Raw genomic sequence first — 49,733 nt, 5'->3', positions numbered from 1 at the left:
CTGGCTGAAACGATCAACGGCTTGTACAAGGCAGAGGTGATCCATCGCCTCGGACCGTGGCGCAATCCGCAGGCCGTTGAAATGGCGACGCTCGAATGGGTTGACTGGTTCAACAATCGTCGACTATTCGGCCCCATCGGCAACATTCCACCTGCCGAGGCAGAAGCCGCTTATTATTCAAAACTCGCTGGGTCCGCCATCGCGGCGTGACTCAAGCAAAACAGCCTCCGGGAAACCCGGGGCGGTTCATACCGCCAACTACTCCCGGATCGGCACCGCCTTCAGAACGGGGCGGTCGCGCGTAAGGTCCGAAAGAGACTGCTGATCCCGATGTCGACGGGCCGGGCACAACGGGCGCGTGCGGTCCATCAGGAGGTGCGGAACCACAGGGAGAAATGCCGGTGGGATGCGTTGCGCCCAGGTTCGGGCGTGACGTTGTCTCCGTGTTGTGGACCGCTGCCGCGGTTTCGCTGTTGTTGTCCAAAAGGTTATTTCGTCGCCCCCAAAAGAAAAATGCCGGGCGGAAAAATGATATTTCCTCCCTGCGGAAATATCGGCATCGTTCTTGTGAACGCATTTCGGGCCAAAAAAAGCGGCCCCGGCGAAGGCTCTCGCCAGAGGCCGCTTAAGCGCTGGAGAACTCCTTTCCGTCAGATCGCGATCGAACGCCCTTCGACGGATGACTGGATGGCGCTGTCTACGACCCGCTGGATCTCCCACGCCTCCTTGAAGTCGGGAAACGCCCGCCCCCCTCGATCAATCGCATCGAGGAATCCGGCCATCTCAATGGTCTTGAGATCGTTGAATCCGATCTGGTGGCCGCCTGCGACCGTAAAATTGGCATACGGCGGGTGTGCAGGCACCGCTTCGATACGGGTAAATCCGGAGGTGCGCGGGTCGTCACCGCCGCGGTAATAGTGCAGTTCGTTGAAACGCTCCTGGGAGAATACGAGCGCGCCCCTCGTTCCATAGACTTCGAACTCGAGCTGCATCTTGCGCCCCGTCGCGGCCCAGTTTGCTTCGAGAGTGCCTGAGCAGCCTCGCGCAAACGTGACCATCAGCCGGGCAATATCGTCGACCTTGACCGTCCGCCGCTCGCGCGCGCCCGGTGCGACCGGCCGTGTCTTGTTGACGGTCTCGAGCCGCGCGGTCACCTCCTCGATCGGCCCGAGAAGGAAGCGGGACAGCCCGATGATGTGGTTGCCGATCTCCGCGAGCGCACCGGCGCCGTTTTCCGGATCCACTCGCCAGCCGTAGGGAATTTCGGGGTCTGCCATGTAGTCTTCGGCGTGCACCCCACGAAAGCTTGTAATTTCACCGAGCTCGCCATCCGCGATCATTTGGCGCGCGAGAGCCAGCATCGGATTCTTGATGTAGTTGTACCCAACCTGCGTCACCGTTCCTGCCGCCGCGGCGGCCTCGGCCATCGCCAGTGCGTCGGTTGCCGAAGGGGCGATAGGCTTTTCGCAGTGCACGTGCTTGCCAGCTGCAATTGCCGCAAGCGCCATCTCGCGATGCAGGCTGCACGGCGTCGTGATGGAGATCACCTTGATTGCGTCGTCTGTGAGCAGTGATTTCCAGTCCGTCGTTGCCCGCTCGAACCCGAACTGCTGCTGGGCTTGTCGTGCACCCGCCTCATTGACGTCAGCCACCGCGACAAGGCGCGGCCGCACCGACTCCGGGAAGGCGTTCGGAACAGCACGGTAGGCGAGCGCATGCGCCTTTCCCATGAAGCCTGTTCCGATCACGCCGACACCAATCTCTCGTCTCATCCAAACCTCCAAATATCGATCGCGGCACGTCGTGCCGCGATCGTCGAAATAACTAGAGCGCGAGGCAGAATTGACTACTGCCTCAACCGTCGATCACTTCTGCTGGGAATAGCAGACGTTCACGTCGGCCTTTGTCGCGATCGGATTCGGCAGATACTGGAGCGCCTGCGGGGTACCGCCGGTAGCCAGCATCTTTGCTGCCTTGGCGGCGTACGCGCCGTCGTCGAAAGGAGACTGCTCGACATCGGCGTATGCCTTGCCGGCGTTAATCAGGTCGACGCCTGACTGGTCGCAGCCGTGGCCGACGAGCACAAGCTTGGAGGGATCGAGGCCAAGCCGTTCGGCTGCGGTAACGGTGCCTCGCAGCTGTGCGTCGTTTTCGGTGTAAACGCCCTTCACATCCTTGTATTGGGTGAACAGTGCCGAAGCGGCCGCGCTCGCCTTGACGGCGTCCCAGTCGCCCGGAAGAGCGCCCACGACCTGGATTCCCGGTGCATCTTTCTTGAGTTGGTCGACGAACCCCTGGTAGCGCTGGAGCTGCGGCGGCGTGCCCATCGGCCCATTGATGACGATCACCTTGCCGCTCGCACCATAGCCCTTATCCTTGAAGCCCTGGATCATGGCCTTGGCGGCAGCCTGACCGTTGCTGATATCGTTCGGCCCGGTGAACACCTTCCAGTACCGGGAGTACTTCTGATCCGGCATCGAATTGGAAATCACGAGCGGAATCTTCGCCTGGTCGATTTTGCGAATCGACGGGACCATCGCGCTTGAGTCGACCGGGACGAGCACGATGACGTTCGGCTTTTGTGCGAGGGCTTGCTCGACCTGCGTGGCCTGTTCGTTCGCGTCGTAGTTCGTGACCTTCACATCGAGGTTGATGCCCTGAGCCTGTGCCTCTTTCTTGAAGCCCTTGATGTAGAGCGCCCAGTATTCGACGCTCTGGGTCGGCATGAGCAATGTCACGTGCGGTTGGCTTGCTGCGCTCGCGACGGTGCTCAACGACGTCAACAGCGTTGCGAGGGCGACGCCAGCGAGGATGCGATTGCGGATGATCATGAGTTGTCTCCTTTTGGACCACACCCAAAATTGAGTGTTTGGTTTCTGATGTTTTCGAGGCAACAGTAAGGGGCGCAGGCGGAAAGAAAAATGCGGTCCGACGAAAAGTTATTTTCTTGCAGCGGAAAAATGTGCTGCAGGCGCGTCGATGAGACGCGCGGAGGCGAACAATCGGATTCGAGGCTGCCTATCTCACAGCCACCAGCCTTTGTAGAGCAAATCTCTACATTCAGTGGAATGCGGATGTGTTTATCCGCCCGGGTTTCTACGCGATAGTGGTATTCATGGTGACCGGTTCCATCTCGTCACCCACCTGTTCACTATCGAGAGAGTCGAAATGTCAAAATCCAATATTGAGCTCGTCGCAGCCTATTTCACGCTGTCGGGCGACGTTTATCCGTTTGGTCCGACCGAGATCAGCCCGTTCAGCTTCAGGCATCGGGTTGAGGCTGCTGCCAAGGCCGGATGGTCAGGCATCGGGCTCATTCATTCCGACATTTACGCGACCGCCGACAAGATCGGCTTTGCCGAGATGCGACACATCCTCGAAGCCAACGGCATCAAGCATGTCGAGTTCGAGTTCCTCGTCGACTGGTACCAGACCGGCGAACGTCGCCGTACGTCCGACAGCATGCGCTACTACTACCTGAAGGCCGCCGAAGAACTGCGCGCGCGCATCGTCAAGGTAGGACCCGGCATCGGGGAAGAAACCGCAAATGTCCCGCTCATGGTGGAAGAATTCGGCAAGCTGGCCGAAGACGCGGAGAAGCGCGGCACGCAAGTGATGCTCGAAATCATGCCGTTCAGCAACGTTCGGACGATCGAGACCGGCAGGGCGATCGTCGAAGGCGCCAACAAGGCGAATGCTGGACTCCTGCTCGACATCTGGCATCTCTCGCGCGGCAACATCGATTTCAAGGAGATCGCCACGATCAAGCCCGAGTTCATTAAGGGCATTGAGCTCGACGATGCGGACCGCTACGCGATCGAGCCCCTGTGGATGGACACCTGCCATAAACGTCGTCTCCCCGGCGAAGGCGTTCTCGATGTAAAGAGCTTCATCAAAGCCGTTCAGGCAACCGGCTTTGATGGTCCCTGGGGCGTCGAGATACTCTCCGAAGTCGAACGCAAGCTTCCGCTGGAAGAGATGGCGACGCGCGCGTACAACGCAACGATTCAGCAGTTTGAGTAATAACCGCAATCCGGGGCCGTCGATCACCCCGTTGGCCCCGGAGACGACTGTGTCCGCGCTGCCCTGCGGAAGCAAATATGGTGACACTGCCAGCCGTCGAAGCTTCCAGTGGTCGCCAGAGCTGACTGGAGACGCCACCATGGTCTCGCTCTATGTGCGATTCAATCTCGTAGCCGGTAGAAAAGATCAATTCCTCCCTCGCATCAACGCGCTCATCGACGCAATGTCTGCGGAGCCGGATTTTGTCAGCGCGGTACTCAGTGAGGACGCTGAGAGCCCCGACGTTCTAGTGCTCTTTGAAGTCTGGAACGGCACGGCCGATCAGTGGCTGGAAGTCCAGCCGACTCGAACCTACCGTGCCGGCTATACGAACGCGACAAACGATCTGTTCGACACAAAGGAAGTCCACTTTCTTACCCCGATTTGCATCAAACAGCGCAAGTAAGAGTCCCCAGATTTCGAGTCCCGATCTTCAGGCGCCGTCAATCAACATCGCGCCCCCCGACCGACGTAACAAGCAAAGCCGCGGCGCACTATGGCGTTATCGCTTCGCCAAAGCTCGTTGGCTGCTAAGATCAATCGACGGATCCGCTTTAGCAACTGGAGAAACAAAAAGGATGAAGTATCGCGGTGTCGTTTATGACGTAGGGCTGAGGTTTGTTTCGGATCAGCCCTATTCGGTCGAGCCGTTCAGCCACGCTCTGGCCGAACATGATATGAATACAATCGCCACCGGTCTCCACGCTAATGCTGTGCGCATCGAGGGCGAAGAGATTCAACGCCTGGTCACTACAGCGCGCATCGCCAATGCTGCTGGCCTAACCGTCTTCTTCAATCCATGGAAGATGAACGTGCCGACTCGCGAGCTTCCCGATTATTTCGCGGAAGCGGCGCGCGCAGCTGAGGAGCTCCGCAGGGACGGTGTTGACATTGTCTTTGTTTGCGGCTGTGAAATCACCCTGTTCAACGACGGGATACTGCCTGGTGCAACATTGATGGAACGCGTTGCCTGGCTTGGTTCCCAGGCTGCCGACGCAACCGGGCCCAAAGTCCCGGCTGTCTTTCAGGAGAAGTCCACGATGCTCCATGACGCCCTCACGGCCATCACAGCCGCCGTCAGGGCAGAATTCAGCGGGCCCGTGACCTACTCTTCCGGCACGTGGGAGAACGTCGACTGGAGCCTGTTCGACGTTGTTGGTGTCGACTACTACCGAAATGGGGAGACGGCGAGCGAGTACGTCGCCGGTCTCGATCGCTTCCGAATCGGCAACCCCCTTGTCGTTATGGAGGTCGGCTCGTGCGCCTATGAGGGGGCCGCTGCCCGCGGCGCTGGCGGCTTTATGCTATTGGAGGGGCAAAACCCTGACGGCACGGGAAAGTTCGTCAACAATATTGTTCCCACGCGAAGCGAACGAGAACAAGCCGAATATGTGGAAGAACAACTGGAACTCCTGTCGGGCGCAGAAGTGGATGGCGTCTTCATCTACGTCTTTTCGTTCCCGAGCTATCGCTTCGGCGAAGGGGCACGAGACCTGGACATGATGAGCTTCTCCCTGGTCAAGACCTTTCCCGACGGCGACCCGAGATCAAACCAAATGCCGCCTTGGGCGCCAAAAGCCGCATTTCACCGCGTTGCTGACTTTTTCCAGCGCTAGGGAAGGCCTGCGAAAGTTCTGGCGTTGAAGTTCAATTCGCCTATCCTGGCGGAAGGCGAGTTAAAGGATATCGTCGACGACACAGTTCGTTCGTGGTCTGGTCCTTTAAGTTCAATGTCAACCAGAAGAGCCAAACAGCAAGCCACTGATTCCTTAAGAAATTTATTAAGGGCCCCATGGCAAGGCCAGACAGTGCCGAGGCGCGTCTAACCGGAAACCTGCACGAAAATCAAAGGCACACCGGGCCGCGAGAGATCGACGCCGCTGATTTCCGCGCCAATATGCGCTGAAAGCGGCCGGACAACGATCTGGGCTTCTTCTGGGACGACGGCTGTGCTCATGATGATTTCCGGTTGAAAGCGTAATACGCGCTCCGATGAGTCAGATCGAAAGAAGCGCAATGACTATCGTCGAGCGCCCCAATCAAGGTCACTGTTCGACGGGAATCCAGGCCGCCGTCGCTGCGTCGCTGGCCCGGAACGCCGGGAATTTCGCCCCCAGTTCCGCGATGGTGTGGATATCGTTCTTCACGAGATCGTCGCGCGTGACGAGCGCGGGCTTCACGAGGATGTGATGGTCGAGCGGCTGCCCGGCCACGTTGAGCGCCGCGGCGCGCACCGACACGGCGCCCACCACGGCGGGGTTGGTCGCCGCGGTGGCGACCCACGCGCTGTTCGGCGCGCGAATCGCCTCGATGTCGGCAGTCGAGATGTCCGCGCTGTAGATCCGCACCTTGCTCGCCACATTCGATTCATTCGCCGCGAGATTGGCGCCGCGCGCAAATTCGTCATAGGGGGCAATGACCACGCGAATATCCGGATGCGCGCGGTAGGCGGCAGCCGCCTGATTGGCAACCGACTGCGCGATCGGATTGTCCACGGTGCCCCAGCGCGCCTTTTCCTGGATGCCGGGATGCTCGTGCTTGAACGTCTGCCAGACGGCGTCGCGCCGGTCGAGCGGCGCAAAGCCCGCTACGTACACATAGCCCGCGGAAAACGCGCTGCCGTTGTCCTTGACTGCCTGGGCGAGCAGCAGCGAAGCGAGGTCGCTGTCGCTCTGCTCGATTTGCGGGACCTTCGGATTGGCCAGATTGACGTCGAAAGCGACGACCTTGATGCCCTTGTCGAGCGCCTGCTGCACGACATCCTTGAGCGACTCGGGCAAGCCGTGATTGACGATGATCGCCGACACGCCCAGATTGATGGCCTGCTGGATCTGGTCGCGCTGCTCGGCCGCGTCCTGGCGCCCTTCGTAAATGCGCAGGTCGATGCCGAGCGCCTTCGCCTGCTTCTGCGCGCCCGCCTCGTAGGCCTGGAAGAAGTCGCCCTCCGAAAGATAATTAACGAGCGCAATCTTGACGCCGCCTTTGTCGAACGGCGCCGGGGCGCCAGCCAGTGCAGCGGCCTGCGCCGTGAGCGTGCCGAACAGGGCCGCCGTGCAGAGCGCCAGTGCGCCGTTGTGAATGAGCCGTTGAATCGATGTCTTCATGACGTTCCCGTTTGTGCGTTGTGGTTAGTTCCAGGCGTGACGTGCCGGCTTGACGCCGTTGAGGTAGTAATTGCCAACAAGGTGATACTTCCAGCGCACCGGATCGTGCAGCGTGTGCGTTCGTGCGTTGCGCCAGTGGCGGTCGAGGTTGTGCACGCCGAGCGTCGACTGTGTGCCGGCCAGTTCGAACAGCTTCTCGCCGGCCAGCAGCGCGACTTGTGTCGTGAGCACCTTCGCTTCCCCCACGGCGACTGAGGCGCGCGCCACGTCGTCCTCCGTCGTCTCGCCCTTTGCGGCGAGTTCATCGAGCACACGCGCCGCGCGCTCGAGCAAGGCCTCGGCGGCATGCAACTGGATATGCAGATTGCCGACCTCGCGGATCGTCAGGGGGTCGTCGCTTGCACGGTCGACGCCGCTATCGACCCACGGCCGCGAGCGTGAGCGCACGAACGCGAGCGTGTCTTCGATCGCAGCGCGGGCAATGCCTGCGTCGATGGCTGCCTGGATGATCTGCGAGAGCGGACCGTTGAGCGTGGGCTGCTCGGACACACGATGCGCGGGCAACACGAGCCTTGCCGGCACGCACACATTTTCTAGTGTCACGGTGCCGCTAGCGGTGGTGCGCTGACCGAAACCGGACCAGTCGTCCACCACGCTGAGCCCTTGCGTGCCGCGCGGAATATAGGCGAGCCAGCCCCTGCGGTCCTCGTCGAGCCCGAGCACGGGGACGTAATGCGCGAACAGGGCGCCCGTCGAATAAAACTTGGTGCCGTCCACGACGTAGTCATCGCCGTCGCGGCGCACGCGCGTCTTCAGGTCGAGCACGTGTTTCGTGCCCTTTTCCGAGAAGCCGTTGCCAAAGCGCTTGCCGGCGAGGACCTCGCCGAACAGCTCGCGCTTTTGCTCCTCGGTGCCGGTCAACGTGATCACGTCGACGAGGCCGAAGTGATTCTGCGGCAGTTGCCCGAGCGACGGGTCCGCAGCAGAAATGATCTTGACTACCTCCGTGAGCGTGACGTTGGACACGCCAGCGCCGCCATACGCTTTGGGCACCGTAATACCCCATAGCCCCGAGCGCGAGAACCACTCGATCTCCTCGTGCGGCAGGCGCCGCTCGCTGTCGCGCTGCGCCGCGCCAACGGCCAGCCGCACGGCCAACTCCGTTGCGACCGCAATCGCTTCGTTTTCCGTAGCAATCACATGCGCGGCTTCCGTTAAGGGAGCGGCGCCCAGTGTCTCGCTGCCTGCCAGTGTCTCTGCCATGATTTGCTCCGCTCGACCAGATTGTGTAGTTTTGCCAACCGCAACATTGCCGGACGTCTGCCGGCGTCAGTTGCGCCCTTCCGCCCGGCGCCCGATGCTGAACGTGAACGCCAGCGCCACGACCAGCAATGCGCCCTTGATGAAGTCCTGCAGGTAATACGGCGCGTTGAGCATCGTGAGACCGTTGAGCAGCACGCCGACGAACACCGCGCCGATCACCGTGCCCGGCACATTGGGCCGCTTCGCGCCCCACACGGCGTAGCCAACCAGCGCGGCCGCCACCGCATCGAGCAGCAACGAATGCCCCGCGCTCACGTCGCCTCGCCCCACGCGCGCGGCGATCAGCAGTCCGCCGAGCGAGGCGATCGTCGCGGAAGCGACATAGGCCGCGAGCCGGTAGCGGGCCGTTGGCGCACCGGCCAGCCGGGCCGCCGTCTCGTTGCCGCCGATCGCATAGACGACCCGGCCCCAACGCGTCGAGCCCATGACGAACGACACGAGCACGGTCAGCACGAGGAGCACGATGACAGGCACCGGCACCACGTCGAAAAGGCGTGCGCGGCCTAGCGCGAGGAACGCATCGGGGAACGTGCCGCTCGCTTCGGTGCCGTCGGGCAGGATCGTGCCGCTCGCAAGCGAGCGGCCGCCGGTGGGAATCAGTTGCAGGCCTGCAAGCAGGAAGAGCGTGCCGAGCGTCGCGAGCTGGTCCGGGACATGCAGGCGCGTGATCAGCAACCCATTGAAGAGCCCCGCCGCCACACCCAGCGCGAGACACGCAAGCACGGCTTCCCAGCCGTTGCCGTGCCACACCACGAGCACATAGCTAGCGGCCATCTGCGCCGAGGCGGCGACACTGCCCACGGAAAGATCGAAGCCGCCCGCGGCGAGCGTGACCGTTACACCGATGCCGAGCAACGCCACGATCGAGACGGCCTGCAAGATGCTGAACAGGTTCGCGACGTTCAGAAACGCGGGTTCGCGAACCGTGAAGATGACGCCAAGAGCGACGAGCACGAGCAGTAGCCCGCCGCGCTCGAGCGCGACGAAGAGGCTGTGCCGGCGCTGCCGGGTCGTGTCGCGCGCGGAAGACTCGTCCGATGCTGCCGTGGGTGTGATGGATCTCATGAGTGGGCTGATAAGAGGGATTCCGCTACGGCTACGCGTTCGACTGTGCCGCGGTCGAACAGGACGATGCGGTCGGCGACTTCATGCGCCTCTTCGAGGTCGCTGACGAAAACGAGCGTCGCGCGCGTAGCGGCGCGCTCGCGCAACGCGGCGGCGATATCGGCCCGTGCGCCCGCATCGACGCCCTGGAACGGCTCGTCGAGCAGCAGCAGCCGGGCCGGCTCGGCGTGCCAGCGCGCCAGCAGCACCTTCTGCTGATTGCCGCCCGAAAGCCGCGCGACGCGGTCGTCCGGACCCGAGCAGCGAATGCCGAATGTCTCGATGGCGTCTTGCGCCTGCGCGGCTTCGCGATCGCGAGGCAGGCCCACGCCGCGCTGCCAGCGGGACAGAAACGGAAAACTGATCGTGCCGGCGATCGATGCGAACGCAACGGTGTCGGGAAAGAGTGACGTGCGCCACCGGTCTTCGCCGGCGAGGAATACGCCCGCGCGGATCGCGTCGGTTGGCGAGCGCGGGGCCCAGGCGCTGCCGTAGAGGCGCATCTCGCCCGCGGCCGCGCGCAACGCGCCGAATATCACCTGGGCAAGCCTCGACTTCCCCGCGCCGACCGGGCCGACAACCGCGACGATCTCGCCTTGCTGTACGTCGAGATCGAACGCGTCGCCATGCGCCGTGAGGCGCAAGCCGCGCAGCCGCAATGCGGGTTCCGCGCCCGCCTCGCCCGTGCGTGGCAAGACTCGCGCCTGCGGCAGTGCGCGGCCGATCATCGCCTCCAGCGCCGCGTCGAAATCGATGGGCGCGCTCTGTTCGGCCACGATGCGGCCGTCACGGAGCACGGCCACCCGCGAAGCCAGTCTTCGCAGATCGCCAAGCCGATGCGAGACGAGCAGCACCGCCACGCCCTCCGCGCGCAAGTCATCCACTAGCGCATGGAGCCGTGCGGCCTCGCTCGTGGAAAGGCTGGCCGTAGGCTCGTCGAGAATCAGCAGCCGCGGGCGCGAAGCCAGCGCCCGCGCGATCACCACGCGCTGCTGGCCGGCGAGAGAAAGCGAACCGAGCGGTGCCGTCAGGTCGGCTTCGAGCCCCACGCGCGCGGCCAGCGCGGCTGCACGGGTGTAGCGGGAGGCGCGCGGCGTCCACCAGCGCGCTCCGCCGCCGCAAAGTTCGTCGAGCAGAAGATTGTCGGCAATGGACAGCGCGGGCACCACGGCGTCGGCAATGCTCTGATGTACGGTCGCCACGCCCAGACGCTTCGCCGCCTGGGGCGAACCCGGCGCATAGGCGTGTTCGCCGAGCGTGAGCCTGCCTTCGTCCTGCGAATTCACGCCGCTCAGGATCCTGACGAACGTCGATTTCCCGGCGCCGTTCGCGCCCATCAGCGCAACGACCTCTCCGGCGTGGATGGAAAAGTTCAGCCGCGACAGCGCGAGCGTCGCGCCAAAACGCTTCGTGATCGAGTGGGCAGTCAGAATCGGAGCGGACATCGCTGGGTTAGCCGGTTGGGGATCGCTAGCGGACAGTGCTGCCCATCGTAGCGAGGCATGGGAGGGAGCCCAACGAAGCGATGCTCATATTCATGCGTCTGCATTTGATAAGGCGCCCTACCGAAAGCGGCCTGACAGCAACAGGGCGTATCCGCTGTCGCAACAGCCAATTCGACGACATTGCAAAGAACGCGCAGAAGCAAATCGGGCAAGCCGATATCGATTCATCAATCAGTTATTGGAGCCGCAGCGCGCGGGTTTCTATACTTTTCTTCTTCGCTGCGTGGTGCGCAGTCTCTCCACCCCCAACCGAGAAAGAACGCATGAATGTCTCCCGATCCCGTGACGCGCTCTCGCAAGGCGCCGACTACGAAACCCTCGCCGCCCGCTTCCGCCCGATCTTCACGGAGATCGGCCGCGAAGCCGCCGAACGCGAGCGCTCGCGCACGCTGCCGCATGACGCGATTGCCGCGCTCAGGCAAGCGGGCTTCGGCGCCGTGCGCATTCCGGTGCGTGACGGTGGCGCGGGTGCTTCGATCGCGCAGTTGGCGCAACTGCTCATCGAGCTTGCCGCCGCGGACTCGAACCTGCCGCAGGCGCTGCGCGGGCACTTCGCCTTCGTCGAGGACTGGCTGAACGTGCCTGCCGGCGCGGACCAGCGCGCATGGTTCGATCGCTTCGTGAGCGGCCAGCTCGTCGGCAATGCATGGACCGAGGCTGGCGACGTCGCGCTCGGCCAGATCAACACGAAGGTCGCGCGCCGCGACGGCGGCTTCGTGCTCAACGGTTCGAAGTACTACAGCACCGGCAGCCTCTACGCGGACTGGATCGACGTGTTCGCGCAGCGCGAAGAGGACGGCAGCGACGTGATCGTGGCCGTGGCGACGGACCAGCCCGGCGTGCTTCGCGAAGACGACTGGGACGGCTTCGGCCAGACGACCACGGGCAGCGGCACCACGCTCTTTCGCGACGCCACGGTCGAGGGCCGCAACATCATCGACTTCAGCCGCCGCTTCAAATATCAGACCGCGTTCTATCAGCTCTTTCACGTCGCCACGCTCGCAGGAATTGCCGAGGCAGCGAGGCGCGACGCCGCCACCCTCGTGCGCAGCCGCAAGCGTATCTACAGCCACGGCAACGCGCCGCGCGTGAGTGACGACGCGCAGATCCAGCAGGTGATCGGCGAGATCGCCTCATGGGCCTATGGTGCAAAGGCCGTCGCGCTGCAGACTGGAGAAGCCGCACAGCGCGCTTACGAGGCGCGCTTCGAAGGTGACGACGAGGCCGAGCGCGCGGCAAACGTGGAAGCCGAAATCGCTTCGGCACAGGCCCAGATCGTCGCCTCCGAATTCGCGCTGCGCGCGGCGACGCATCTGTTCGATGCGCTCGGCGCGTCTGCCATCCGCGCCGGCCACGCGCTCGACCGCCATTGGCGCAATGCACGCGCGGTGTCGTCGCACAATCCGCTCGTCTACAAGGCGAAGATCGTGGGCGACTGGACCATCAACGGCACCGAGCCGCCCTTTCTCTGGCAAATCGGCAACGGACCGGAACGCGGGAGCAAGTGAACATCATGAGCAAAACCATCCACCTGAATGCCTTTGAGATGAACTGCGTGGGCCACCAGTCGCCAGGCCTCTGGACCCACCCGCGCGATCGCTCGTGGCAGTACAAGGATCTCGATTACTGGACCGACCTCGCGAAGATACTCGAGCGTGGCGTTTTCGATGCGATCTTCATCGCGGACGTGATCGGCTATTACGACGTCTACAAGGGCAACAACTATCACGCGCTGCATCAGGCGGCGCAAATTCCCGTAAACGACCCCCTGCAACTGGCCGCGCCCATTGCCATGGTGACGTCGCATCTGGGCATAGGCATCACGGCGTCCACGAGCTTCGAGCACCCTTACACGTTCGCGCGCCGTCTCTCCACGGCCGACCATCACACGCAGGGGCGCCTTGCGTGGAACATCGTGACGTCGTATCTGGAAAGCGGCGCCAAGAATATCGGGCAAGGCGGCCTGCGCGACCACAACAACCGCTACGAAGTCGCGACGGAATACGTCGAGGTGCTCTACAAGCTGTTCGAAGGAAGCTGGGAAGATGGCGCCGTGGTGCGCGACCGTGACCGGCGCGTGTTCACGCACCCCGAGAAAGTGCACGAAATCGGCCACAAGGGAAAATATTTCGAAGTGCCAGGCTATCACCTTTGCGAGCCCTCTCCGCAGCGCACGCCGGTGCTGTTTCAGGCGGGTGCATCGGGTCCCGGCAAAACGTTCGCGGCGCAGCATGCCGAATGTGTGTTCGTCGCGGCGCTCACAAAGAACCTGCTGCGCGAATACGTGGCGGACGTGCGCCGCCTGGCGGCGCTCGCCGGGCGCGATGCCAACAAACTGCTGATCTACAACCTCGTCACCGTGATCGTCGACGAGACCGATGCCAAGGCACAGGCACGCTTCGAGGAGTATCAGCGCCACGTCTCCTACGACGGCTCGCTCGTGTTCATGTCGGGCTGGACCGGCATCGACTTCGGGCAGTACCTGCCCACCGACACGGTCAAGCGCGTGCAAACGAATGCGATCCACTCGGCTGTCGAACATCTCTCGGGCGGCGACACGACCTGGACCATCGAAGCGCTGGCGAAGTGGGGCGGCGTCGGCGGAATGGGACCGGTATTCGTCGGCTCCCCCACGACAATTGCCGACATCCTCCAGGAGTGGGTCGAAGAGACCGGCGTGGACGGATTCAATCTGGCGTACGCGCTCGCACATGAGACCTTCGAGCATGTCGTCGAGTACCTCGTGCCCGAGTTGCAGCGCCGCGGCGTGTATCCGCACGACTACGCGCCGGGCACCTTGCGCGAAAAGCTCTTCGGCGGCGGTGCGCGATTGCCCGACGAGCATCCGGCGGCGCGCTATCGCGACATCGAGCGTGTGAAGCGCGAATCAGCCGTGCAGACGGGCGAACCGGTTCCAACCCCGGCTGCGTGAATAAACATAAGCAACCCAAAACAAATGCGTTAGCCGCAAAGAGGCGCACTTCTATACTCGTCGCATCGAGGGGCCGCGTACCCGCACGGCCTCCTCTTTACTTGCGCTCATCTCCAGGACACTCACATGACGACCTCGAATCAACGCACCGCCGACCACGCGATCGACCGACAGTTTCTCGACCGCTGGTCGCCGCGGGCTTTCACGAACGACACGCTGCCCGAAGCCACGCTGCTCACGTTTCTCGAAGCGGCGCGCTGGGCGCCCTCTTCGTACAATTCCCAGCCCTGGCGTTTCGTCTATGCCCTCAGAGGTACGGTGCCCTGGTCACGCTTCCTCGGTTTCCTCAATGATTTCAACCGCGGTTGGGCCCAGCATGCCGCCGCCATCGTGATCGTCCTCTCGAAAAAATCCTTCGTGCCACCGGGCGCAAAGGATCCCGTTGCTTCGCTCACGCATTCATTCGACAGCGGTGCCGCGTGGGCGCAACTTGGGCCTCAGGCCAGCCTTTCCGGCTGGAAAGCACATGGGCTCGCTGGCATCGAGCGCGAGCGAATTCGCGCGGAACTCGCCATACCGGATGACTACGCCATCGAAGCGGCTCTCGCGATCGGCCGCCCGGGCGACACCGCACAGTTGAATGAGGCGCTGCGCGCCCGCGAACTGCCGAACGGACGCCTGCCGTTGGCCGCGATTTCCGCGGAAGGCGCGTTCGCGTTCACCGAATGACCCCGATCGGCGCGCTATGGCGCGCTGATCTCGGCTTTCCCGCGCGGCGCGTCCGCCGCTGCGACATATTGCAGAGGTTTTTTTGATTACCAATCTCGGATTGGCCTCGCTTAGCCTGTTCAGGCGTCTGCGGCCGCGATCGCTGACCAAAAAAACCTCTGCATTATGCCCTGCAGCGCATAAGTGCTTACCTTGTTCGCCCTCGGGTAACGCTGGCTCTCGCATGAACGGTCTCGAACCTCGTCGAGGCGATGGAAGAAGATCGCCTTCGTCAACGAGTTGCGGGCGCCTCGTCCTTGTTGAGCCCGATCGACACGCGGCGGCACAGTGCGAGCTCCAGCGGCCATTTCAGCGTGAACAGCGTCCTGCCGGCACAGATGCGTGCATACTCGCGTGACCCGCCTGCTTCGATATGAAACGCGATGACCCCTACCCCTTCCCCGTCGCCAGTCACGCAGATCGCTGCCCACGTTGCTTCTCAACGGAACACGCTCGCGGCGCAGTGGCTGCGCACGGTGCACGCCGACGCCGACATCGATGCATCCGACCGTCTGACCCATGCGCAGCTGATTGATCATCTGCCGGTGCTGTTTGACGAGCTCTGCCGTTTCCTGCGCGGCCGGGATGCGGCGCTGCTTGCCGGTGACGTCCGGGACGATGCGCAGGAGCATGGGCACCATCGATGGGAACAGGGATACCGGCTTGAAGAGCTGTTGCGCGAGCTCGATGTGCTGCGCCGGATTGTCCTCGAGGCCGTCAGCGACGCCTTACCCGAACTGGACCCGGAGATTGCCAGGAGCGGGGAAAGCACAGCGAGGACATTGATCGAAGAGTTTTTCAGCGTCGTTTCCCGCAGTTCCGTGCAGCAGTTCGTCACTGAGCAGAACGAGAAAACCACCGCCTATCTGGAGCAGCTGGAGGAGTCGAACCGGCAGCTTCAGCTCAGCGGCGGGCGACTCGCCGAACTTGCCGCCTCGCGCGCGCAGCTGCTGCATTCCATCGCGCGCGAGATACAGCACATTGGCAACCCGCTCGCCGTCAGCGTCGCCACATCCGAACGCGACGGCCATCCCAATTTGCAGCTCGTTGCCAATCACCATGTCGCCGAGCTGAACGCACTCGTCGATCAGCTGGAGCAATACGGGAGGCTTCTTGCCGACCGAGCCGCTCCGGCGTCCGAACGCTTTGCCTTGCGGCCCTTGTTTGACGAGACGGTGCACGCGTTTGCCGTCATCGCCGAACAGCGAGGACTCGCCCTGGCGGCGGATTTCGACGAGACGCTCGCGGACGTCACCGGTGACCGCTCGTATGTCCGACAGATCCTCCACAACCTGCTACTGCATGCACTGCGGCATACGGATCGCTATGAACTGCGAATGTCTTTCTCGCAGGCCGATATGCAACGATGGGTGATTGAAGTGTCGGGTACAGGCATGCACATTGCTCGCAGTCGTCAGGTGGCCGAGGAGCCCGGAACGGATCTGACACCCGGCGAGGCGTTCGGTATAGCACTTGTCAAGGAAATGGTCACGCGTCTGGGGGGCAGCGTCCGAACCATTGCGACGGAAGACACAAACAGCCTGTGCGCCGTGACGCTGCCGTTCCGGCTGGGCTCCGCGCCATGACCTGCCGGTCTCCGTGACGAACCTGACGGAACAGATCCTTCACGCTTTCATGGAGAGAAGCGACGGAACAGATCGATGACGCTGTTGCGGTCGCATTGGGAGTTATTACATGATGTCTGGAAAACGACAGAAGTCCGTGCGTCCGAAGTCTCAGTCGCGCGCGGAATTCCTGTCGCTCCTCGCGCATGAACTGCGCAATCCGCTGGGGCCGATTCGCCATTCATCGACGTTTCTGCGCATGGTGGCAACGGACGAAAAGCAGGGTCACGCGCTCGACATCATTGACCGGCAGGTCACACACCTTGCCCATCTGATCGACGACCTGGTCGACGGTGCGCGGCTCGAACGCGGACTGGTCACGCTCAGCAGGCAATGGGTCGATATCGCTGGCATCGCCCGGCACGCGCTCCAGGCGATCCAGGCGCGTGTCGACGCGCAGGCGCTGCATCTCGAAGCCCGGCTGCCCACTGGTGACGTGCAGATGGAATGCGACCCGGTGCGCGTGAGGCAGACGATTGATAACCTGCTGGATAACGCGGTGACGTACACGCCCGCGGGCGGCACCATTGAACTGGCGATTGAGGTGCGCGATGACCGGCTCAGCATTCGCGTAAGCGACAATGGCATGGGCATTCCGAGCGGGTCCCTGCCGCATGTCTTCAACCTGTTTTCAGCCGTCAGACGCGGCGACCAGGAACGCGCCAGTCGGCTCGGTATCGGCCTGGCGATCGCCCGGAGTATCGCTGAACTGCATGGAGGCACCCTTGAGGCGCAAAGCGCCGGCGTCGGACGGGGTAGCACCTTCACCTTGACCTTGCCGGTGACGGGCCGACCCGGCTCGCCCGGCAGTCACGAAACACCGGTCGCCAACGCCATGCCGCCCACGCTGCGCATCCTGATTGTCGAGGATAACGTGGATGCAGCGGAAAGCCTTGCAACATTGCTGACCCTGGCGGGGCACAGGGTGGAGCAGGCGCATACCGCTCGCGCGGCCCTGGCGGTCATCGCGGGTTTTCGGCCCGCCGTTGTCCTGCTCGACATCGAGTTGCCGGACCTGAGCGGCTATGAGGTGGCCGAATGCATTCGTGCGCAGCAGGAACTCAGGGATCTGCGACTCGTTGCGCTGACGGCATACGGTTCGGCCGAAGCACGCGTACGGGCACAGAAAGCGGGTTTCGACGGCTATCTGGTCAAGCCTGTTGATTTCGGCTCACTCAACGACCTGATGGCCAGGCTCGTCGCGGATGACGGCATTCGGCCTGCCGACGGTTGAAGGACAGGGCCCGCCCGCACACCCAAACCAGGTCAAAGCGACAGGCGTTACTTCCTGTCCAGTTGCTGCATGCCCCCCGGCCGCCAATTTTGTGTCGGTCGCCTTCATGACCGGACTCGGTCCCATGGCGAGCATCCGCAGGCGACTCACGGCCCTGGTTAGCAGGCAATTGTCAGATTAAAGCATCCTTCAACCGGACGTCAGGGCGTCGCGCAAAACGCGTCAAATGAGAGTCGTTTTCGCCATTGGTTGACGCCTCCGAATCAACGTCTCAGGCCCAAATCTGACGGTTTCGTCGTTGGCGTACGTAAACGTCCGAATCTTGACGGCACCGCGAATCACACATACGTGGCCGGCCGGCTACCAGGCGCTGGCGAGCACGATAATCGAGGGCACTGCAGCCGCGCGACTGGAACGACCGGCTCGATCACGTGAGACCAGCCAGCCAAAGCCGAACTGTCACGATGCGGGCACCCGGCCTGTCCTTTGCATGTTCTTGCAATCAGCAAATCAATCGCCATGCGCTAGTCAGGGTGCGCTCAGGTTTCGGACGAAAACGTACGATCGGCGCGCCGCAGAATCAGATAAATGAAACGCTACGCACCATTATTCGGGGTTGAACCAGGATACGCACTCCGGATCCAGAGCGCACCCCGGAAGGGCAATACTGAAGCGCGTGTTGCATGCAACCGGGATGTCTGCTGTCAGCATTTCACGTAACGCGGTGCTACTGCACCCGCTGGTAACGTAACGTTCCCCATCGGTGCGGCCCGCCGTGCGCCCGTGCCTGAAGGTGCCGGACGCCGTAACCTCATCGCTGACCCGGGCCATACAGCATTCCCGCATCCGCGGAAAAACCGATGAGATGGCAAAGCGGTTCGCGTCAGCTGACACACCGGCCCCGGTGACGGCCCAGCCTGTACGGATAGCGTCGGAAAATCCACGAAAATAGCCGAGCAGCCGAGGCACTACGCCGGGGGATAACGGACTGCCGTGAAGCCCGGAACACGCGATCGTGCGGGCCGCCAGGGTCGCGACGATGGCGCCCACCTTGCGCGCCGTCGCGGCTTCGGGCGATTCATCCGCGACCCGGCCGGGTCGAAACAGGCGTTCGGTCATCGTCACCCCCTGACGGTTTCTCTTGTGCTGCGACAGGCTGACGCGGCGTCAATTGAGTCTGATTCTTCTTCGGGAGGAAATCTGTGCGGCGCTGAACACCTGGTCACCGGGTCTCCGCGGCAGGCGTTGGCGGGTGTCGCGTAACATGGTGACGAAATGCCGCCTGCATGACACGGATCAAGAAAGGGAACGAATTGCCGATAACGCATGGGTGAAGCAGTAGAACATCCGGCGCATTCAACGGCCGGATCAGGAATCCCTGATCCCGGCATATGACTTCGCCACCGGCCGGCTTCGTGCACATACACATGCGGCCGGATTTCCGGAACGAGGTGGGGGCACGGTGGAGACGGTAACAAGAAAGAACACGGGGCTTCTGCTGTCCTTTGCCGGCCGCCTGTGGCGCGGTCGCCTCGAGCCACAGGCGATCATCTGGGGCGGGATTTTTATCGCGCTGGTCATGGTCTCCCTGTGCGCGACGGTGCTGTACGAAGGGCGTCTGGACGCAATGGAGCGGGCCCGCGAAACTTCGCGCAACCTTGCCCTGATCGCCGAACGGGACATCGAACGGAATTTCGAGCTGTACGCCCTGTCGCTGCAGGCAGTCGTCGATGGCATGCGCGATCCTGACGTACTGGCTTTGCCGCCCCACATGCGGCGTCAGGTGCTGTTCGATCGCGCGGCGACCGCGAAATATCTCGGCGCGATGCTGGTGCTGGATGCATCGGGCAACATCGTGATCGATTCGAACGGCGATATTCCACGTCAGGGCAACTTCGCCGATCGCCGGTATTTCACCGTCCAGCGCGACAATCCGGATGTGGGTCTCTACATCAGCGATCCCTTTCGCTCGCGGTTGCGCAACGGCTCGCCCAGCATTGCCCTGACCCGGCGGCTTTCCCATCCGGACGGCTCGTTTGCAGGCATCGTACTGATCGCCGTCAATCTCGAGTATTTCCACACGCTGTTCGCCGGACTGTCGCTCGGGCCGCACGGATCGGTGGCCCTGATCGGCCGGGACGGCGTCATGGTCATGCGCCAGCCGTATGACCTGCGTACCATCGGGCGCAACATCAGCAACGCCAGCACGTTCCATCATTTCAGGTCGGCCCCGGAGGGCAGCTTCAGCGACACCGCATCGATCGACGGCGTGCGGCGACTGTACCTGTTCAGGAATTTTCCGGATCTGCCGCTGATCATCATGGTGGCCGAGGCCGAGCGGGACATCTTTGCCGGCTGGCGGCAGCGTGCGCTGACGATCGGCTCGCTGATGGTCGGCTTCGGCCTGGGGTTCGTCGCGCTTGCGTTCCTGCTGGGCGCCCAGTTGCGGCGCCGGATGCGCGCGGAATCGGAGTTACAGATGCTCGCGAGGACCGACGGCCTCACGGGACTGAACAACCGCCGTACGCTGGGCGAGATTCTCGACCAGGAGTGGCGCCGGGCCCGCCGTACGCGCAGCATGTTTTCGCTGCTGTTCGTCGACATTGACCGGTTCAAGGCTTACAACGACGCCTACGGCCACCAGGCCGGTGACGATGCGCTGGCTGCCGTTGCACGATGCATCGGCGAGAACATCCGGCGACCCGCGGACAGCGCCGCGCGCTACGGCGGGGAGGAATTCGTGGTGGTGCTGCCTGATACCCCGCCGGCAGGGGCCGAGTTGATCGCCGAGCAGATTCGCGAAGCGATCAGCGATCTGGCCATCGAGCACGCGGGCAGCGAATACGGCCGCGTCACCGCCAGCATCGGCACGGCCTGCTGGGTGCCGGAGCAGGACAGTGATGTAAGCGCCGTGATCAGGGCCGCCGACGAGGCGCTGTACACCGCCAAGGCCACCGGTCGCAATAAGGTTTCGACGTTCTCGTCGGCGTGAACGGGCTCCAGCCAGCATCAGCGGGCAGCCGTCGGCAGGTCGCTTTCACAGAGGGCTAAAATCGCGACACGCCTCCGGTTGACGGGCATCCCGTCGCCAGACAGTCTGCGGCAGGGATGCTGCGATGATTCCCGCCCGGACGGCGCGCGCCGGTGGGAAGCCGCGTCAGGTACACACAGCGTGAGCCGGTCATCCTGAGAGCCTGTTCCCCGCACCGTAGCCTGATCTTGAATTGGCGCCTGGAGATGGCTTGCCGCGGCTGACGCACGAACGGCCATCTGCCTCTGCCACGCAATAGCCGGGTGCAACTGCGAATGCGGTTGTCGTTCGCATATGCGGGTTGCGCACTCAGGTTTTTCCCTGATCTGCCGATATCGAGGTATCGCCCCGGGCTGTTCATCGAACGTCCGGCCGCGCGACAAGCAGAGACGGCAGCGGAAATCCCTCACATGTTGCGCAACATCAAAACCTTCGCGATCGCGGTATGCCTGCTGGGCGCCTCCACGTCGCACGGATCGCCAACACCACTGGCCCCTATCCAGGTCAGCCTGGTCATCCAGGAGAGCTGCGTGATCCAGTCCGCGGCCGATGCGGTGCCCACCACGATGCCCGGCGTCTCCTGTCTGCATGGCACGCCTTACAGTGTGGCGCTTGCGCCGCGCGAACCCACGCAGCTCCTCTCCACCCTGCAACTTGCGGATCGCACCACGCAACGCGCCGTCTGGATGGTGGCATTCTGATTGCGGGCAGGCATGGTCGACGGCACAGCGTCAGAAGCTGATCGTCGCGGTGATGGTGTCGCTGTAGCTACCGGGCGCTGGTGTGGTCTGCGCCGGAACGACGCCGTAGACGCTGATCACCTGCTGGTTGCCGGAACCCGTGCCGGTTTCCATCGTGGTGCCCGCCGTGCCGTCACCCCATGCGGTGGTATGGGCGGAATCGGTATACAGCTGGTAATTCACCACACCGCCGCCGCCCGAACGCTGCATCTGCCGGGCTGCCACGTTGCCGCTCGTGCCGCCGTTCAGCGCAATGCGGTAGGCATCGCCATTCGTGCATTGCGCGGTGATCGATCCTGCGGCGCTCAGTGCGTTCGTCAGCACGCTCGACGTCGCAAAACTGACGTTCGTCGCCGTAATGTTGCAGTTGTTAACGATGGTGGCCGACACGCTGAACGGGAAACTGCCCCCGGCGGCGGTGAGCGATGCACAGGCCGGTTCGCCGAACAGATAGAAGCCGTAGTTGATCGACGTCGTGGTGCCGCCGAAGCTCTGGGTATAGGTCGTGCTGCTGTTGCCGACGGTCGGCACCGTCGGCTGGCTACCCGCGATCAGGCCATAGATGGTGACGGACTGTGTGGCGGTCGTCCCGGCCGCTGGTTTGGTCAGCGTGAGCGGGATCGGCGTCGTGCCATAGTAGATCGAGCCCCACGCGAGCGAATGGGCCGAGTCCTGATACAGGTCATACTGCATCTGGTTCGAGCCGTTCACGAGGCCGCGCGGGCTGGTGCCGCCCAGGTTCAGGCACACGCGAACGTTGGGCGTGAACGTGATCGCCGGCCACGTACACGTCACGCTGACCGTGCCGGTTGCGCTGACCGCGCTGCGGCTGATCGGGCTGACCGAACCGAAACTGACCGCCGAGGCGCTCGCCGAGCACGTCTGCGCGCTTACGCGGCCGGGCAGGCCGAGCATCAGGCCCAGGACCAGCAGAACGAAGGTGATCCGCTTCATGGGCGGTCTCCGGACACCGGGTCGCAGATCAGTGGCCCGATCGTCGGCAGTGCGCCGTTGCTGGGGCGGGTATAGGGAAATTCCACCGCGCAATGCAGCGTGCCACTATCGATCACGAGACGGTTGTCGCGCTGCAGGCTGTCGATGAAGGCCAGGCCGTCATAGCCGACGATCGTGTCTTTGCCGCTTTCCACGTGATGCACGCTCGCGCCAGGCGGCAACGCCTTGCCGTCCGGACCGTGAAGAGTGACGGACGCGGCGCTGTAGCGCGTCACGCCGAAATGGGCGAGCACACCCGATTGCGTCTTCGGCACGAGATCCATCGATGTGGCGGCGATCCGCGCATCGGCCGGCAGCTTCATGCTGTCGATGCTGACCTCGTTGTTCTGATACGCATTGAGATCCGGCACCAGCAGGTGACCGGACCCATCGGTCGAGCCGATCAGGCGGTTTTCGTGCAGCACCGGGATGCCCGCGACGCCGTCAGTCGACACCAGCGCAAAGCCGTCATCGATGCGGCGCGAGAGCTGGGCGCTGCCATCCATCAGCACAAGTGCGCCGGCCACGTCCAGCGACGCACTGGAACGCCCGCCAAGATTCTGCCCGACCGCGGTGACCTCGCCGTACCGCCCGAGATATTGCGCCTGTGCCTGGCGGTATTGCATCGCGCCCGTGCCGCCCGCCTGCACCCCCCAGCCCCAACCACCGCCGTAGTCGGGCGGACGGATCGCATTGACGTTGTAGTCCGACTGGCCATTCTGTTTGCCGACCGTGGCGTTGACCGACGTGTTATGCCCGAGTCCGAAGCTCACGCTCAGAAACATGCCGCGCGAGTCGTGCTGTTTGAAGTCCCGGTAGGCACTGAGATTGAGCGTGGCCAGATCGCCCAGATTGAGCGTGTACGACACAGAGCCGGTCCTTGAGGCCGGCCCTTGCGGCAACCTGAAGCCGATGTAGCTGACGGAAAACGTCTGGTGACGCAGGAATGGCAGCGCGAGCGTCACCTGGTCAGTCGCACTCGGCACCGGCGTGCCGTCGCGTGCGGCGAGGTCGCCGTAGTTGCCGAACGCCCGGATGGTCTGCGCGTCGATGGAAAAGCGTGGCTCGATCAGCTGGTAGCCGAGACTCGCCTGCGTGCCGGCAAGACGCCCTGTGCTCGCCGAGAACGACCCGTTGACGACGCCACCCATGCCGAGGCGTATCAGGGCGCCCGCGCCTGCGTTATAGAGGCCGCCTGTGGCCTCCGCATGACCTTCGACGGTTATCGAATCGCTCAGGCCGCGGCGAACCGATCCGCTTACCGCGGGGCGCGGATCGTAGTCGAACGATTCGAGCCCATACGCGCGGCGCAGGAAGCCCGCTTCAAACGAATAGCTGGACAGTCCTGGCGCCAGCAGCCGCGTGTCGACGTAAAGCGGCACCGAGGTGGTGATCGTGCGTCCGAGTGCGTCGCGCGTGATGACGGTCGCCTGGCCGGCCCCGGTGATGCCGGGCACGTCGCTGACAATGAACGGCCCGCTTGGCACGTTCCCGCTGAACTGCCGGACATTGTTGATGTACAGGTCGACTGCCGACGGCACGACAGCCGAGCCCGCCAGCGCCGGCACGGGGAACGTGACCAGGTCCGGACGCAACGCGAAATTGCTGCGCCACTGGAACCCGCCGATGCGGATCGAGCGCGACCACGCAAGCGACGACGAAATGGTGTCGCCGAACTGCGTCGTGCCCAGCGTGGCCGGATCGGACCGACTCCACGATGTGTCGTAGCGCGTGTAGCGCTGATCGTTGCGGTACAGGTACGCGATGCCCGTATTGCTGAAGACACCCGCCGGATCGAAGTAACGCTCCTCGGTGTACAGGGCGAGTTGCTCATCGGTGTTCGTCTGCGCGAACGCGTCATAGTTGATCACCAGTCCACGCGACGAGCTCGCGGGCGCCGTCCTGGGTAGTGAGCGACTGTCGAACGTGTAGGGTTTGCGCATGCTGTCGGGGATCTGCAGGTCGACGGCCTGACGTGCCGCATCATAGGTGTAGTGCAGGCCGGAAATCGAATCCAGCTGCACTTCCGCGGTATCGGCAATGCCAAGGGCAGCAGTGGCCAGTCCGATATCGCTCAGGTCCCTGCCGGTCGCGGCGAGGTGGCCATTCAGCTCACGGAAATGGGCAAGCAGCGAGGTGCGCTGGCCGTTCAGGTCCACTTCGAGGATCACGTCATGGGGCGAATTCGCGCTGGCATCCGCCATCTGCAGAGCGCCCTGCCCGTAGACCCGCGTGCATCCCACGGCGAGCAGCCCCAGCGCGGCGAGAACTGCGTGAAGCCGGCGCACGGGAAATCGATGCTGTCGCATGTTTCGCATGGGTCGGGCGGCAGCGCATGGTGGCAACTCCAGGCAGTACACAGGCAAGCGATGAACGAATGGCGGCCGGGTCAGCTGGACGGTTCCACCGTCACGGCGGCTTCGACCGGCAGCGAATTGACGGCAGCCCGAACCTTCAGGGTGCCGCCCAGGTCCGCATCCGCCGGCAGCGGCACCGGCCACTGCCCCTCACGTCCCGCCAGTGCATAGCCGAGCAGTCCCTTGTTGACCACGTAGACTTTGCCGGCGCCATTCACCAGTTGAACCGCCGCGATCTGCGCGCGTCGCGTGCCGGTGTTTCCGATGCGCATTGCCCACCCCTGGCTGGTCCGCACCAGATGCCAGGCAAGCCTGGGCTGGCCGGCCGCACCGGCCGGTTCGATGAAGACCGGCACTGAGTAGCGTAGCCGGATCGTCACGCCGTTTGTCGGCGCGGCCCCTGGCTGCGGCAGTTCATCGATGAGGACACGAAAACACTGTTCGGCGGCGACGGGGGCAGGCGTGGCGCGCACCAGCCGGACCAGCTGGTCGGTCTGCGCCGCAATCTGAATCAGTGGCGGGCTGGCGATCAGGTCCTGTGTCGGCGTCAATGCGTCTTCACCATTAACCTGATCCCAGCGGAACACCCGCACCTGTCCGTAGAGCGGGCTGTCACCCGGGTTGCGCAACGTGATCCCGGTTGCGTTCTCGTCTGCCTGCAGGTCGATCATCACCGGCGAGATCTGCAGCGTGGCAGCGAGTGTCGCCAGCGGCCACGGCAACAGGGCGGCGGCCAGCAGGATGGCCAGATAGCGGCTGGATCCGGCCATACGATCTCGGCGGGCGGTCAGAAGTAGACCGTCGCAGTAACGCTGGTCTGATAGGTATCCGGCTTCGGTGTGGTTTGCGCCGGCACCTGGCCGTAGAGGGGAATCGACTGCGCCGACCCGGTGCCGGTGCCCGCTACCGTATTCGTGCCCTGCGTGTTACCCCAGACCGTCGTGCGGCCGGCGTCCTGATAGAGCTGGAAGGCCACTGTCGTGCCGGTATTGCCGGTGGCGGTGCCCGCCATCAAACGGCTCGTCACGGTCGACCCGGCCACCGTGCCGGCATCAAGGCCGACGTTGTACGGCGTGGTGTTGGTGCAGGTCACCGCGACCGAGGTCTGCTGGTTCAACGCGGTGGCCAGCACGCCGTTTGTGCCGAAGTTCAGCGGCGTCGCCGAGATCGAACAGTTGGCCTGCAGCGTCAGGGTGACGTTGAAGGTCGCCGTAGCCGTGCCGTTACTGTAGGTCGCGGCCTGCGCGACTGGCAGGACCGGTCCGAATGCCAGGGCAACGGCGAGCGCTGATGAGAGAATCTGCAGTTTCATTGATCGGTCCTCCGGCGGTAGCACGGTGAAGTATTGGTGATGGCCGCTACGGCTTCACAATCGCGCTGGCGCGCGATTGCCGGAGATGTTCATACGAAAGCATCCGTTTATCAATTAAATAAATTCCACATTAACAAAAAGTTACAATAACTTCCCCATGAGAGGTAAGGGATTGTGTGGTTCTTGTCTGGCCGGCGAGGCGCTGCGCGGGGCGATGGCGAGAATCCATTGATCCATATGATTCTGCGGCGCGGCTATCGTACGTTCTCGTCCGAATCTTGAGTTCATCCCTAGCCGATCGGTACTGGCTAGTTCTGCTCTGGCCGGATGGGGAAGAACGCCGGATCAACGCCCGCCCGTTCGGCGGCCGCGAGCCACCCTGGTTTCTCCCCTTCGCCGTCCCATTTGTTGCCGTGCGCGTCGTGGAAAAGCGGCGGATGTTCGCGGTCATGCTCGATCGCCGCCGCGAGTGCTTCCGGCGTGACGCCGAATTCCGTCATGCGCCGACGCAGCCAGATAATCAGGCGCTCACGCGCCTCCTCATCGACGATTTTTCCTTTGCTCATATGCCTGCTTATACTCGACCCATATTCACCTCGCGGATGCCCTTCGCGTCGCGCAGTGCGATCGCCGCGATGTTGAGCTCGTCGCGCAGCTGCTCGGCGCTGCGCATGCCTGGCAGGCGCCATTGGGGATTGTTGGAGTCGCTGGTCAGCACGATCACAGTGCCGATACCGAAACGGCCGCTGCCACCACGGATGAACCGGTGTCACGTCCTGAATGCGGAGGAGCTCGAGGCTCTGCACACGCCGGCTGAGAATGCCCTGCCGGCAGGTGATACGCGCGGTGTCGATGATGATTTGGTTCCGGTGCGAATAGGTAGTCGGGTTGAGCAATGCTATATAGGCAGGATACCTTATCTATCGGACAGGACCGCATTCCATACGGCGGGCGCGGCATCCTTGAGCCCGAGCTTCGCGAGATCGAATTGCCCCTTGCGAATGCGATGCATCAACTCGATGCCTGAAATTGTGGTTGCGGCGCTCCTGAATCGCTTGAATCCAGGCATCACGTTCGTTCTGGACTTGATGTGGCGATGGTCCTGGTCGATCACGTTATTTAGATATTTTGAGGAGCGGACCTTCGTGTCTTCAGGCAGCAGACCATCAGTCTCCATTTCGCGCACCGCGCGGTGCGAAGCCGCATAGCCGTCGAGCGTGATAGTCTCCGGCGGCTGGCTCTCGTGCCTGATGGCCTTGCTGAAAAAGACTTTGGCCGCAGCCACGTCGCGTCGGGCTCTGAGCATGAAGTCCACCGTCTGGCCAGCCCGATCCACCGCACGGTACAGGCCTACCTGATGCGAATTCGCGGAGACGCGCGTTAGGATCTAATGGGACTGATTCGACCTCGCGCGTCGCGTCGTTGACCACCTTCCGGATCCAGCGACGCAGCATCGATAGCAGCTGATCGGTTGCGGAGCACAGCGCGTAACGCATGAAGCAGGCTGCTTCCAGCCAGCGCGCTCGTTGCTCGACGCGCTTACTGATCGAAGGCGGCCGACGCGCGCAGCGCCGCGCGTAGTGCCGCACAGCGGCTTCGTTGCAAAGCGTCGGCCAGCCTTGATGCACGCCGACCGCATAAAGGCGATCGATGTTTTTGAACACCTCCCCCATTTGATGCGTAGACTGCCGCAGGGGTACGGCCCACAACCATTGCTGCAGGCTCGCATGGTCATTGCCAGGTTGTGCCAACAGCCGACTCCAGCGGTCCAGTGTCGCGTCGCCAAACGCACCAATAAGCCCCTCGGTTAGAGATCCTTCGACATCCTGCCCAGCCTTTACGATGAGCCGCTTGAGCAATCGATCGTGGACGATCAGGATGTGATGCTCGTAGAGCCAGCGTTTCAATTCGTACAGCAAGTCTCCGCGCTCGGGGCGGCCTGTCAGGCGTTCTTTGAGCCAGCGCACGACATACCGGCGCTGGTGCTCGGCCATCGGCCGGAAGCCGAGCGTCTGATATGCGAGGACCTGATGATCGATGAGCTTGCGAGCCCGCGTTTCATACAGCGTCCGCAGCGTGCCTGGATCGGGCGGATCGACCGCCAGTTGCGCGCCAAGGTGATTCCAGAGCACTTTGGGAACTTGCTTGTAGGCGTCGAGCGTGCGGCCGCTCATCCGGATAAAGCCGATGTGGAGCGCGACGGCAAGCCGGTATAGGTCGCCGCGACGCGCCTCGATCAGTGCGCGCTCCTTCGCTGAGAAGGTGAAGAACGCGGCAAGGTCGAACTCGGTGAGTTCGCGAGGAATCTGCCGGGTGCCAAGATAGGTGACTTGCCAGTGTTCCATCGCGCTCGCCTTGAAGCGAAAGACGGACCAATGAGCATAGCGACAGCGAATGACGGGGCAACGACTACTACCTGCGAAAATAAGAGCTCAACCGTGACCGGAGGCACCACCCAGACAGCAAGTGATTGATTTGGTGAGGTATTTTAACGGGTCCGCCTCGCAAACCCGCGCCGCGCCTAGACCGCGCTACCCGTCGCGAAATGCGCTGAAATCAAGGCGACACCAATCTTCGGCGCTTGCCGTTCGCTTTTCGCCGTCACGCTGCTCAATTGAGCAGCGGCCACGCTAAAACTGCGAACCGTCGAGACCGGATGTTATCAATCCGGATATCGGCGTTTCTGTTGAAAAAAAACCGCCATCGAGGAATTCGTCAGGTTTGCAAATATCCACTTGCTCCTTTCCGAAACTCACTCGTTCGCTCGCGGTCTGCAGGGCGCTCTACTCGGGTGACTTCCCGCTTTCGTCTATTAAATGACGGATAAACCCGAACTATCCTTGCCAATCAGTCGGCGCAATTCCAACATGTTTCGCACTCCAGGGTCTTGATCTCCGCGCATTCCTTTACAGCACAACGTTCGATGCGAATGGCATGGACCATGCATTGATGCGTCGCGCGACGGCAGGACGCCGTCCATGGAGATAGTCATGAACCTCTGTGCCAAGATATTTGGCTTTGCTCTCGCGTTCCTCTTAATCGTGGTCTGCGTGTACCAGATCTTCACCGGGCCGGCGACGATCGTCCAACCGATTCAGGTGTCCGATGCATTGAAGAAAAGCGGCTTCACGGAGCAGGCGCTGCAGAATATGCTGGTCGATGCCCTAAGCGAGTTGCATAAAACGGCGAAAGGTGTCACGCCGCGCTCCAGTTCCACGGACGCTGATGAAGTCGTGCTAACCGAGTTCAATCTCCCCGAGTTTTCCATGCCGGGCACAGGGCTTTCCATGCGCTCAGTGGTCGAGTACGCACGCGGCTTACTCGAACTCGACGCATCGGTATACGGACGCGTGACTGGCTCCTCGTCAGGATTTTCCGTGGACCTCACCCTTCGCGATGCAAACGGAGAGTCAATTTCGGTTCATCAAACGATGGTGAACACCGAGTTGCCAGCGCACAAGCCAGGCGAGAAACTTGTGAAAGGGTCGAGCGCGACCGTGGTCATGGAGGAAACACTCCAACGTGCGGCAATGAAATTACTGGAGCACCAAAGTGCCTTGCAATACGCGGATAACCTTTTGAATGACCAACAAGAAAAATGCTTTTCCAATAGCACGAACTGCGACTTTCATGAAGTGCAAACGAGATATGACCAGATTGCCGCGGGCGGGGGGAAAGAGCCGTATAAACCCATTGGTATCAAGGAGTGGGCGATGCGGATATTGTTCAAACTTCACTTCATAAAGAATGACCAAAGAGTCGAGCGTGCACATGACCATGCCGCCCTGGCAGAGTTATTGTTGTCCAAGATCGACGATTTAACCGAGCATTACACGAGCGCCATCGCGCACACGCGCTTCATTCGCGACCAAAGCCAAAGCGATGCATCATGGCAGAAGGTGCTGCCATGGGCCTATTACAACTGGGGCGTCGCGCTCAACGATCTCGGCTGTTACGAGGCCGCTGCCGAGGTATTGGCAGAAGCAATCAATCAAAACCCCCGGTACGCGCCAGCGTTCAATGCACTTGCGCGCTCCTATAACGCACTAGCTGAGACGAGCGCGCGTGCCACATCGGCCTCCACATCGCTGCTTGATTATCGCAAGTTGGCGCGGGACGCGGCCAGGAGCGCGGTGAAACTCGATCCCGACTATCAAGAGGCATACGTCAACCTGGGCGACGCCTCACGACCCTTACTCGTTACGCCTGGAAACCGGACCGCGAATGCTGCTTACGACGGCGACGCAAATGACGCGCTCGATGCATATGAGAAGGCAATAGCGCTGAACGAAGAATCGGCTGGACGTGCGCGTCAGCAACTCGCTTTGATTCCGGGCGCCGCCTCCACCCACATGGTTGAGCCGGCCACGAAGAAGCGACCGCAATGCCGCAAAGGCATGCCACGTTCCTTCCTGGAAGCGTTCGGATGCAGCGAAGCGGAGATGCGCGCCACCGCAAGTCGCAAAGGTGGATTTATCAACACCGCACTGACAGGCGCGCCACCTGAGGCTGGCATGTGCAATCGACTTGGACTGCAACCTCACGAAAGAAGTTCGCCCTCCCCCCTGAAAATCACCGCTACGGCGCTCGATGTCGAAAGCGCAAGCCACCGATCGGCGCACCGGCAACGCGAAAGAGGCTAGAAGACTGGCGCACGTTTGCAGAGGCATACCGCCATGGTGCTCCGCCTTACTGCGCGGGATCGGGCAGTTGCGTGAGCAAATAGCGCTTTGCCTCCACGAAGCCGATGTAGCGCAGCAGGAAGTCCATGAAAGGTGCGGAGAAGATGCCGTTATGCCCGCTGATAATCTGCGGATCGACCGCCGCCTCCATGAAGGACTAATACGGTGTGTACGGCCGTGGAGCCTGCGCCCCGGGCATGAGTGCGTGCTCCAGCTTCACTTCTGCGAACTGCAGGCTCTGCGAAAAATCGTAAGTCGACACCGTTTTGGTGAGTGCGGATGTGAATTGTTGTTCGACGCTCAGCGTGTCGTCCACGAACGCGCCCTTGGCGCCCGCACTCGCAGTCTCGTTGCTGCTGGCGTCTTGTGGAGTTCACCATTTAGTCGGGTCTGAATAATTCGAAGTGCCTTGTGCAGCAAGGCTTTGAAGCGGAAAGTGGTTGATGCATTTGCAGGAACCTGGCAGATTATGGGTGGTTTCCTGCAAATTCTGTCGAGGTCTGGATGGGTCCGAAGACAGCGGTGAGCGATGGTGATTTGTTCCGGCACCCTCTGCGCGAGCAGATCAACCTGAAGCATCCGTTGGTGCATCTGGCCGATTTGATCAGCTGGGATCGACTGAGTGCGTCGATGAGCGAATGCTTCGTGTCGCGCAAAGGGCGACCGGCGACATCACCCAGGCTGATCGCTGGGCTGCTGTATCTGCAGCACGCATTCGACCTGTCCGACGAAGAGGTCGTCTGGCAATGGGTGGAGAACCCGTACTGGCAGGTGTTCACCGGTGAGACTATTTGCAGACCGAACCTCCGATCGACCCGTCGAGCCTGACGCGCTGGCGCAAGCGTCTGGGAGAAGCCGGGGTTGAGGAACTACTAGCCGAGACGATCGAAGCAGCCAAACGTGCCGGTGTGATCAAGGCTGCAAGCGTGAAGCGCGTGATTGTAGACACCACGGTCATGGAGAAGGCGATTGCCTATCCAACCGATTCGCGATTGCTCGAGCGGTGTCGCGAACATCTGGTGAAGGCGGCGGCGCGGCACGGACTAAAACTGCGGCAGAACTACAACCGCGAGGCACCGCATCTGGGACTGCAGATCGGCCGCTACGCTCACGCGAAGCAGTACAAACGCATGAGAAAGGCATTGCGCACGCTGCGTTCGCGCGTTGGGCGCGTCATGCGCGATGTGGAGCGGCAGGTCGTCCAGGTGGCAGACTCAGGCCGTGCTGCCCTGCTGGAACTGATCGGTCGCACGAAGCGCATCCTGGCGCAGAAGCCGAAGGACAAAAACAAGCTCTACGCGCTTCACGCACCGGAAGTCGAATGTCTGGCGAAGGGCAAAGCACGCATACCCTATGAATTCGGCGTAAAGGTTTCGATCACGACGACCCACAAGGAAGGTCTGGTCGTTGGCATGCGCTCGATGCCTGGCAATCCGTACGACGGACACACGCTGGCTGAAGCACTGGAGCAGGCGGCAATCCTGTGCGACGCCACACCAGAAGTGGCCATCGTCGACCGCGGCTACAAGGGTGTCGCCATCGACGGCGTGAAGATCTACCACCCGGGATTGCGCCGGGGTATCACACGCGGACTACGCGCAATGATCAGACGGCGCAGCGCGATCGAGCCAGCTATCGGCCACATGAAGACCGATGGGAAGCTCGACCGGAACTGGCTAAAGGGGGCGCTTGGCGATGCGATGCACGCCGTGCTGTGCGGCGCAGGTCACAACCTGCGCATGATCCTCAGGAAGCTGCGGCTTCTTTGCGCCTTAATTCTCGCTGCCTTGTTCAACTGTTTCATTGCCGCCGACTTGCCCGCGTGACGCCGACGGCACGAGAAACGAATTATTCAGGGGCAACCATTTAATGTCGCTGTTTTCCAACCAATTCTTGTCGTTTTGAGCCGCGAAATCCGCCTCCCACACCCCGTAATGACAGCAAAGACAGGCAATTCCTGTCGCTTTGACACATGACCGCTAAAAAAAGTTGATCCAGCCCTTTATTTGCCAACAGAGCTCGCAATCCTAACACTCACGACCACATCTTTCACAAGCGTAATCGGTCTTGAGGCCAGATCGCCTCGCGACGTCATCGCCGCTTCGATCCAAAAATATAGGACTACAAATCAAAAAAACGATCATTATATTTATGTAAAATTCGCTCGTGGGCGGAAGGAGGCGCGCACGCCCGGTCTGACATCTCGGGCCGGTCGCGGGAGATCGCGTCACCTGCGGGAGTACCACCCGATCGGCGCTCACGAAACCCCCGCAGCCCGCCTAATCGGTGTGACCGTGACATCCCACCGGGTGCTTCGCTTGCAGGCTCAGTTCGCGTGTCGCTGTGCACCGCATCGCAATCCGCCGCTCACATACCGAATACGGCCGCCGCATCGTCCAACAATAGAAGTAGCGCTGCGCTGCTCCCTCGCGCGGGCGCTTCAAACCACGGGACTTGTACCCTTGCGTCGATTCCACAACGTTTTATCGAAATCTTGCTCGCCGATCAGGGCACTCCATGCGATAGCCCAGCGCGCGGCTTGGACTGCGTTCGTCTCGTCGCATGCTGCGAGGCGCGCCATCGCACAACGTACGCGCTCGCGCATGTATCGTCTGCGTTCCTCGGCGACTGACGGAAAGGGAGTTCCGATGGTGTCGCCCGATTCCGCTGCAGGCATGGTGGCAATACGCTTCAGAGCCAGACTGCCGTCCGCCATGGCTGCACTCTCGGTCGCGAAATCCCTTTCGTTGTAAGCAATTACCTGAAATCCCCCGCCGCGCTCGCGAAGGACACTGATACCCCAGTGCCAGGCAACTTCTTGGGCGAAGACGTGAAGTGTGGCGGGTTTCCCTTCCATCACGCACTGCAGCCTGGACATGGCTGCCCTCATGAAGTGCTAGTTCGGACGTTCGAGTTTACCCACTGAAATGCTGCGATGCAACATTAACGACACCTAGTCACCACGCGCACCGCTCTTTTTTGCCCGCGCGTCAGCCTTCCGGCAAAGGTCGCTCAGCAACCATCGTGCAACGGTTTCCGGGCGATCCATGCCATATGGCGAAAACTTGATTTCGCTATCGTAATAGACGATGACGCTGCCGCCCAAGACGCGAAAGCGGCCCTCCCGAACTATGCCGTCGATCGCGACTTGTACGTCTTTCGTCGCTTCATAGTCTGCGTTTGTACTTGTCATTTTTTGTGCACCGCAAGAAAAACCAGACATGTTATCTGGAACGGTTGCCCGCAATCAACGGACAACCGCGAACACAGCAGAGATGACCGTACTTTACGCATCGTGCCATTAGTTAATGATTGGCCTTCGATGCGGCTCGCAAAGTGTCACGCACGCGCTTCGCAGCGAGCAGTGGCACATAATCGAGAATCTGCGCGTCCTTACGGAAGACCTGCAACGTCTCGGCGTACATCTGCGATACGACATCTTCTGAGGTCGCGGTCAGCACAGCGATTTCGTGAATCACTTCCTGCGAATCCTGGGTCTTCATGGGCACCCCACGCTGTACTCGGCGAGAATCCTCATTAGAGGGGAGTCGCAGACCTCTGACCAATTGATACGGTCAATCGCGAATCACCTGTTAGTTGACAGATTCGTGTCACCGACAAAGGCACCATAGAAGCGAGACTTGATCAAGGTCCGGAGAGAGTTCGAAAGTTGCGATTGGCGCCACGCCGCGTCGGATGACCGCCCAGGGTCGGATTTTGCCTTTTGCACGAGACACGCTCCCGAGGCGATCGTCGCCCCGAGTCGTGCAATGCTCTGTGGTTACCTGCTCCTGGACCCGTTTTTTTTAATATCGAAACTGCAAGCGCAACGATGCGTGGTCAGACAAACGCCTTTACGTACTCGCGAAGTTCGCTCGCCGCTCGATAGTCCGTCCGTGCGACGCCCCTCGGTCGCGCTGTCTCCCGCAGCCTTTTGCGAGCGGCAATAAAAATCCCGCCTTCCGGCGGGTAAAGGTTGACTAGCGGATGCAGCGCGATTCTTGCACGGCGTCAGGAACTGTATGGCAGCGTATCGTGACTGGATTCTCCAACCAGACACAAGCGAAGACTGCGCATACAAATCGCGCAATTTCTCAAGGCGCCACTGATTTACCGCTGGCATCTGTCACCTTGACTTTCCATTGAGCCTCGATTTCGCTCACGACCGACTGCGGCAGCGAGATGTAATCGAGGCTGTCAGCAGCCGGCGTGCCATTCTTGAAGGCCCAGTCGAAGAACTTGAGCGTTTCCTTGCCTCGGTCCGGCTTGTCCTGTGCCGTGTGCAGCAGCACGAAGGTCGCGCCGACCACCGGCCATGCGTCTTTGCCCGGCTCGTTCGTGAGGATCTGGTAGAACGACTTCTTCCAATCCGCGCCAGCGGCCGCCGCCTTGAACGTTTCAGTGTCCGGCTGAACAACGGCGCCCGACTCGTTCTTCATGGCAGTGTAGACCATGTGATTTTGCTTGGCGTACGCCCACTCGACGTAGCCGATCGCGCCCGGCAGACGCTGCACGAAGGCGGCGACGCCGTCGTTGCCCTTGCCGCCCGTAGCCGCCAATAAAGCAAGCTGGCCTGTGAAGACAAGGAGGTCCGACATTGATGTACGGCCTCCTCCTTGGGTCCCGTTCACCCCGGGTGCCTCCCCAGCGTACAGTGGCAAACGAGGTCCTGGGCTCACGTCGTCGTCGATGCCGTCAGCCAGAACCGAACCGAGGACGGGCTGTCGGCCTGAAAATAGCGGGCTGAAGCGCATGCGAAACCCTGTTGCCTGAAATGCCTAACGTCGCGTCCGGGGCCGTTGCCACCAGTCATCGTGATCAAGGTTGCGCAGGAGATCGGCTCGGCGCCGTTCACGACGGTAGTGCGCCATGACCGCAAACGTAGCGACGACAAGTACGATCGTGCCAACAGCCATTCCCAGCCAAGATTGATCCACGTCGGCCTCCACAGGTATGTCCGACCCCACCTCCTGCTACGGGTGGTACGCACCACGCAAAGCCTTGCCATAGGTGGGTGGGCGCTCAACTGCCAATTTCCGCGCCAAAAGGACGAATTCGCCCGATGGCCCTGACGCCAATTGCGAGTGCAAAGACCAATTGCTCATAGGGACATTGTTATCCCATGTGAAGGCCGCCGTTCAGCGAGAAGTCTGCTCCAGTTGCAAAGGCCGATTCGTCGCTCGCGAGCCATGAGACAATCGATGCAATCTCATTGGCTTCTCCAAGGCGCCCTACTGGAATGCTCCGGATAATGACATCCAGCACTTCTTGAGGTACGGCCCGAACCATCTCCGTCCCAATGTACCCTGGGGAAACCGTATTCACTGTGACACCCTTCGACGCGACTTCCTGAGCAAGCGCCATCGTGAAACCATGAATGCCAGCTTTCGCGGTTGAGTAGTTGGTCTGGCCGAACTGTCCTTTTTGTCCATTCACCGACGAGATGTTGACGATGCGCCCCCACCCTTTGCCGACCATCCCATCGATGACCTGCTTGGTCACATTGAAAAGGCTGGTGAGATTTGTGGCAATGACTTCGTTCCAATTCTCACGTGACATCTTGCGAAACACGCCGTCCCGCGTAATTCCCGCATTGTTCACCAGCACATCAATCTCACCAAGCTCCTTCTTTACCTTCGCGAAGGCGACCTCGGTCGATTCCCAGTCCGCGACGTTGCCCTCCGACGCGGTGAAGTTAAAACCGAGCGCTGCCTGCTCGGCCAGCCACCGCTCGCGCCGCGGCGAGTTCGGCCCACAGCCGGCCACAACGGTAAGCCCGTCGCTATGGAGCCGCTGGCATATTGCGGTTCCAATTCCACCCATTCCCCCGGTTACATAAGCAATTCGCTTTGCCATGCTGACGTTCCCCTGTGCGCAACGTTGATTAACTGAAAATGCCTTCGGGTATGATGACGATTGTTGCTGCCTTCGTAAATCTCAGCTAGAGCTGTCGAACAATTTGCGAATTCCATTGCGGTCCTAAGCGTACGACGGCGAGGCGAACAAAAAATCGCATGCGTAAAAGCTGCGAGTTTTCCTTCGGCAAGTGCACACGTATCCGATTTTGCGAGACAGGACAAGGAGCGATGGCTTACCTAGTTGTACCAGGCGATTGACCGCGCTTTACAAATGCCCGAAGCACTTCAACTGCTCTGAGATTTCCCCGTTCCTCCAGCTTCCTGACGAGTGCACGCATGAATATTTTAGATTCTGCGCTTCCGTATGCGGATTCAAACTGGAGAAGGGTTTCCTTGACGGCCGCTTGCATGCTTTCTTCATGTTGCATGCTAGCAATGTGAGAAGCGCTTCGCGCCAGGTCCATTTCATGATCGGCAAGCCACTTCGCATCACCTGCCCTCCCGTTGCGGCGACCTGTTGCCATATCGATACCTCTCGCCTGATGCGAATTGACCGGCGGTTCTTCCGCGATACCCGAACAGGCGCGTCCGTGCTTCTAGTGATGACGGAGATACCCGTGCCCAGATAATCGAGAGCTAATTGATACGTAAAAGCTAGTGCATAGCCTTCGCCGTCATAGTGCGTAAGCAATGGCGTTGTCGGTTAATTCAGATTGTGCCGCAAGCCGCACGCAGCGCCTTGAATGAAACTGCTGTTCTAGTTTTGCACGCTGTTCGGGGAACAGGAAGAGGGAGCCACCGAAGCACTGTAACCTGCGATGCGCCGAGGGCCGAGTTACGCTATCCTGTTCACATGCGGGTCTCACGCGGAATCTTCATACCAGTTTAATTCCGGCCGACCGGTTCCTTGCTTATCTGCAGGCGAACGGCTTCGGGATTGGAGAGAAACGAAGGAGTGAGATCGAAGTACCGCCTAAAGGTCCGGCTCAAATGCGCCAGATCTGAGAATCCCGACGAATGTGCGATTTCGGTGAGCGTCACATCTGCGACAAACATTTCCGCAGCTTTGCACATCTTGACCCAAAGCAGATATTCGCGAATCGCAACACCCGTCTCTCGCGAAAAGAGATGTGCGAGGCGGCTCTCCGAAAGGCCGCAGATACCTGCCAATCGCCGCGGATCCGTGCGTACCGGCACGTGAGTGCGAAGCCAGGAGGCAACCGCGTCAACGCGGGCATCGGCTGATTGCGATCTTGCTGCCTCCGGAAACAGCGCGCTGAGCAGTCCCTGCGAGCCGGCACGCACCATTTCGCAGTCTTGTCGTTCATTGAGAGCCGCTGCAGCGGTTCGCATTACAAAATCATCCACCCTGTTCGATAGATCGACAACCCGCTTTTCTTTCAGTACTTGTTTGAGCAGGTACTGGCAAAGCTCGCTCGCCGAGTCCAGTTGGACGCTATACAGCCCGGCATCACGCGCCGTGATTGAGCGCCAGACATTGGGGGCGACCAGCAAGACGCGCCCGGTGTGGCTCTCATCCGTCGTATCGAGCCGCAGCGTGTTCCAGGTACCAACCACCACCACCATCGCGGGGCGGGACGTCGCCTTTGCCGTGATACCTGGTGCTGTGTAAATGATCCGATCCGCGAAGATCGAAAGGGAAACCATTGGATCAACCATAGACTGAATTCCTTTCGAAAGGATCAACCTCGCACCGGGACTGCACGGTGAGCGACCGTGATGGCCGCCAACCTATGTCATTGTCCCGCGATGGGGTAGGTCGATTTGAGCGCAGTACCGCAACCGTACCCTGAGTCAGTTATCGTCGAGCGAAGGCTTCAACTACATAACCAACTGTGCAAATGTAATTTGCCCAAAGCGGCTTACCAAAGCTTCGATTTGAATGATATGAGCGCCCATTTCAAAAAAAACGCGGCCCGAAAGCCGCGTAAAAACAGATGAAAAAAGACCGCTCCTTAGTCAAAAGGGGCGAGGCAAATTTTATCGCTGCGCCGAGCGGAATTTCAGGTCACAATCTGGAAAATTGCCTTTCACAAAATGACGGAAACTATGCGTTTGCGGTCGACCGGGACAACCGATTCGACTATCCAAGAGCATTGACGTATTCCTGTAGTGCAATCTACCGTTCGCCTGGGACTGTGTACCGCATTCGAGGCACTTACACGCTTCGACTCGGCGGCTGGCAAGTGTATGACGGCGGCGTTCTTATCAGGCGTCAGTGCTATGCCTGGAATGGAGTGAACCGGCACCCTTCTGATTATTTTAATGCCCCCGTCTGGTGCATCGTGCCGGACATGAATGACGTTACCCCAGCGAAGCTCAGCTCTGACAACCCATACCGCATTGTGCCCGCTTGCATAAAGCCGCCGCTCGTATCAACGTTTCATTCGTTCAGTTCGATCCCATCGCTTGAACGGCACAAAATTTCCGCACGTCGCGGTTCCGGTGACGAACCGAAAGCATAGGTTGAGCGGCCAATGCGCTTTGCTATATACATCGCTGCATCAGCGACATCGAGCAGTTCCTCGACACTCTGCACGCGATCGGGGAATGTCGCTATTCCAACACTGACGCCCACGGGAAAACGGCCGCTGTACTCGCGCTCTCCTGCGGAACGCACGCAGCAGATCAGACGCCCCGCCAGCTCGCGAAGCTGGCTGTCATCGCCGCAATCCTCAACAAGCAATACAAATTCGTCGCCGCCGACCCTTGCAAGTACATCGGCCTCTCGCGTCGCACCGCGGAGCGCCTCAGCCAGCCGGCACAGCAATGAGTCGCCAGCACTGTGCCCCAATGCATCATTGACGTGCTTGAATCCGTCGATGTCCATGTACAGCAATCCAACCCGCGCCGGATCTGCGTGCTCCGTCAAGGCCGCGATGGCCGCAAGCAGCCGGCGACGGTTGGGAAGGCCTGTCAGGGGATCCTGTGCCGCCTGTCTGTCAAGTACATCTGACCACGCGCGAATCCTGGCGAAGGCTCGACGTTGCACGAACAGCGCATACAGCATCAGGGCGCAGACGAGCACAGCCGTGACGGCTAGCGCGGCCGTTTCCAGCTGGATTCTCTCGTGTGCGTCGCGCGTGGCCGAACGCCGCTTCTGGCGCCACACGTCGAGTAGCTGACCGAGATCCAGACGAAGCGAGTCCATGTAACGCCGGCCTTCGTCTGTCTGCACGAGCGCAATGGCGGCACCGCGTTGCCCCGTGCGCGCGAGTTCTACGGTTCGGGTGAGTTCCGCGACCTTTTCCGTCTTCACCTGCTCGATACGGCGAACGACCTCTACCGAGTCCGGATCAACGCCGGCGATCTGCTCAAGCCGCAGCAGCGCGCCATCGAGGTCGTTCATGCCTTGACGGTACGGATTCAGATAGCTTTCATTCCCTGTAAGCAGAAAGCCGCGTTGTCCAGTTTCAGCGCTCTCCAGATCGTGGAGGACCAGGGTCGCGGCTCCGAGAACCGCGAACGCTTCCTCGTCACGGAGATTGTCCTGAACAATGACGCGTGCTTCGTACAAAAACATTGCGGCGGCCAGCAGGAGACTGAAGACGATGCCGTAATAAAGCGCCACGAAACGGTTACGGTCGCCATTCGCCGAGCGGAACAGACGCACAGGCACAGAGGAATCCCGGTACGCAGGAGTGAACAATTGCGGAATGTTACATCAAGTCAGTGCTCGCTAAATTGTTCATATGCTGGACTGCGAACGTCGAATGTTCCCGTTACACTTGCGATGGATCGAGACGGTCATCGAAGGGGTGCCCAAGATCGTCAGTCCGGCATTCGACACCGCGACTTTCTTAAAATCGCGGCACGGACACGTCGCCATGCCTCTGAAGATTGACCGCTTTCAGGACCGGGGCGAGCGAATTTCCGAATCGTACGCCCTCGTCTATTCGCGGTGTTGCCCCTGATCGACAGCGCTACTTAGTTATTTCGGGACCGCTCCCGCAGTATGCTGGGACGCCACCCCTGATCCGGACAATCCCCAAGCTTTTCCGTCGGGATTTGATAGAGCCTCATCGACAGCCAGATCCCTTGTAAATACGCCTCATAGAATTGCGTGTACTCGCCCTCATCGGCGATACCAGCGGCAATCCGGAAGACGCCGTTGTCCACCACAACGACATATGCCTGATCTGTAAGCGGTGCTCTGAAAGCGGAGCATTGCGAAAAAAGCTTCCTTTCGGAACCCATTTTCTCAATGGCATAAGCATCGTAGTAAGCGCCCACAGCATCCCTCAACACGATCGAAACCAACTTCGGAATTCAACTGATCGAACAAAGTGACAAAGCGCGATCTCGCTGCGCTTGAGGCCATCAACGCCGGGCGCGAGACACCGATCCAGATCCGCCAAAACAAGTATCTGAACAACATCATCGAACAGGACCATCGCGCGATCAAGCGCCAAACTCGACAATGCTTGGGTTCAATAGATTTCCTTCCCGCATCCTGTTGGGCGGCATCGAGATCATGCACATGATTGTCAAGGGACAGATAAATGGTGACCGTGTTGATTAGACGTCCGCACAACAGTTTTATTCACGGATAGGATAAGTAGTCCGCATCATATTGGAATTGGCTACCGTCCTGGCCTCACTGCGACAGTACCCATGCTGGAACAGATGGGCTTCAGCGCCACGATTCTGCGCCCGGCGTACTTCATCGAGAACGAACTGATGATCAAGGACGTTATCTTCAACCATGGCGTCTATCCGATGCCGATCGGGAGCATGGGGTCGCCCTGGTCGACGCCCGCGATATCGCCGAGGTGGCCGCCATCGAATTGATCCGCCGCGATCAGGCGCCGGGCAAGCTGCCGATCGAGACCATCAATCTTGTCGCCCCGATACGCTGACGGGTTCGGACGCAGCCGCGATCTGGTCGGAAGTCCTCGGCCGCCCCATCGTTTACGGCGGCGACGATCCGAGCGGCTTCGAGCAAAACATGGCGACCTTCATGCCGAAATGGACCACCTATGAGATGCGCCTGATGGCTGAGCGCTATGTCAGCGAAGGCATGATCCCAGAAGCCGACGACGCTGCGCGTCTGACCAGGGTTCTAGGTCGTCCGCTGCGCACCTATCGCGACTTCGCGGCGCGACTCGTCTCGCAACAGAGCGCCACGGCCTGAGACCGCCACCGTCCGGTGAATGCAGGGTGCGAAACCAGGCTGACGGGTGTGCTCTTCTTGAGCGCAACGCCCGCGATGCCCCCTCGCCGCTACTCGCGCCCGGCGCCGTGCGTGAGCTTCAGCGCGATATCGAGCCGCGCGACCCACTGCGCGTCGTCGAGCGACGCGTCGAGCACTTTTTCGATGCGTTCGAGCCGGTAATTGAGCGTGTTCAGATGAATGCCGAGCGCGTCCGCCGTGGGCCGGCGGCGTCTGCCGTTGGCATAGAACGCGTTCAGTGTCGCCAGCAGGTCCGCATCGGTTCCGATCTGCTCGACGAGCGAGACGAGATAGCGCATCACATCGCCAGCCGCGCGCACCGTTTCTTCGAGCGCGATGTCGGAGTATCGCGCGACCCGCGCTACGGTCGCGCCGCGCAGCGAGACTTCGACGGCGCGATTCGCTTCGTTGGCGGAGGCCGCCCATCCTGCCGCTCCTTCGTTTAACAAACCGATACCGATCGCACGAATGCGTTCTTCCGCGTTCGCAAGGCTTTGCGCGCATCGACTTGCTGCGAGATCGCTCTGGGCAGCCAGCTCTGCGCGCTGGCCTGGAAGCCAGCAGATCGCCCGCCCGCGATGCCACACGTGGACGATCGCCTCGCGCTCGACGCGGAAGTGGCGCGACACAGCGAGCGCATAGCGCTCGGATTCCCGCTCACGGATTTCGGACGTGAGTGTCTCGAACCCGGCGTCGAGCGCGATCGCCATTCGCGGCAGCGAAGCGTCGAGCCCCAGCGCGCTCATTGCCGTCGTGAAGCTCGCGTGGTCGTGGGGAGCATGAAAGATCACCGTATACAGCTGGTAAAGAATCGCATCGCGCCAATGCGCGCGGTGACGCTGCTCCTGAACGTACGCCTGCGCGAGGGTTTGCGCGACGCCTTCGAAGAATTCGAACAGGAACGGCGCCACCGTCATCGCCAGTTCGCGCGCAAGGTCCGCTTCTTCCGCGGCAACCTCGACGCTGGCTTGCCAGATTTCACGCGCGCCAACCTGGGTGGCGCGTAGTAGCGCCTCCAGTGGCACGCTTTGGTGAACGCGTCGCCGGGCTGACTCCTCGATTTCGGCCATCACCGGTTCCGCGGGCTGCGTGCCCTTCAGGAGGAGCTGGAACCACAGATTCGCCAGTTGCTCGATTGACCGGAATATGTCGTCGCGGATCGCCGATGAAAGGGCCCGATACCCGTCCACCTTCATGAGCGAAGCGTACACGCGCTCGATGGGCACAGAAGGATCGTTCGCGAGGGTTGTCATTCCTTCGCGGAGTCGCTGGCTGATCTGCGGGGTCGTAGTGAACAAGGTGGGTTGTACCATGAGTCGTCAGTGCGCACGTCGCGCGGGCACCGAGATGAGGCAGTACGCCATTTCGTGAAATGACACATAGGGCCTGTGCCGTTTGACAATTTACCACGCGCCCCTGCCCATCTAGGATAAGCGGTCGGGACGAGACTCCCCCGCCGAGGTCGTTTTTTCGCTGTGCATCAATGCGCGGGCGCACGCCCGCAGCGCGGCGGAACGCCGGAAAGCTTGCCCGGCGGCTCGCCCTTCAACGCGTTTGCATCGCCTGCGATGCCTGTGATCGATTCATGACCTTTTCCACTGCAACACGGCTTGCCTGGCCGGCCTGCGCCTCGCTGTCATTGGGCGGCTGCGCGATTTCGCCTTCTCTACCGCTGTTTGGCGCTGCCTTTCCCGACTGGCTTTTCTGCATCGCGGGCGGCGTCGTGGCAACGGTCATCGTTCACCGCGCGCTTGGCCGCCGCGGCTTGCGCGGGGCGCTGTCGCCACTTGCCGTCACCTATCCGGCCCTGACTGCCATCTTCGCGACGGCGGCCTGGCTCATTTTCTTCGCCCACTGAAGATGCAATCGCCTATGACGTCTCGCGCCCGGACCTTTCGCAACACCAGGGGCGCCGCAGCGGCAATCGTCCTCGGCGGCGCCGCTTCCGCGTTCGTGCTGTGGCGGCTCGACAGCATCCTGGGAAGCGTTTTCTCATCGCTCGCATCGACCGCTTTTTCTCTTCTTTGACTGCGCGTACCGCATATGACTGACAACGCTCGCGCACCGCGGCGCACGAAACGACTGCCCGCCGCGGCTATCGCACTTATCGCCATCGTCCTGCTTTGCATCGTCGCCTGGCGCAAGGATCACGCGCCCAACACGGACGACGCGTACGTCTATGCCGACACCATCAACGTAGTTCCCGAAGTCAGCGGACGGATCGTGGACCTTCCGGTGCGCGACAATCAGGCGGTCAGGAAAGGCGATCTGCTGTTTCGGATCGACCCGCGCCCCTACCAGGCCGCGCTCGATCAGGCGCGCGCGCGCCTCGTGGCACTCGACAAGCAGATCGGGTTGACGGAGCGCTCCGTCAACGCGCAGCAGTACAACGCCGAATCGGTGAAAGCCGCAGTCGAACGGGCGCGCGCCGTGGCTGCGCAGGCCGCCGATACGCTGCACCGGACCGAGCCTCTGCTCGATCACGGCTATGTTTCCGCGGAGGAGGTCGATCGCGCGCGCACGGCACAACGCTCGGCGCAGGCCGAACTCGACGCCGCGACGCTGCAGGCCCAGCAGGCCAGCGCCGCGGTGAGCGGCGTGGACGCGCTCGTCGCGCAGCGAGCCGAGGTCGAGGCGCAGATCGCGATTGCCGAGTTGAACGTCGAATTCACCGAAGTTCGCGCGCCGTTCGACGGGCGCGTCGTGTCGCTGCACACGACGGTGGGCCAGTATGCGTCGCCGCTCAAGCCCATCTTCACGCTGATCGACACCGATCACTGGTACGTGGTCGCCAACTTCCGAGAAACGGACCTGAAAAACGTGCGCGCGGGCACGCCCGCCAACGTCTACCTGATGAGCGACACGAGCAAGCGCTTTTCCGGCGTCGTGGACTCGGTCAGCTACGGCGTACTGCCCGACGACGGCGGCCTGGTGCTCGAAGGGCTGCCGCGCGTCCAGCGCAGCATCAACTGGGTCCACATTTCCCAGCGCTTCCCGGTGAAGATCGCCGTGCGCAATCCCGACCCCGCGCTGTTCCGCCTCGGCACGTCGGCCGTCGCTACGCTCGATCGCACTGGCACACTCGCCGGCGCGGCGCAATGAACACCGCCATGGACACCGCCGGCCAGTCCGGGACGGGTTTCGCGCGCCTCGCCCGCGGTCTCGCGGACGAGGTTCGCGCCTACCCGGGACGCGCCAACCTGATGCTGCGTTGCATGCTGGCCAGCGCGATCGTGATCACCGTCTCGATGGCGTTGCAGGTGCCGTTTCTCGCGCTCTCGCTCGTCGCCGTGTTTTTCGTGACACAGTCGAACGTCGTGATGACGCGGCTCATCGGCATCGTGTTCATGCTCGGGACGACGCTCGCCGTCGGCAGCATCATTCTCGTGCTCAAGCTGACGTACGATTTCCCGCTGCTGCGCATCCTGATTTCTACGGCCCTCTTCTTCGCAAGCGCGTACCTGATGCGCGTCGCGAAGATCGGCGCCGCGTTCCTGCTCGTCGGCATCGTCGTCATCTACGTGCAGTCGTTCGTCGATTTGACCGACCAGGCCGAGGCGCTGGTTCGCATCTCGCTGTGGGTGTGGGTCGCCACCGTCTACGCCATCGCCGTCACGCTCGTGATCAACACGCTGTTCCTGCCCGCGGAACCCGTGCGCCAGCTCGAGGACGCGCTGCTCGGCCAACTGGCGGCGGTCGATGCCCGGCTCGCGGCGCTCGAACGCGGCGACACGTCAGCCGTCACTCCCGACGCGAGCCGGGTCGAGAACGCCGCACTGACCCTGCAGAAGCTGCTGCGCTTTTCGACTATGCGCGACCCCGCGTTCAGGCAGCGACAGACCTTTCATCTGGCGCGAGTGGCGACTGTCTCCCGGCTGTTCACGGCGGCAGCGAATCTGCCTGAAAGCACCGCGGGCCTCACGGGCAGCGTCGTGCCCGATCTGCGCGACGCTTGTGCGCGTCTCGCCAAATCCGTCCGCACGGGAGAGCGCTTCGTCATCGCCAGCGCGGCTGTGCCCGTTTCCCCGGCCGCTGCGCTGCCTGGCTCGCTCTTCGAAATCGGCAACGCCCTGCGCGCCTTCGCCGACCGCTGCGCCGCGCCGGAGCCCGCTGAGTCGCCCGCCGAAAAGGAGCGGATGCTCGTGCCGGACGCTTTCTCCAATCCGGTCTATGCACAGTTCGCGCTGAAAACGTCGCTGGCGGCGTTGCTCGGCTACCTCTTTTACCGCGCGACCGACTGGCAGGGAATTCACACCGTCATGCTGACGGCGCTGATCGTGGCGCAGCCGAGCCTCGGCGCGACCGGCCGGCGCTCGATGCTGCGTATCGCCGGGGCAGCCGCGGGCAGCCTCATCGCGCTCGCAATGGTGATATGGGTGGTGCCGAACGTCGACGGCCTGACCGGCCTGCTGCTGATGTCGATGCCCGTCATCGCGCTCAGCGCGTGGCTGGCCGCCGGTTCGGAGCGCATCAGCTATGCGGGAACCCAGCTCATGTTCACGTTCGCGCTCGCCCTGCTCGAACAGTTCGGGCCGACCACCGATCTCACGGAAATCCGCGACCGCATGCTTGGCATTCTGCTCGGCGTGGCCATCTCCGCGGTCATTCATGCGTCACTGTGGCCGGAGGCCGAAGGCGAGGCGCTTCGCCAGCGTCTGGCGCGCCTGCTGCGCCGCCTGGCAGCACGCGTGCGGCAACCGCAGGAAGGCCCTCCCACCCCGCTCTGGGCCGAACTCGCCGATTGCGAGGCGATGGCCGCGCGCGTCGCACTCGAGCCCGGCTGGCAGTTTGGCGAAGCGCAACACGAGGCGTTCCAGGTACACATGCAGGCGGTGCTCGCGCAAACCCGCGAGATCCTGCTCGCGAGCGTCGCATTCGAAGCCGAGCGGCGTGCGCTGCCCGCGCTGCCACCCGAGGGCCCGCGCAACGCGACACGGTTCGCCGAAACGACTGCCGCCTCGCTGGAAGCCTACGCGGACGACCTGACCGCGCGGCCCGAGTCGGTACGCACGCCCACGCTCGCCCTGCCGTCGGCCGCCAAAGAACCGACCGCTACAGAGGCGACATTGCCAGCAACCTCGGACGCGCAAGCGCGAGTCGTCGCGCGCGCCGCAAAACTGGCCGAGCAGGTTTCCACGCTACCCCACTGGGGCGTCGCCTCGACTGCCCCCGCCTTCCCTACCGAAGCATCGCAAGCATGACTGTATCCTCCGTTCACGTTGCGTCTCGCTGTCTGCGCTGGGGCGCGCGCGCCGCGCTCGCCTGTGCCCTGTCCGCTTGCGCACTGGTCCACGACGACAGCAAAGCCCCGGCGCCGGTCGCGGCGGATCAAATCCGTCTCGCCAGCGACATCCAGTTCGCGCAAGGCGACTGGCCCGCGGACACCTGGTGGAAAGCGTATGCGGACCCGCAGCTGGACACGCTCGTCGAACGGGCGCTGGCCTCGTCGCCATCCATCCTGATTGCACGCACGCGCGTCTCCCAGGCAAAGTCGGATATCGATCTGGTGCGCGCGGGCACCAACCTCCAGGTCGCGGCGCTGGGCGCGATCGATCGCCAGCGCGTGTCATCCAACGGGTTTCTCGGTCCTTACTCGGGCGAGCAGCCGCTGATCGGCGCGACGGGGCCGTGGTACACGGAAGGCATCGTCGGTCTTGGCGCCAGTCTGAACGTCGACATCTGGGGCAAGCAACGCGCACAGGTGCAAGCCGCTATGGGCGTACGCAATGCGCGGCTCGCCGAGCTTTCGGCCGTGCAGCTAGAATTGTCCACCGATGTCGCCCAGATTTATTACGGAATCCAGACTACCTACGAGCTGATAGATCTGTTCCAACGGCTCGAAGGCGAAGCGGCGTTCTCCGTTGAGGCTCACGCCGCCCGCGCAGGGCGCGGTCTCGAGCCAAAAACGCAGACGGAACTCGCACGAGCGCAACTGCTGGCGACGCAGCGTCAGATCGTGGCGGCCCAGGCCCGCGTGAAGCAACTTCGCGAATCGCTGCGCGCGCTGCTCGGCGCAGGGCCCGACGATCTGCCGGAGATCCGGCCCGTGCCTTTGCCCCTGCCGCAGGCGACCTTGCCCCCCACACTCTCGTATGAGCTGCTGGCCCGCCGGCCGGATCTCCAGGCCATGCGCTGGTACGTGCAGTCGTCGTTCAGCCGCATTGACGCGGCCAAGGCCGCGTTCTACCCGAGCTTCGACATCAAGGCGTTCTTTGGCGTCAATGCGCTGCATCTTTCCGACCTGTTCACACATGCGAGCCAGCAGATCAACCTGATTCCGGGCCTGTATTTGCCGATCTTCGAGGGCGGACGCCTCAATGCGAACCTCAGCGGCGCTCGCAACGCGAGCAACGCGCTGATCGAGCAGTACAACGAGACGGTGCTCGATGCGGTGCGCGACGTGGCTGTGACGGCAAGCAGGCTGCAGGATCTCGGCGAGGAGACGAACTTGCAGACGCAGAAGATCGAGGCGGTATCGTTCGCCGAAGCGAGCGCGCAGGCACAGTATCAACGCGGCGTCGCAAGCCGCCTTGCCGTAACGGACGCGCGCCAGGCAGTGCTGCTCGAACGCATCGCGCTGCTCGATATCAACGCACGGAGCCTGAGTCAGGACATCGCGCTCACGAAGTCCCTTGGCGGCGGCTACCGCTCTGGTTCGGCCAGCACTCTCTCCGCCCGCCCATGAGTGCGAGCAAGCAGACGATCGTGAGTACGCACCCGAGCGTGGGCATGCCGGAAGCCGTGGCCCTCATGGAAGCCCATTCAGATGCTAACGATGTCCTGATGCTCCTGTTTCGGGTTCACAGGACTTTCAGCCGCGCGCTCACTGATGAGATCCAGGACGCGCTTGGCGTTTCGGCCACGCAGGCGCGTGTCCTGTTCTGTCTGGCCGGCTCGGCCTCTATCACCTGTACGGGCCTGGCCCGACGCCTTGGCTGGGATAGCAGCCATATCTCTCGCCTCGTTCCGGTGCTGCAAAAGCAGAATCTGATTACGAGCCGGCGTTGCACGATCGACCGCCGGACGGTGTGGCTTTCGCTCACCGCCGCGGGCGCGGCGATCGCGGAGCGCGTGCCCGCCGTCCTTCACGCCAGTGAGCAAGCCATCCTGAGCACGTTCGACGAGCACGAACGCGAGTTGCTGCGCAGCCTGCTTTGCCGCGTCGCGGGCCAAGGCGAACCCGCCGTGCGCGACGGGGCGGACCGTGCATTCGCTCACCTCGACGAGGCTTGAGCGCAGCAGCGGCGCGAACTTCAAGCCGAGCGTCCGCTGTTACTCACGAACCAGCACGACGCCCACGCGTGCGGTCGTGGACGGCATGAGCAGCAACGCAGCGGCGAGCGACACGAGGCATCCGGCAAAGACTTCCTCGATACGCAATTCGGCAAGCGGCACGATGGCGAAGCCAAGCTGGCCGTAAACGAGCCCGACGAGCATCGTGATGAAGAACACGCCGCGAGCGTATGCGTGAAAAATGTAATAGGCCCAGCCGAAAACCGATAAGGCCATGGCGGCCACGAGCATCCAGGTTTGGTGTCCGCATAGGGTAATGAGCAGCACGCTGACCGCCGCGCCGCTCAGCGTGCCGGCAATGCGCTTCATGACCCGTGCGCGCGTGCCCTGATACGAAGTCGTCCCAAGAAAAACGACGAACGTGCTGATGACCGCCCACATCGAACGGTCTTCGGACAATTCGCCGCCCGCCAATATCGCGAGCAGGGCCGCGACGCTGGCGACGAGGGCCGGCCGCCACGCGAGCCGGTGGAGCCGGTGCGCGAGCACGGTGGAAAAGGGCCGCCCGGTCGGGCGCCCGATCACGAGGAGGTCGGCGACATAATGGATGGTTTCGCGGCCCCATGCCTTCGCAGCCACGAGGGTGTGGGGCAACGCGCACATGAACGACGGCGCC

At 61.9% G+C, this 49,733-nt stretch carries 40 protein-coding genes and 7 pseudogenes (1 of these 47 only partly in view); 20 read left to right on the top strand and 27 right to left on the bottom strand.

Translation table 11 applies throughout. The features are described from left to right. Positions 1 to 210 (top strand): annotated as a pseudogene (locus tag M3I54_RS09400) (IS3 family transposase); the annotation flags it as partial. A 440-nt stretch (positions 211 to 650) separates the two neighbouring features. Here the strand turns inward: M3I54_RS09400 and M3I54_RS09395 are convergent. Both M3I54_RS09395 and M3I54_RS09390 read right to left on the bottom strand, forming a co-directional pair. Beyond that, positions 651 to 1,772 carry a Gfo/Idh/MocA family protein gene (locus tag M3I54_RS09395; RefSeq protein WP_254335035.1) on the bottom strand — a complete coding sequence of 374 codons (1,122 nt, stop codon included), beginning with the start codon at positions 1,770 to 1,772 and terminating at the stop codon, positions 651 to 653. 93 nt (positions 1,773 to 1,865) lie between these two features. Then, positions 1,866 to 2,831 (bottom strand): sugar ABC transporter substrate-binding protein, encoded by a 966-nt coding sequence (locus M3I54_RS09390; protein ID WP_254335034.1) that lies wholly within the window; start codon positions 2,829 to 2,831, stop codon positions 1,866 to 1,868. A gap of 232 nt (positions 2,832 to 3,063) precedes the next feature. On the opposite strand from M3I54_RS09390, the gene M3I54_RS09385 reads away from it, so the two are divergent. The 3 genes from M3I54_RS09385 to M3I54_RS09375 all read left to right on the top strand — a co-directional run bounded on the left by M3I54_RS09385 (position 3,064) and on the right by M3I54_RS09375 (position 5,678). Next, entirely contained in the window at positions 3,064 to 4,023 is a 960-nt protein-coding gene (locus tag M3I54_RS09385) for a sugar phosphate isomerase/epimerase family protein (RefSeq protein ID WP_254335033.1), read from the top strand. 49 nt (positions 4,024 to 4,072) lie between these two features. Next, complete coding sequence (locus tag M3I54_RS09380) at positions 4,073 to 4,468, top strand: putative quinol monooxygenase (RefSeq protein WP_254335031.1); 396 nt, start codon at positions 4,073 to 4,075, stop codon at positions 4,466 to 4,468. Positions 4,469 to 4,640: 172 nt separating this feature from the next. Beyond that, positions 4,641 to 5,678, top strand: coding sequence for a hypothetical protein (locus M3I54_RS09375; RefSeq protein ID WP_254335029.1), 1,038 nt, complete (start codon positions 4,641 to 4,643; stop codon positions 5,676 to 5,678). A 206-nt stretch (positions 5,679 to 5,884) separates the two neighbouring features. Here the strand turns inward: M3I54_RS09375 and M3I54_RS44810 are convergent, their stop codons facing one another. The 5 genes from M3I54_RS44810 to M3I54_RS09355 form a co-directional block, all read right to left on the bottom strand. After that, on the bottom strand, positions 5,885 to 6,019 hold the full coding sequence (locus M3I54_RS44810) for a hypothetical protein (RefSeq protein WP_302058891.1): 135 nt from the start codon (positions 6,017 to 6,019) through the stop codon (positions 5,885 to 5,887). 88 nt (positions 6,020 to 6,107) lie between these two features. After that, positions 6,108 to 7,166: a substrate-binding domain-containing protein gene (locus tag M3I54_RS09370; RefSeq protein ID WP_254335026.1), complete on the bottom strand. Its 1,059-nt coding sequence runs from the start codon at positions 7,164 to 7,166 to the stop codon at positions 6,108 to 6,110. Between the two features lie 24 nt (positions 7,167 to 7,190). Next, positions 7,191 to 8,429, bottom strand: coding sequence for an SfnB family sulfur acquisition oxidoreductase (locus M3I54_RS09365; RefSeq protein WP_254335024.1), 1,239 nt, complete (start codon positions 8,427 to 8,429; stop codon positions 7,191 to 7,193). Between the two features lie 66 nt (positions 8,430 to 8,495). Continuing rightward, positions 8,496 to 9,554 carry an ABC transporter permease gene (locus tag M3I54_RS09360; RefSeq protein ID WP_254335022.1) on the bottom strand — a complete coding sequence of 353 codons (1,059 nt, stop codon included), beginning with the start codon at positions 9,552 to 9,554 and terminating at the stop codon, positions 8,496 to 8,498. Next, positions 9,551 to 11,038, bottom strand: a complete 1,488-nt coding sequence (locus M3I54_RS09355) for a sugar ABC transporter ATP-binding protein (RefSeq protein ID WP_254335021.1) — start codon at positions 11,036 to 11,038, stop codon at positions 9,551 to 9,553. Before M3I54_RS09355 ends, M3I54_RS09360 begins: the two co-directional genes overlap by 4 nt. Positions 11,039 to 11,361: 323 nt before the next feature. On the opposite strand from M3I54_RS09355, the gene M3I54_RS09350 reads away from it, so the two are divergent. The 5 genes from M3I54_RS09350 to M3I54_RS09330 all read left to right on the top strand — a co-directional run bounded on the left by M3I54_RS09350 (position 11,362) and on the right by M3I54_RS09330 (position 17,657). Continuing rightward, the gene (locus tag M3I54_RS09350) at positions 11,362 to 12,606 is read left to right on the top strand and encodes an acyl-CoA dehydrogenase family protein (RefSeq protein WP_254335018.1); all 1,245 of its coding nucleotides are present in this window, start codon (positions 11,362 to 11,364) and stop codon (positions 12,604 to 12,606) included. Between the two features lie 5 nt (positions 12,607 to 12,611). Further along, the gene (locus tag M3I54_RS09345) at positions 12,612 to 14,030 is read left to right on the top strand and encodes an LLM class flavin-dependent oxidoreductase (RefSeq protein ID WP_254335016.1); all 1,419 of its coding nucleotides are present in this window, start codon (positions 12,612 to 12,614) and stop codon (positions 14,028 to 14,030) included. 126 nt (positions 14,031 to 14,156) lie between these two features. Then, on the top strand, positions 14,157 to 14,759 hold the full coding sequence (locus M3I54_RS09340; protein ID WP_254335014.1) for a nitroreductase family protein: 603 nt from the start codon (positions 14,157 to 14,159) through the stop codon (positions 14,757 to 14,759). 422 nt (positions 14,760 to 15,181) lie between these two features. Continuing rightward, positions 15,182 to 16,384 carry an RsbRD N-terminal domain-containing protein gene (locus M3I54_RS09335; protein WP_254335012.1) on the top strand — a complete coding sequence of 401 codons (1,203 nt, stop codon included), beginning with the start codon at positions 15,182 to 15,184 and terminating at the stop codon, positions 16,382 to 16,384. Positions 16,385 to 16,493: 109 nt separating this feature from the next. Continuing rightward, positions 16,494 to 17,657 carry an ATP-binding protein gene (locus tag M3I54_RS09330; RefSeq protein WP_254335010.1) on the top strand — a complete coding sequence of 388 codons (1,164 nt, stop codon included), beginning with the start codon at positions 16,494 to 16,496 and terminating at the stop codon, positions 17,655 to 17,657. Between the two features lie 606 nt (positions 17,658 to 18,263). Here the strand turns inward: M3I54_RS09330 and M3I54_RS09325 are convergent. Continuing rightward, positions 18,264 to 18,776 carry a hypothetical protein gene (locus M3I54_RS09325; protein ID WP_254335008.1) on the bottom strand — a complete coding sequence of 171 codons (513 nt, stop codon included), beginning with the start codon at positions 18,774 to 18,776 and terminating at the stop codon, positions 18,264 to 18,266. 397 nt (positions 18,777 to 19,173) lie between these two features. On the opposite strand from M3I54_RS09325, the gene M3I54_RS09320 reads away from it, so the two are divergent. Further along, positions 19,174 to 20,649 (top strand): sensor domain-containing diguanylate cyclase, encoded by a 1,476-nt coding sequence (locus M3I54_RS09320; protein ID WP_254335041.1) that lies wholly within the window; start codon positions 19,174 to 19,176, stop codon positions 20,647 to 20,649. Positions 20,650 to 21,098: 449 nt separating this feature from the next. Next, on the top strand, positions 21,099 to 21,389 hold the full coding sequence (locus tag M3I54_RS09315) for a hypothetical protein (protein WP_254335006.1): 291 nt from the start codon (positions 21,099 to 21,101) through the stop codon (positions 21,387 to 21,389). A 30-nt stretch (positions 21,390 to 21,419) separates the two neighbouring features. On the opposite strand, the gene M3I54_RS09310 is transcribed toward M3I54_RS09315, so the two are convergent. The 8 genes and pseudogenes from M3I54_RS09310 to M3I54_RS45335 all read right to left on the bottom strand — a co-directional run. Continuing rightward, entirely contained in the window at positions 21,420 to 22,343 is a 924-nt protein-coding gene (locus M3I54_RS09310; protein ID WP_254335040.1) for a spore coat U domain-containing protein, read from the bottom strand. Positions 22,344 to 22,378: 35 nt separating this feature from the next. Continuing rightward, positions 22,379 to 24,739: a fimbria/pilus outer membrane usher protein gene (locus M3I54_RS09305; RefSeq protein ID WP_254335004.1), complete on the bottom strand. Its 2,361-nt coding sequence runs from the start codon at positions 24,737 to 24,739 to the stop codon at positions 22,379 to 22,381. A 71-nt stretch (positions 24,740 to 24,810) separates the two neighbouring features. Further along, on the bottom strand, positions 24,811 to 25,548 hold the full coding sequence (locus tag M3I54_RS09300) for a molecular chaperone (RefSeq protein WP_254335000.1): 738 nt from the start codon (positions 25,546 to 25,548) through the stop codon (positions 24,811 to 24,813). A gap of 17 nt (positions 25,549 to 25,565) precedes the next feature. Continuing rightward, a complete protein-coding gene (locus M3I54_RS09295; RefSeq protein WP_254334999.1) occupies positions 25,566 to 26,090 on the bottom strand; it encodes a spore coat U domain-containing protein in 525 nt (174 codons plus the stop codon). Between the two features lie 308 nt (positions 26,091 to 26,398). Then, positions 26,399 to 26,656 (bottom strand): H-NS family nucleoid-associated regulatory protein, encoded by a 258-nt coding sequence (locus M3I54_RS09290; protein ID WP_254335039.1) that lies wholly within the window; start codon positions 26,654 to 26,656, stop codon positions 26,399 to 26,401. Positions 26,657 to 26,664: 8 nt separating this feature from the next. Then, positions 26,665 to 26,814 (bottom strand): hypothetical protein, encoded by a 150-nt coding sequence (locus tag M3I54_RS09285; protein ID WP_254335042.1) that lies wholly within the window; start codon positions 26,812 to 26,814, stop codon positions 26,665 to 26,667. 192 nt (positions 26,815 to 27,006) lie between these two features. Then, a pseudogene (locus tag M3I54_RS09280) lies at positions 27,007 to 27,438 on the bottom strand (DDE-type integrase/transposase/recombinase); the annotation flags it as partial. Between the two features lie 7 nt (positions 27,439 to 27,445). After that, positions 27,446 to 28,435, bottom strand: a pseudogene (locus M3I54_RS45335) (DUF4158 domain-containing protein); the annotation flags it as partial. A 645-nt stretch (positions 28,436 to 29,080) separates the two neighbouring features. Here M3I54_RS45335 and M3I54_RS09270 point away from each other — a divergent pair. Then, positions 29,081 to 30,733 (top strand): hypothetical protein, encoded by a 1,653-nt coding sequence (locus M3I54_RS09270; RefSeq protein WP_254334998.1) that lies wholly within the window; start codon positions 29,081 to 29,083, stop codon positions 30,731 to 30,733. Between the two features lie 46 nt (positions 30,734 to 30,779). Here M3I54_RS09270 and M3I54_RS09265 read toward each other — a convergent pair whose 3' ends face one another. Continuing rightward, entirely contained in the window at positions 30,780 to 30,923 is a 144-nt protein-coding gene (locus M3I54_RS09265; RefSeq protein ID WP_254334996.1) for a hypothetical protein, read from the bottom strand. A gap of 353 nt (positions 30,924 to 31,276) precedes the next feature. Between M3I54_RS09265 and M3I54_RS09260 the strand changes: the two are divergent. After that, positions 31,277 to 32,598, top strand: a pseudogene (locus M3I54_RS09260) (IS5 family transposase). 614 nt (positions 32,599 to 33,212) lie between these two features. Here the strand turns inward: M3I54_RS09260 and M3I54_RS09255 are convergent. The 8 genes and pseudogenes from M3I54_RS09255 to M3I54_RS09220 all read right to left on the bottom strand — a co-directional run bounded on the left by M3I54_RS09255 (position 33,213) and on the right by M3I54_RS09220 (position 40,884). Beyond that, positions 33,213 to 33,650 carry a hypothetical protein gene (locus M3I54_RS09255; protein ID WP_254334994.1) on the bottom strand — a complete coding sequence of 146 codons (438 nt, stop codon included), beginning with the start codon at positions 33,648 to 33,650 and terminating at the stop codon, positions 33,213 to 33,215. A gap of 75 nt (positions 33,651 to 33,725) precedes the next feature. Continuing rightward, entirely contained in the window at positions 33,726 to 33,995 is a 270-nt protein-coding gene (locus tag M3I54_RS09250; protein WP_254334992.1) for a hypothetical protein, read from the bottom strand. 82 nt (positions 33,996 to 34,077) lie between these two features. Continuing rightward, positions 34,078 to 34,275, bottom strand: a complete 198-nt coding sequence (locus M3I54_RS09245; RefSeq protein ID WP_254334989.1) for a DUF3562 domain-containing protein — start codon at positions 34,273 to 34,275, stop codon at positions 34,078 to 34,080. Between the two features lie 591 nt (positions 34,276 to 34,866). Next, positions 34,867 to 35,322, bottom strand: a pseudogene (locus M3I54_RS09240) (phosphate ABC transporter substrate-binding protein PstS); the annotation flags it as partial. Positions 35,323 to 35,887: 565 nt separating this feature from the next. Continuing rightward, positions 35,888 to 36,628 (bottom strand): 3-ketoacyl-ACP reductase, encoded by a 741-nt coding sequence (locus tag M3I54_RS09235; protein ID WP_254334987.1) that lies wholly within the window; start codon positions 36,626 to 36,628, stop codon positions 35,888 to 35,890. A gap of 887 nt (positions 36,629 to 37,515) precedes the next feature. Continuing rightward, the gene (locus M3I54_RS09230; RefSeq protein WP_254334985.1) at positions 37,516 to 38,310 is read right to left on the bottom strand and encodes a helix-turn-helix transcriptional regulator; all 795 of its coding nucleotides are present in this window, start codon (positions 38,308 to 38,310) and stop codon (positions 37,516 to 37,518) included. 724 nt (positions 38,311 to 39,034) lie between these two features. Further along, positions 39,035 to 40,270 carry a diguanylate cyclase domain-containing protein gene (locus M3I54_RS09225; protein WP_254334983.1) on the bottom strand — a complete coding sequence of 412 codons (1,236 nt, stop codon included), beginning with the start codon at positions 40,268 to 40,270 and terminating at the stop codon, positions 39,035 to 39,037. Between the two features lie 308 nt (positions 40,271 to 40,578). Further along, on the bottom strand, positions 40,579 to 40,884 hold the full coding sequence (locus M3I54_RS09220) for a hypothetical protein (protein ID WP_254334974.1): 306 nt from the start codon (positions 40,882 to 40,884) through the stop codon (positions 40,579 to 40,581). Between the two features lie 65 nt (positions 40,885 to 40,949). Here M3I54_RS09220 and M3I54_RS09215 point away from each other — a divergent pair. Together M3I54_RS09215 and M3I54_RS09210 are read left to right on the top strand one after the other, a co-directional pair. Next, positions 40,950 to 41,173: pseudogene (locus M3I54_RS09215) on the top strand (DDE-type integrase/transposase/recombinase); the annotation flags it as partial. Positions 41,174 to 41,265: 92 nt separating this feature from the next. Next, a pseudogene (locus tag M3I54_RS09210) lies at positions 41,266 to 41,785 on the top strand (NmrA/HSCARG family protein); the annotation flags it as partial. An 89-nt stretch (positions 41,786 to 41,874) separates the two neighbouring features. On the opposite strand, the gene M3I54_RS09205 reads toward M3I54_RS09210, so the two are convergent. Then, positions 41,875 to 43,077, bottom strand: a complete 1,203-nt coding sequence (locus M3I54_RS09205; RefSeq protein ID WP_254334972.1) for a CdaR family transcriptional regulator — start codon at positions 43,075 to 43,077, stop codon at positions 41,875 to 41,877. 230 nt (positions 43,078 to 43,307) lie between these two features. Between M3I54_RS09205 and M3I54_RS09200 the strand changes: the two genes are divergently transcribed. From M3I54_RS09200 to M3I54_RS09180, 5 genes are all read left to right on the top strand, one after another. After that, positions 43,308 to 43,682, top strand: a complete 375-nt coding sequence (locus M3I54_RS09200; protein WP_254334971.1) for a YtcA family lipoprotein — start codon at positions 43,308 to 43,310, stop codon at positions 43,680 to 43,682. A 185-nt stretch (positions 43,683 to 43,867) separates the two neighbouring features. Then, a complete protein-coding gene (gene mdtN, locus M3I54_RS09195; protein ID WP_254334969.1) occupies positions 43,868 to 44,926 on the top strand; it encodes a multidrug transporter subunit MdtN in 1,059 nt (352 codons plus the stop codon). Next, a complete protein-coding gene (locus M3I54_RS09190; RefSeq protein WP_254334967.1) occupies positions 44,923 to 47,025 on the top strand; it encodes an FUSC family protein in 2,103 nt (700 codons plus the stop codon). The genes mdtN and M3I54_RS09190 overlap by 4 nt, the downstream gene beginning before the upstream one ends. After that, entirely contained in the window at positions 47,022 to 48,509 is a 1,488-nt protein-coding gene (locus M3I54_RS09185; RefSeq protein ID WP_254334965.1) for an MdtP family multidrug efflux transporter outer membrane subunit, read from the top strand. Before M3I54_RS09190 ends, M3I54_RS09185 begins: the two co-directional genes overlap by 4 nt. Before the next feature lie 20 nt (positions 48,510 to 48,529). Then, entirely contained in the window at positions 48,530 to 49,057 is a 528-nt protein-coding gene (locus M3I54_RS09180) for a MarR family transcriptional regulator (protein ID WP_254334964.1), read from the top strand. A 39-nt stretch (positions 49,058 to 49,096) separates the two neighbouring features. On the opposite strand, the gene M3I54_RS09175 is transcribed toward M3I54_RS09180, so the two are convergent. Next, positions 49,097 to 49,733, bottom strand: partial view of an FUSC family protein gene (locus M3I54_RS09175; protein ID WP_254334963.1) — the 3' portion only. 536 nt of this gene lie beyond the right edge of the window; the window shows 637 of its 1,173 coding nt (coding positions 537-1,173); its start codon lies off the right edge, out of view; the stop codon is at positions 49,097 to 49,099.

This window comes from Paraburkholderia sp. CNPSo 3274, assembly GCF_024206475.1.
Lineage (GTDB): Bacteria > Pseudomonadota > Gammaproteobacteria > Burkholderiales > Burkholderiaceae > Paraburkholderia.
Note: the sequence above shows the minus strand (reverse complement) of the source record. Positions and strands in the feature narration are given on the sequence as shown.

What these genes read in the sequence shown, in the direction of transcription:
- M3I54_RS09395 (WP_254335035.1), bottom strand. Translation starts at nt 1,772, where the DNA reads ATGAGACGAGAGATTGGTGTCGGCGTGATCGGAACAGGCTTCATGGGA.
- M3I54_RS09390 (WP_254335034.1), bottom strand. Translation starts at nt 2,831, where the DNA reads ATGATCATCCGCAATCGCATCCTCGCTGGCGTCGCCCTCGCAACGCTG.
- M3I54_RS09375 (WP_254335029.1), top strand. Translation starts at nt 4,641, where the DNA reads ATGAAGTATCGCGGTGTCGTTTATGACGTAGGGCTGAGGTTTGTTTCG.
- M3I54_RS44810 (WP_302058891.1), bottom strand. Translation starts at nt 6,019, where the DNA reads ATGAGCACAGCCGTCGTCCCAGAAGAAGCCCAGATCGTTGTCCGGCCG.
- M3I54_RS09370 (WP_254335026.1), bottom strand. Translation starts at nt 7,166, where the DNA reads ATGAAGACATCGATTCAACGGCTCATTCACAACGGCGCACTGGCGCTC.
- M3I54_RS09365 (WP_254335024.1), bottom strand. Translation starts at nt 8,429, where the DNA reads ATGGCAGAGACACTGGCAGGCAGCGAGACACTGGGCGCCGCTCCCTTA.
- M3I54_RS09360 (WP_254335022.1), bottom strand. Translation starts at nt 9,554, where the DNA reads ATGAGATCCATCACACCCACGGCAGCATCGGACGAGTCTTCCGCGCGC.
- M3I54_RS09355 (WP_254335021.1), bottom strand. Translation starts at nt 11,038, where the DNA reads ATGTCCGCTCCGATTCTGACTGCCCACTCGATCACGAAGCGTTTTGGC.
- M3I54_RS09350 (WP_254335018.1), top strand. Translation starts at nt 11,362, where the DNA reads ATGAATGTCTCCCGATCCCGTGACGCGCTCTCGCAAGGCGCCGACTAC.
- M3I54_RS09345 (WP_254335016.1), top strand. Translation starts at nt 12,612, where the DNA reads ATGAGCAAAACCATCCACCTGAATGCCTTTGAGATGAACTGCGTGGGC.
- M3I54_RS09340 (WP_254335014.1), top strand. Translation starts at nt 14,157, where the DNA reads ATGACGACCTCGAATCAACGCACCGCCGACCACGCGATCGACCGACAG.
- M3I54_RS09335 (WP_254335012.1), top strand. Translation starts at nt 15,182, where the DNA reads ATGACCCCTACCCCTTCCCCGTCGCCAGTCACGCAGATCGCTGCCCAC.
- M3I54_RS09330 (WP_254335010.1), top strand. Translation starts at nt 16,494, where the DNA reads ATGATGTCTGGAAAACGACAGAAGTCCGTGCGTCCGAAGTCTCAGTCG.
- M3I54_RS09325 (WP_254335008.1), bottom strand. Translation starts at nt 18,776, where the DNA reads ATGACCGAACGCCTGTTTCGACCCGGCCGGGTCGCGGATGAATCGCCC.
- M3I54_RS09315 (WP_254335006.1), top strand. Translation starts at nt 21,099, where the DNA reads ATGTTGCGCAACATCAAAACCTTCGCGATCGCGGTATGCCTGCTGGGC.
- M3I54_RS09310 (WP_254335040.1), bottom strand. Translation starts at nt 22,343, where the DNA reads ATGCTCGGCCTGCCCGGCCGCGTAAGCGCGCAGACGTGCTCGGCGAGC.
- M3I54_RS09305 (WP_254335004.1), bottom strand. Translation starts at nt 24,739, where the DNA reads ATGCGAAACATGCGACAGCATCGATTTCCCGTGCGCCGGCTTCACGCA.
- M3I54_RS09300 (WP_254335000.1), bottom strand. Translation starts at nt 25,548, where the DNA reads ATGGCCGGATCCAGCCGCTATCTGGCCATCCTGCTGGCCGCCGCCCTG.
- M3I54_RS09295 (WP_254334999.1), bottom strand. Translation starts at nt 26,090, where the DNA reads ATGAAACTGCAGATTCTCTCATCAGCGCTCGCCGTTGCCCTGGCATTC.
- M3I54_RS09290 (WP_254335039.1), bottom strand. Translation starts at nt 26,656, where the DNA reads ATGAGCAAAGGAAAAATCGTCGATGAGGAGGCGCGTGAGCGCCTGATT.
- M3I54_RS09270 (WP_254334998.1), top strand. Translation starts at nt 29,081, where the DNA reads ATGAACCTCTGTGCCAAGATATTTGGCTTTGCTCTCGCGTTCCTCTTA.
- M3I54_RS09265 (WP_254334996.1), bottom strand. Translation starts at nt 30,923, where the DNA reads ATGGAGGCGGCGGTCGATCCGCAGATTATCAGCGGGCATAACGGCATC.
- M3I54_RS09255 (WP_254334994.1), bottom strand. Translation starts at nt 33,650, where the DNA reads ATGTCCAGGCTGCAGTGCGTGATGGAAGGGAAACCCGCCACACTTCAC.
- M3I54_RS09250 (WP_254334992.1), bottom strand. Translation starts at nt 33,995, where the DNA reads ATGTCTGGTTTTTCTTGCGGTGCACAAAAAATGACAAGTACAAACGCA.
- M3I54_RS09245 (WP_254334989.1), bottom strand. Translation starts at nt 34,275, where the DNA reads ATGAAGACCCAGGATTCGCAGGAAGTGATTCACGAAATCGCTGTGCTG.
- M3I54_RS09235 (WP_254334987.1), bottom strand. Translation starts at nt 36,628, where the DNA reads ATGGCAAAGCGAATTGCTTATGTAACCGGGGGAATGGGTGGAATTGGA.
- M3I54_RS09230 (WP_254334985.1), bottom strand. Translation starts at nt 38,310, where the DNA reads ATGGTTGATCCAATGGTTTCCCTTTCGATCTTCGCGGATCGGATCATT.
- M3I54_RS09205 (WP_254334972.1), bottom strand. Translation starts at nt 43,077, where the DNA reads ATGACAACCCTCGCGAACGATCCTTCTGTGCCCATCGAGCGCGTGTAC.
- M3I54_RS09200 (WP_254334971.1), top strand. Translation starts at nt 43,308, where the DNA reads ATGCGCGGGCGCACGCCCGCAGCGCGGCGGAACGCCGGAAAGCTTGCC.
- mdtN (WP_254334969.1), top strand. Translation starts at nt 43,868, where the DNA reads ATGACTGACAACGCTCGCGCACCGCGGCGCACGAAACGACTGCCCGCC.
- M3I54_RS09190 (WP_254334967.1), top strand. Translation starts at nt 44,923, where the DNA reads ATGAACACCGCCATGGACACCGCCGGCCAGTCCGGGACGGGTTTCGCG.
- M3I54_RS09185 (WP_254334965.1), top strand. Translation starts at nt 47,022, where the DNA reads ATGACTGTATCCTCCGTTCACGTTGCGTCTCGCTGTCTGCGCTGGGGC.